Source organism: Hymenobacter psychrophilus, from assembly GCF_900107135.1.
Classification (GTDB): Bacteria; Bacteroidota; Bacteroidia; order Cytophagales; family Hymenobacteraceae; genus Hymenobacter; species Hymenobacter psychrophilus.
Map to the genome: position 1 here is coordinate 57,672 of NZ_FNOV01000001.1, position 57,671 is coordinate 115,342.

The 57,671-nt window shown below is 58.9% G+C and carries 44 protein-coding genes and 1 tRNA gene (2 of these 45 cut by a window edge); 33 read left to right on the forward strand and 12 right to left on the reverse strand.

Annotation, left to right across the window (positions count from 1 at the left end; all coding sequences use genetic code 11):
* From BLW21_RS00210 to BLW21_RS00240, 7 genes are all read left to right on the forward strand, one after another.
* Positions 1–253, forward strand: the 3' end of a protein-coding gene (locus BLW21_RS00210) for a CsgG/HfaB family protein (RefSeq protein WP_092736677.1). 1,166 nt of this gene lie to the left of the window's left edge; 253 of the gene's 1,419 nt are visible here — the last part of the coding sequence; its start codon lies beyond the left edge, outside the window; the stop codon is at positions 251–253.
* Between the two features lie 640 nt (positions 254–893).
* A complete protein-coding gene (locus tag BLW21_RS00215) occupies positions 894–1,658 on the forward strand; it encodes a hypothetical protein (protein WP_092736679.1) in 765 nt (254 codons plus the stop codon).
* Between the two features lie 138 nt (positions 1,659–1,796).
* On the forward strand, positions 1,797–2,396 hold the full coding sequence (locus BLW21_RS00220) for a hypothetical protein (protein WP_092736681.1): 600 nt from the start codon (positions 1,797–1,799) through the stop codon (positions 2,394–2,396).
* Between the two features lie 180 nt (positions 2,397–2,576).
* Positions 2,577–2,960 (forward strand): curli-like amyloid fiber formation chaperone CsgH, encoded by a 384-nt coding sequence (csgH, locus tag BLW21_RS00225; protein WP_092736683.1) that lies wholly within the window; start codon positions 2,577–2,579, stop codon positions 2,958–2,960.
* A gap of 84 nt (positions 2,961–3,044) precedes the next feature.
* The gene (locus tag BLW21_RS00230; RefSeq protein WP_175470801.1) at positions 3,045–4,571 is read left to right on the forward strand and encodes a carboxypeptidase-like regulatory domain-containing protein; all 1,527 of its coding nucleotides are present in this window, start codon (positions 3,045–3,047) and stop codon (positions 4,569–4,571) included.
* Positions 4,572–5,162: 591 nt separating this feature from the next.
* Positions 5,163–8,315, forward strand: a complete 3,153-nt coding sequence (locus BLW21_RS00235; protein ID WP_092736687.1) for a T9SS type A sorting domain-containing protein — start codon at positions 5,163–5,165, stop codon at positions 8,313–8,315.
* Positions 8,316–8,483: 168 nt separating this feature from the next.
* Entirely contained in the window at positions 8,484–11,324 is a 2,841-nt protein-coding gene (locus tag BLW21_RS00240; protein ID WP_092736689.1) for a T9SS type A sorting domain-containing protein, read from the forward strand.
* An 88-nt stretch (positions 11,325–11,412) separates the two neighbouring features.
* Here the strand turns inward: BLW21_RS00240 and BLW21_RS00245 are convergent, their stop codons facing one another.
* From BLW21_RS00245 to BLW21_RS00255, 3 genes are all read right to left on the reverse strand, one after another.
* Positions 11,413–11,739, reverse strand: coding sequence for a HesB/IscA family protein (locus BLW21_RS00245; RefSeq protein ID WP_092736691.1), 327 nt, complete (start codon positions 11,737–11,739; stop codon positions 11,413–11,415).
* A 114-nt stretch (positions 11,740–11,853) separates the two neighbouring features.
* A complete protein-coding gene (iscU, locus tag BLW21_RS00250) occupies positions 11,854–12,270 on the reverse strand; it encodes a Fe-S cluster assembly scaffold IscU (protein WP_088464844.1) in 417 nt (138 codons plus the stop codon).
* A gap of 108 nt (positions 12,271–12,378) precedes the next feature.
* Positions 12,379–13,593 (reverse strand): IscS subfamily cysteine desulfurase, encoded by a 1,215-nt coding sequence (locus BLW21_RS00255; RefSeq protein WP_092736693.1) that lies wholly within the window; start codon positions 13,591–13,593, stop codon positions 12,379–12,381.
* A 157-nt stretch (positions 13,594–13,750) separates the two neighbouring features.
* Here BLW21_RS00255 and mce point away from each other — a divergent pair, with 157 nt between their 5' ends.
* Positions 13,751–14,161: a methylmalonyl-CoA epimerase gene (mce, locus tag BLW21_RS00260; RefSeq protein ID WP_092736695.1), complete on the forward strand. Its 411-nt coding sequence runs from the start codon at positions 13,751–13,753 to the stop codon at positions 14,159–14,161.
* A 78-nt stretch (positions 14,162–14,239) separates the two neighbouring features.
* On the opposite strand, the gene BLW21_RS00265 is transcribed toward mce, so the two are convergent.
* Positions 14,240–14,947 (reverse strand): outer membrane beta-barrel protein, encoded by a 708-nt coding sequence (locus BLW21_RS00265; protein WP_092736697.1) that lies wholly within the window; start codon positions 14,945–14,947, stop codon positions 14,240–14,242.
* Positions 14,948–15,389: 442 nt separating this feature from the next.
* Between BLW21_RS00265 and BLW21_RS00270 the strand changes: the two genes are divergently transcribed.
* The 5 genes from BLW21_RS00270 to BLW21_RS00290 all read left to right on the forward strand — a co-directional run bounded on the left by BLW21_RS00270 (position 15,390) and on the right by BLW21_RS00290 (position 21,756).
* Complete coding sequence (locus BLW21_RS00270) at positions 15,390–15,971, forward strand: L-threonylcarbamoyladenylate synthase (RefSeq protein WP_092736699.1); 582 nt, start codon at positions 15,390–15,392, stop codon at positions 15,969–15,971.
* Positions 15,972–16,064: 93 nt separating this feature from the next.
* On the forward strand, positions 16,065–16,331 hold the full coding sequence (locus tag BLW21_RS00275) for a hypothetical protein (protein WP_092736701.1): 267 nt from the start codon (positions 16,065–16,067) through the stop codon (positions 16,329–16,331).
* A gap of 137 nt (positions 16,332–16,468) precedes the next feature.
* Positions 16,469–17,887: a CCA tRNA nucleotidyltransferase gene (locus BLW21_RS00280; protein WP_092736703.1), complete on the forward strand. Its 1,419-nt coding sequence runs from the start codon at positions 16,469–16,471 to the stop codon at positions 17,885–17,887.
* 306 nt (positions 17,888–18,193) lie between these two features.
* A complete protein-coding gene (locus BLW21_RS00285) occupies positions 18,194–20,608 on the forward strand; it encodes a TonB-dependent receptor (protein ID WP_092736705.1) in 2,415 nt (804 codons plus the stop codon).
* A 119-nt stretch (positions 20,609–20,727) separates the two neighbouring features.
* The gene (locus BLW21_RS00290; RefSeq protein ID WP_092736707.1) at positions 20,728–21,756 is read left to right on the forward strand and encodes a DUF4249 family protein; all 1,029 of its coding nucleotides are present in this window, start codon (positions 20,728–20,730) and stop codon (positions 21,754–21,756) included.
* A gap of 389 nt (positions 21,757–22,145) precedes the next feature.
* On the opposite strand, the gene BLW21_RS00295 is transcribed toward BLW21_RS00290, so the two are convergent.
* Complete coding sequence (locus BLW21_RS00295; RefSeq protein ID WP_092736709.1) at positions 22,146–24,788, reverse strand: PspC domain-containing protein; 2,643 nt, start codon at positions 24,786–24,788, stop codon at positions 22,146–22,148.
* A 50-nt stretch (positions 24,789–24,838) separates the two neighbouring features.
* Positions 24,839–25,210 (reverse strand): PadR family transcriptional regulator, encoded by a 372-nt coding sequence (locus tag BLW21_RS00300; RefSeq protein ID WP_092736711.1) that lies wholly within the window; start codon positions 25,208–25,210, stop codon positions 24,839–24,841.
* A 275-nt stretch (positions 25,211–25,485) separates the two neighbouring features.
* Between BLW21_RS00300 and BLW21_RS00305 the strand changes: the two genes are divergently transcribed.
* Together BLW21_RS00305 and porU2 are read left to right on the forward strand one after the other, a co-directional pair.
* Positions 25,486–26,583, forward strand: coding sequence for a putative type IX sorting system protein PorV2 (locus tag BLW21_RS00305; RefSeq protein WP_092736713.1), 1,098 nt, complete (start codon positions 25,486–25,488; stop codon positions 26,581–26,583).
* A gap of 165 nt (positions 26,584–26,748) precedes the next feature.
* Positions 26,749–31,278 carry a putative type IX secretion system sortase PorU2 gene (gene porU2 / locus BLW21_RS00310; RefSeq protein ID WP_092736715.1) on the forward strand — a complete coding sequence of 1,510 codons (4,530 nt, stop codon included), beginning with the start codon at positions 26,749–26,751 and terminating at the stop codon, positions 31,276–31,278.
* A gap of 84 nt (positions 31,279–31,362) precedes the next feature.
* Here porU2 and BLW21_RS00315 read toward each other — a convergent pair whose 3' ends face one another.
* The 3 genes from BLW21_RS00315 to BLW21_RS00325 form a co-directional block, all read right to left on the reverse strand.
* Positions 31,363–31,848: a dihydrofolate reductase gene (locus BLW21_RS00315; RefSeq protein ID WP_092736717.1), complete on the reverse strand. Its 486-nt coding sequence runs from the start codon at positions 31,846–31,848 to the stop codon at positions 31,363–31,365.
* Between the two features lie 176 nt (positions 31,849–32,024).
* Entirely contained in the window at positions 32,025–32,972 is a 948-nt protein-coding gene (gene fmt / locus BLW21_RS00320) for a methionyl-tRNA formyltransferase (protein ID WP_092736719.1), read from the reverse strand.
* 104 nt (positions 32,973–33,076) lie between these two features.
* Positions 33,077–34,321: an exo-beta-N-acetylmuramidase NamZ family protein gene (locus BLW21_RS00325; RefSeq protein WP_092736721.1), complete on the reverse strand. Its 1,245-nt coding sequence runs from the start codon at positions 34,319–34,321 to the stop codon at positions 33,077–33,079.
* 45 nt (positions 34,322–34,366) lie between these two features.
* On the opposite strand from BLW21_RS00325, the gene BLW21_RS00330 reads away from it, so the two are divergent.
* Positions 34,367–35,581, forward strand: coding sequence for an ABC transporter permease (locus BLW21_RS00330; RefSeq protein ID WP_092736723.1), 1,215 nt, complete (start codon positions 34,367–34,369; stop codon positions 35,579–35,581).
* Positions 35,582–35,751: 170 nt separating this feature from the next.
* Here BLW21_RS00330 and BLW21_RS00335 read toward each other — a convergent pair whose 3' ends face one another.
* On the reverse strand, positions 35,752–36,450 hold the full coding sequence (locus tag BLW21_RS00335) for a peptidoglycan DD-metalloendopeptidase family protein (RefSeq protein ID WP_092736725.1): 699 nt from the start codon (positions 36,448–36,450) through the stop codon (positions 35,752–35,754).
* A gap of 286 nt (positions 36,451–36,736) precedes the next feature.
* On the opposite strand from BLW21_RS00335, the gene BLW21_RS00340 reads away from it, so the two are divergent.
* The 8 genes from BLW21_RS00340 to BLW21_RS00375 all read left to right on the forward strand — a co-directional run bounded on the left by BLW21_RS00340 (position 36,737) and on the right by BLW21_RS00375 (position 46,286).
* Positions 36,737–37,843, forward strand: coding sequence for a ferredoxin--NADP reductase (locus tag BLW21_RS00340; RefSeq protein ID WP_092736727.1), 1,107 nt, complete (start codon positions 36,737–36,739; stop codon positions 37,841–37,843).
* A gap of 183 nt (positions 37,844–38,026) precedes the next feature.
* Positions 38,027–39,757: a M3 family oligoendopeptidase gene (locus BLW21_RS00345; RefSeq protein WP_092736729.1), complete on the forward strand. Its 1,731-nt coding sequence runs from the start codon at positions 38,027–38,029 to the stop codon at positions 39,755–39,757.
* Positions 39,758–39,934: 177 nt separating this feature from the next.
* Positions 39,935–40,010: transfer RNA gene (locus tag BLW21_RS00350), tRNA-Lys, on the forward strand.
* 77 nt (positions 40,011–40,087) lie between these two features.
* Positions 40,088–40,765 carry a response regulator transcription factor gene (locus BLW21_RS00355; protein WP_092736731.1) on the forward strand — a complete coding sequence of 226 codons (678 nt, stop codon included), beginning with the start codon at positions 40,088–40,090 and terminating at the stop codon, positions 40,763–40,765.
* A gap of 141 nt (positions 40,766–40,906) precedes the next feature.
* Positions 40,907–42,310 (forward strand): HAMP domain-containing sensor histidine kinase, encoded by a 1,404-nt coding sequence (locus BLW21_RS00360; RefSeq protein WP_092736732.1) that lies wholly within the window; start codon positions 40,907–40,909, stop codon positions 42,308–42,310.
* Between the two features lie 304 nt (positions 42,311–42,614).
* Complete coding sequence (locus tag BLW21_RS00365; RefSeq protein ID WP_092736734.1) at positions 42,615–44,228, forward strand: SulP family inorganic anion transporter; 1,614 nt, start codon at positions 42,615–42,617, stop codon at positions 44,226–44,228.
* 56 nt (positions 44,229–44,284) lie between these two features.
* Positions 44,285–45,076, forward strand: coding sequence for a carbonic anhydrase (locus tag BLW21_RS00370; RefSeq protein WP_245711762.1), 792 nt, complete (start codon positions 44,285–44,287; stop codon positions 45,074–45,076).
* A gap of 244 nt (positions 45,077–45,320) precedes the next feature.
* Positions 45,321–46,286, forward strand: a complete 966-nt coding sequence (locus BLW21_RS00375) for an NAD(P)-dependent alcohol dehydrogenase (protein WP_092736736.1) — start codon at positions 45,321–45,323, stop codon at positions 46,284–46,286.
* 34 nt (positions 46,287–46,320) lie between these two features.
* Here BLW21_RS00375 and BLW21_RS00380 read toward each other — a convergent pair whose 3' ends face one another.
* A complete protein-coding gene (locus tag BLW21_RS00380; RefSeq protein ID WP_092736738.1) occupies positions 46,321–46,764 on the reverse strand; it encodes an EamA family transporter in 444 nt (147 codons plus the stop codon).
* A 224-nt stretch (positions 46,765–46,988) separates the two neighbouring features.
* Between BLW21_RS00380 and BLW21_RS00385 the strand changes: the two genes are divergently transcribed.
* The 7 genes from BLW21_RS00385 (at position 46,989) to BLW21_RS00415 (ending at position 55,128) form a co-directional block, all read left to right on the forward strand.
* The gene (locus tag BLW21_RS00385) at positions 46,989–47,807 is read left to right on the forward strand and encodes an SDR family oxidoreductase (RefSeq protein WP_092736740.1); all 819 of its coding nucleotides are present in this window, start codon (positions 46,989–46,991) and stop codon (positions 47,805–47,807) included.
* Between the two features lie 155 nt (positions 47,808–47,962).
* Complete coding sequence (locus BLW21_RS00390; RefSeq protein ID WP_092736742.1) at positions 47,963–50,608, forward strand: MGH1-like glycoside hydrolase domain-containing protein; 2,646 nt, start codon at positions 47,963–47,965, stop codon at positions 50,606–50,608.
* Between the two features lie 45 nt (positions 50,609–50,653).
* Positions 50,654–51,277: a cyclase family protein gene (locus BLW21_RS00395; RefSeq protein WP_092736744.1), complete on the forward strand. Its 624-nt coding sequence runs from the start codon at positions 50,654–50,656 to the stop codon at positions 51,275–51,277.
* A gap of 92 nt (positions 51,278–51,369) precedes the next feature.
* Positions 51,370–52,353 carry an NADP-dependent phosphogluconate dehydrogenase gene (locus BLW21_RS00400; protein WP_092736746.1) on the forward strand — a complete coding sequence of 328 codons (984 nt, stop codon included), beginning with the start codon at positions 51,370–51,372 and terminating at the stop codon, positions 52,351–52,353.
* A gap of 172 nt (positions 52,354–52,525) precedes the next feature.
* Complete coding sequence (locus BLW21_RS00405; protein WP_092736748.1) at positions 52,526–53,260, forward strand: PD-(D/E)XK nuclease-like domain-containing protein; 735 nt, start codon at positions 52,526–52,528, stop codon at positions 53,258–53,260.
* Positions 53,261–53,666: 406 nt separating this feature from the next.
* Positions 53,667–54,689: an aspartate--ammonia ligase gene (asnA, locus tag BLW21_RS00410; RefSeq protein WP_317040210.1), complete on the forward strand. Its 1,023-nt coding sequence runs from the start codon at positions 53,667–53,669 to the stop codon at positions 54,687–54,689.
* Positions 54,690–54,777: 88 nt separating this feature from the next.
* Positions 54,778–55,128, forward strand: coding sequence for a DUF3140 domain-containing protein (locus BLW21_RS00415; protein WP_092736750.1), 351 nt, complete (start codon positions 54,778–54,780; stop codon positions 55,126–55,128).
* A gap of 14 nt (positions 55,129–55,142) precedes the next feature.
* Here the strand turns inward: BLW21_RS00415 and BLW21_RS00420 are convergent, their stop codons facing one another.
* Positions 55,143–55,988 (reverse strand): universal stress protein, encoded by an 846-nt coding sequence (locus tag BLW21_RS00420; protein WP_092736752.1) that lies wholly within the window; start codon positions 55,986–55,988, stop codon positions 55,143–55,145.
* A 194-nt stretch (positions 55,989–56,182) separates the two neighbouring features.
* Here BLW21_RS00420 and BLW21_RS00425 point away from each other — a divergent pair, with 194 nt between their 5' ends.
* The gene (locus BLW21_RS00425; RefSeq protein ID WP_092736755.1) at positions 56,183–57,298 is read left to right on the forward strand and encodes a flavin monoamine oxidase family protein; all 1,116 of its coding nucleotides are present in this window, start codon (positions 56,183–56,185) and stop codon (positions 57,296–57,298) included.
* A gap of 64 nt (positions 57,299–57,362) precedes the next feature.
* A protein-coding gene (locus tag BLW21_RS00430; protein WP_092736757.1) for a protein adenylyltransferase SelO crosses the window boundary here: on the forward strand, positions 57,363–57,671 show its start. It continues 1,299 nt past the right edge of the window; only the first 309 of its 1,608 coding nucleotides appear in the window; the start codon lies at positions 57,363–57,365; its stop codon lies beyond the right edge, outside the window.

Below are 57,671 nucleotides of genomic sequence, written 5' to 3' on the forward strand. Positions count from 1 at the left end.
AACTACCAGTGGCAGCAGCCTGTCCACGGTGGGGGCGTCTGGTCGGTTTACACCGCACGTTTCAGCCGGGGCTGGCCTGGAATACCAACTTAGCTTACACTGGAGTCTGTTTGGAGGAGTAGATAGTCGCCTGTTTCTGCGCGACGACATCGACGGTGCCGACGTCGGGCGCTACAACGATAACACGATCGGAGGCCGTATTGGCATTACTTATCAGTTGAGCGCCCGCAGCAAAAAGCCCGCAGTAAAATAGCGAGAGCCGCTGTACACTTGATCAGCAGAATAAGCTCATAAGTAGTTTAAAATAGACTGAGGGGATAACGCATACACATAGTAGCATAAGGCCACTGAACAGAACCTAGACATGCCCGCGCCCCCCAATAGCACCACTTATATGGATGCTATTGGGGGGCGCGGGCATGTCCACTCTTTTTGTCTCAGGTGGCCATGCGTATCATTAATATCTCCTAGCTTTTTTAACAATACTCTAAGATAGATAACTTATAATGACCAGTACGATGAAAATTTTAGATCAAGCATCTGATTGTTAGAGTATTGTTCGCAAAACTTGCTTTTTTAGCTCCTCCTGAAAGGGTGCTGATTTATACCTAAAAAATATAATTAAAAAAATATTTAGTTGAACTTAATTTGCATAGTGCTGATAATGAGGAAGATACAGTAGGTCACAAACGTATTTCGCTTAGATTTATGATATTAACGTTTAAAAATATAATAAAAAAATGATAGCGTATGGTTGATTATTAATTATTCTCATTTATATTTGTCTCAATCAAAGGGCAAGGATAATCGAAAGAAGGAATAGTTTCTTTTGAGCAGCTGCCCACCTACTGAAAATTTTCCCCTCATTTTTCACCCTTTTTTCCCCCATTACCATGAAAAAAGTACAACTCCTAGCCGCTGCTGCCGTTCTGTTCGCCAGCTCCGCTTACGCCCAGTCGGGTACCCGCGAAACCTTCCGCGCAATTAATGCCTGCATCGGTTGCGAGCCTGCCGCACCTATGACTAGCGCTGCCAGCCAGACCAACCCTAATGGCACGCCTGCTCTGGCCGCTATCGACAACTGCTCGGTAGTAGTACAAGGCGGTTCGGGTCTGAACCGTGGAGACGATAACCGGGCAGTAGTTGACCAGTCGGGTACCGGCAACCGCGCCGCACTCTACCAGCGTGAAGGCGACCGTAACTACGGCCTGCAGGTACAAACCGGTGCTTCCAACCAGGCCCAGGCCGTCGTGTGGGGCGACCGTAACACTACGCTCCAGCTCCAGCGCGGCGACCGGAACAAGGCCGGCATCAACGTCGACCAGATCGATGGACAAGCAGTGCTCCGCCCTGTGGCGAACGGCAACAGAAACTGGGCTGAGCAGAACCAGGCTGGCAACGACAACAACGCTGACATCAAAACCTACGGCAACGACAACTATGCTTCGCAGAACCAAGTTGGCAACCGTAACAGCGGCAGCATCTTCCAGCGTGTAAACGGTAGCGCCGCTACTCAGTCGCAGGTTGGTAACGACAACATTGCTGTAACCCAGCAGGGTGGGCTGGCCAACGTAGCTTCCTCCATCAGTGGCCAGCGTAGCTGCATCGAGCAAGGTGGCGACAGCAACCAGGCTCTGGTAATGCAGAACCGTCGCTAGGCCTTCGGGTGTAGCAAAGTAAGCCTACTCAACAGGTAGCAACGGCCGGGTTTCTTTTCTCGCCGGAGAAAAGAGCCCGGCCAATGCCTGTTACTGTTCAGCAGGTAATCTGTCGAACTTTGCTTAACTTCCCATCCTATGAAACAACTCCGTTTTTTCGTATCCGCCGGCCTGTTGGCCGGGCTGCTGAGTTGGGCCAATGTGGCGCAGGCGCAGCAGGAGGGCCTCAGCGAAGCCGGCAGCGCCTCTCAGCGTCTGGTTGAAGATTTTGGCCTTTCGGCCAGCGACGGGCTGTTGAGCCCTTCACTGGCTAATACCAGGAACCTGGCAAAACTGGTGCAGTTGGGTGACTTCAATAAGGCTAGGGCCGAACAAAACAACTCGGGCAACCTAGTTAACCAAGCCTACATTACGCAGGTAGGTTTCTCTAATGAAGCAACTCTTGCCCAGAAGGGTAGTGGCAATACTACTACTATCAACCAGTTTGGGCAGGGCAACCAGGCTACGAGCAAGGTAAATGGTGACAACAATACTACCAAGCTCAACCAGATTGGCAACGATAACCGCCTGGTGCGCGATGTAACGACCAACCAGACGGACTTTAAACTGACGCAGCTAGGAAACAACAACCAGCTCCGGCAAACCGGTACTGAATCGTTGGCTCCTCCGCGTTATGAGGTGGAGATGCGTGGCAACGGTATTCAGCTCTCTATTCAAAATGGCCGCATTGGTCAATAGAACATTTGCTGATTGCCATTTACTGGTCGGCCTTAACGCACAAACACCCGCCCTGCTGAAGTGGCGGGTGTTTGTGCGTTAAGGCCATTGACTAGGTTAATCCAGTAAATAGTCAAACTTGAATAGTACTCCATTTCTGAAAAAAGGTATATTTGACGTTCATAAATAACAAAAAAAGCCATGCATACTATCCTCCTTTTCATGGCGGGCTGGGCTGTTGTGCTTGGCGTAAGCCAAGCCACCCCAAGCCCGCCCTGCCGGGCCTGGCTGCAGGCCACGCCCCGCGGCAATATGCTTGAAATGACCGGCAATTGCAGCAGTCGGGCAAGCGCTCATGGCCGCTACCGCTACGAAATGAGCTTGGAGCGTCAATCCTCCGGCGGGCGCTCTACGAGCAAGCAAGGCGGCGAATTCGAGTTGGCTGCCGGCCAGTCGGTCGTATTGTCCAGCGCGCAGGTAAATATTGATGACCAAACTACCTACATTAGCCACCTGCGCGTTTTTGATGCACACAATGTTTTACTAGCGCAGGACTCGGTGCGCTATGAGCCCGGGAATAAGTAGTTTTAAGCTCCCCATTTCCTAGCGGCCCCAGGTAGCTAATAGGATAGAGGGGGGCTTTTTTTTCATTGCATTATGCTCTCATTCATGCTGCTTCCCATCCGCTTCCGAACGCTGTGGCTGTTACTAGGCTTCTGTACATTGTGGCTCACGGGCTGCGAGGACAATCCGGTCGAGCCCTTGCTATATGGCAAGATAACCGGTACTGTGCGCGACGCCCGTAACAACCAGCCGCTTGCCAACGCCTCCATTACCTCAACGCCCGCCACGTCTTCAGTTGTAACCGATAGCCAGGGCAATTTTGAGTTGACAGGTGTACCTACTGGCCGCCTGACTATTGCAGCTTCCAAAGCAGACTACCGCTCTGTAACGGTAGCCGTAACCGTGGAAAATGAATCTTCGACAGCAGTAGCTATTGTGCTGGAGAAGAATCTGTCAGCCTCCCCGCCTTCTCCGCCTGCGCGGCCCTCTCCAGCTGATCAGGCGACTATACCTGGGCCTAGCGTGCTATTGGAATGGCACCCGGTTGGGGCCAGCCAAGGCGATTCGCTGCGTTATGACGTGGCGCTGTATCAAGGGACCAATGGTACCGCTCGCAACCTGCTCACCAATAGCCGCGATACCACCGTGCAGGCTACCCAGTTGAGCTATAATACCACCTACTTCTGGCAGGTAACAGTGCGTAACGCTAGTGGGAGTTCAGCTCGTTCGCCGGTGTGGAGCTTCCGCACTGGTGCGCAGCCCGACAACCGCTACCTGTTTGTGCGCACTGAAAATGGGAACACTGATATTTATTCCAGCAACGAAACCGGTACCACGCTTACTCGCCTAACTACATCGCCCTTCGTAGAATCCAGTCCCCAACTCAGTCCCAATCGCGACCGGATTGCCTATACCTCTAACGCTACGGGCCAGTTCCAACTCTATACGATGAACCGCGACGGCTCCGATGTACGGCAGATTACTCTACAACCCGTAGACGGCTATTTCAACCAGGGAATCGGCTACAGCTGGTCTCCTGATGGAGGACAGCTTATTTATAGCAGTTATAACAAGCTATACCGCATCAACCGTGACGGCACGGGTTTAATGCTATTGGCTACAGCACCGGCCGAGCGCCATTTCCGCGAGTGCAACTGGACGGGGCAGGGCAACCGCATTGTGGTGCAGACGGTGGGCGTCAGCATCTACGATTCGGAATTCTACCTGCTCAACGCCGACGGCTCGAATTTCACGCAGATTATTGGCAACGTGCCTGGCCGCCTGGATTCTCCTTCGTTTAGCGTCGATGGGCAGCGTATTGTGTACACCCGCGACGTAGATGCGTTCAATGATGGCGCTGGCCGGCAGTTAAACGCGCACATTTTCACGCAGAACCTTGATGGTAGCGGATTAGTCGATGTATCGTCTGGTTCGGGTGGTAGTACTGCTAACTCTACCAAACCTGCTGGCTTCAACGACGTCCTCCCACACTACTCGCCCGATGGGGCCCGGATAATTTTCGTGCAGGTAAACAACGTAGCACAGTCAGTGCCTGAAATTTTTACGGTCGACTTGAGTGGCCGTAGCCGGGTCCGGTTATTTGAAAATGCTACCATGCCCGACTGGAAGTAGCAGCCGGCAAAAAAACAACGCAATAGGGGCAGTCAGCAGCAATGCTGACTGCCCCTATTGCGTTATTGGCTCAGCTACGGGCCTGAACTCCTGAGCCTACATTATAGACTCAGGAGTGTCTGCTGTGGAGAGATATATGAATTGTTATATAATCAGTTATTTGCTTTTACGCAATTATATGGAAAATGCTACCTAGCTTTGCCTCGGACTACAGTGATGAAGGACAAATTGGGGTGCTTGCTATCGTGGTGATAAAAAATATTGCTGCGTGTAAATAGTTGACTGATAGTAAATTGTTATATAATCATACGTAATTGTATTATGTATGTAATATGTGTGAGCAAGTGGATTAAGTGTGTGAATGTTGGGTTGAGTTTGTAGATAAGAGGTATGCCAATATAAAAAATGTATGACAAGAAAGAAGATAAATCATAATCCAAGCTAAATGTAGGCACGTATAATACGCTGTCCACTATTCACTAACAAAAAGTTCTGTTCAAAACTGGCACACTCGTTGCTGTTAGAGCCTCTAACACTGCAACTTGCCTTGAAAACATCTTCCATTTCGTAAACAATCCGCGCACTAGAAAAATGAAAAAGAACTACTTAAGCAGTATTAACCCTAGCCTAGCCGGTCGCTTATGGGCCTTATTGGCTCTGCTCTTGTTTGTCCCATTGCTGGGACAAGCGCAAAACTTGGTAATTACGCCTTCCACTACTTTCTCAGCACCTGATAACTACGGTTCTGTAGCTGTCGGCATGGTGTCATCTCCTGCTAAACAGTACACTATTACAGGTAACAGCCTAGTTGGAAACATCTCTGTTAGCTTTTCTAATGCTCCTTCCTTCGAAGGGTCAGCTGATAATGTGACGTTTGGTCAATTAGTAACACTGCCCACTACAGGCGGTGCTTTGTATGTTCGATTCCGACCTACAGCAGTAGGCACCACAGCCGTGGGCTTTTCTGATGGTCGAATTGTTGTGACAGGTACAAATAGTTCTTTCCAGTCGATTTCGGAAAATATTTTTGTACAAGGTACCGGCACAGTAGGCACTCCTACTATTACCATCAGCACAACATCACTCTCTTTCGGTAGTCAGCAGGTAAATTCGACATCGACGCCGATGAGTGTAACGGTTAACGCTACTTCGTTGACGGCTCCTATTACTGTTACTGCCCCCGCTGGTTTTCAGGTCAGCTACAATGGTGGTGCTTACGCTACTCAAACTAGTATTCCGGCCAGTCCTAATGGAGGGGTCAGCAATGCTATTGTAGATGTGGTTTTTGTTCCGACCGCGGCGCTGAATTATGTGGGCGACATTACATTTACCAGTGAAGACGCCACTACCCGTAATACAGGTGTTTCGGGCGTAGGCACCTTACCGCCTGCTACACTGTCAGCAGCCCCAACGCCGCTGAATTTTGCTACGCTACAGGCAGGCCAGGTGTCTGCTCCACAAGAATTTGTGGTTACAGGGCGAAATACTACCTCTAATGTTATAGTAACTGCTCCAAATGGCTTTGTTATCCGTTTGGGTACAAGTGGTAATTTTGTGCAGAGCGTTACGCTTACCCCCACCAACAACCAAGTTGACGCCACTCTACAGGCACGTTTCGCTCCGGCTTCTGCAGGTAATTATAACTCTACTATTACGGTTGTTACTACTGGCAACGGTGGAGCAAGCACAGGTGTTGCTGTTACGGGTCAGGCTACGGCAGCCCCCAACGGCCCATTCATCGTAGTTAGCCCTACTACCCTGGACTTCCAGACGGTTACAGGAAGCGGCTCGGCCCAGGTTTTGGCCTTCTCGATTAATGCCGGCAACTTGGCGGCTCCGCTGGTTCTAACTGGCTCCAACAACAATATCGTCTTCCGCGACGCTTCGGCAGGTGGTGATTTTGTGAACGGACCTATTATTATTAATCCGGTCGATGGAACCGTGTCGTTGCGAGAAATCCAGGTGAAGCTGGTAGCTCCTGTTGCCAGTGGTAGTTTCGCTGGTACTATTACGGCTTCCAGCTTAGGCGCTGCAGATAAGGTTGTTACCATTACAGCTAACAGCCTCGGCGGTAACTCCACCATCAATGTCGATGGCGTATTGGCACAGTTCTCTACTGTACCTGGTGTGGCTTCTGATGTGCAATCGTACTTTGTAACCGGCACTAATCTGTTGCAGGGACTTCTGATTGCTGCTCCACAGTACTTCCAGGTTTCGCTCGATCCCAACTTTGCGGGTGTCACCGGTACCGGCAACTCATTTACCATACCGCTAACCAGCGGCGGTGATGTGGCCAGAACAGCGGTTTACGTGCGTTTCCTGCCTCCATCGGCTCTTAGCACCACGTCGGTTATCATCAATTCCAGCAATCCTGCTACCTCTCAGGCAGTGCAGGCCAACGGCACCAGTGAACCCAGCATCCAGATTGAGAATCCCTTTGTGGAGGTTCGTAACGTGGTACTCAATACCAAATCTGGTTCGCAGGCGCTAACAATTAATGCTAAGCGGGTATTGCAGCCTATCACTATCACGAAACTGCTGTCGTCTAATCCACTCAACGTTAGCAACTCCCAGCAGTTTGAGCTGTCGTTGGACAATGTGTTGTTTGGTAGCAGTGTAACGCTGACGCCTAATTCGTCGACCTATTTGGTTAACCAGCCGATTTACGTGCGTTATGCCCCAACCTACTTGGGCACTGGCCAATCGACGCTGCAATTCCAAAGCAACGACTTCGCTAACACGACAACCCAAGCCATCGGGGTGAATGACCTGCTTTCAGGCCGCTCGATTGATACTGAGCCTACGCTGCGTAGCACTGCCAACGTGGTAAGAGACAACGATAAGGTGACAGTTACATTCAACCTGCCTCCTAACTATGCGGCTTTGGGTTACGGAGAAGGCCGGCTGATTGTAGCCAGCGAAGCGCCGACCCTGCCGCCCACCATCCGACCTGTGGATGGTACACCCTACACGACGGGTAACCAAAAGTACGGAGAAGGTCCGACGATTGCCCCTGGCTTCTTCGTAGTGTATTCGGGTGCTAATAGCACAGTTGTTATTGATGGGTTTAACCCAGCGGTTACGTATTACTTCTACACGTTTGAATACAACAACATTCAGAACGACCTGAACATTGCGGTTCCTGGTGCCGAGAATTACCTTTCGCCGCCAGTACCAAGCGAGATTCCCGGCATCATAGCCCCTGGTAACCCACCACTGCCTGTAACGCTGGTTTCGTTCTCGGCCAAGGTGAGTGGTTCGCAGGTAGCTATCCGTTGGGAAACTGCTTCAGAACTCAACAATAAGCAGTTTACGGTAGAGCGTAGCCGCGACAGCCGTACGTTCGAAACCATCCTCACGCGTGCTGGTCAGGGTACTACCAACGCTACCACCGTGTACAACGAAGTAGACCGCCAGCCGCTGAATGGCGTGTCATACTACCGCCTCAAGCAGGTGGATCTGGATGGCAAAACTAGCTACAGCAACATTGTTTCGGTAAGCTTGCTTAAAGCTGGTGAGGTAGTTATGTACCCTAACCCGGTCGCTAATGTGCTCACTATCACAATGAATGGTGGTACAGAAGGCGTATCGGCAACTATCACCGACCTGTCGGGTCGTACGGTACAGACTCAGCAGTTGCGCGCTGACGGCAAGCTGGATATGGGCAACCTGAAGGTTGGTACCTACTTGGTAACAGTTGGCAAAGGCAACACGAAGGTGACTCGCCGCGTTGTGAAGCTATAAACCCAGGGTTAGCTGTTAAGTAAATCAAAAAGAGCGCCTCCCATTGTGGGAGGCGCTCTTTTTGGTTTAAAACACAAATATTTTGCAATTTATATAATAATAAGATTAAAAATTAGTATAATTAACAAACGAGTATGGTAGTTGGCGTCACGTGTTTATCCCATCGCTATGAAACAGATTACTACTTTTTGCCCTAATCAGGTGGCGCCGATGAGGCTGTTAGTTGTATTACTGGTCGCGTTGCTTTTGTGCCCGGGAGTGGGGTGGGCACTGCTGGTAGATACTGAAGGTAGGAATCTGCCAATAGGCAACAGCTTGCCGCCCGGTTGCGCCAGAGTTGCCGCAGCGGTTAATACAGTTAGTAAAAGTGAGGCAGTACGGGCGACTTCAGAAACCTCCCGTATAGCTGTAGTACCACTCGCGGACCTAACGGAAGGTTTCGAAACCGGCTCAAAGCAAGGCTACACGAGTGCAAACGTGAGTCTTGCCAGTGGCGAATGGACCCTAACCGATGCGCTTATTGCTAACGTAAATGAAAGTGACTTTGGTAACGGAGGCAAGACCTCACGCATACGCGAAAAAGGGTCTTTGGCGATGAACTTCGACAAGCCGAATGGAGCCGGCACAATTACGCTCAAAGCAGCCGCATACGCCAGTACCGCAACTGCCGAAAACCTCGCCACTTTCGTCGTACAGGTTTTTGATAACGGAGCCACAACGGGTACGGCGGCCTACACGAGTGCCCCGGTTACCGTAACCACCAGTTTACAGACATACACCTTCGCTGCCAACGTAAACGGGAACATTCGAGTAGTAATCACCAGCCAGGATACCGATACCAACACCCGGTTCAATGTCGATGATATAACCATTTCGTCTACCAGTAATCAGGCGGCCAACACGTATGTCTGGACGGGGCAGGATACCAACGGCAGTTGGAGTAGCGCTGCCAACTGGTCGCCTGCCCGCATTGCGCCCGCGGCCACCGATATTCTGGTCTTTGATGCAAACATTGCCCGTCCGGTAGCCATAGCACTGGATTTCGCTGCTCCCACCCAGCTTATTGGGCAATTGCAGCTACGCAATCTGGTCAGCGTAGTGTTCCTGAATTCCGGTACTCCCCGCACTCTCAGTATCGATGGCGGTTTGCCGGGCGACGACCTGATCATCGGAGCCGGTTCGGTACTCACATTGCGTGGGGCGGGCGGAGCGGAGATTGTACTCAACATAACCGCAGGCGAAACAGCCTTCATCAACGGCCGAGTAGCCTCGGAAACAACCGGGGGCGGGGCGGCCAACAGGCTGACGGGCCAAACGCCGGGCGCCATTGTATTTGGAAGTAACTCATTGTTTGAAGCCGAAGCGGGAGTTCTCGGCAGTCCCTTCGGAGACGTAGCCGCTAATCGCCAATCGGTATTGTTCAAAGCCGGCGCTACGTTCCGGCAGGAGGGAGGAGGAAGTGCTTTTGGCGCGAGTCAGCCTAATGCGTCCGCTGTTTTCGAGAGCGGAAGTATATATCAGTTTGCTTTGGCCAGCAATACTCTTTCTGTTTCTGGCCGAACATTCGGAACCTTGGAGTTAACGAATGGGAGTGCCGGTTTAGCAAACTTAACCGGCAATGCAACCCTAGTAATTCAAAACGACCTGAGAGTTGGTGCTAACCTGAAAGTAGGCTTGAATCTGACCGGTGGTATTCGCATTGGCGGCAACGTGGTAGTAGAAGCGGGTGGGAGTTTGCAATTCAGTCCTATCACGGCTAGCACCATCACGCTCAACGGTACCCAGGAACAACTGCTTAACGGGCCTAGCACTATTCTCTTCGACGCGCAGGCTACACTTAGCCTCAACAACACTGCTGGTATCCGGCTTCAGACCCCGATTCGGGTGAATGGAATGCTTAACCTGCAAAGTGGAGTATTAACCTCTTCGGCTACAAACCTGCCTACGCTTGGGGCCACGGCTACTGTAACTGGTGGTAGTGCCAGCAGCTACGTGAGTGGTCCGGTGGCCCGGCATTTGCCCGTTGGTACTACTACAATGCAATTCTTTCCGGTAGGAAAAGCTGGCAACTATCGGCCCATCACGCTTCAGCCCGCTCAACTTGATCGTGAAACGCTGGTGATGGTGGAGCAACAGGAGGGACGCCCAGCGCCCTTGGCTTTCAACGACGCGATTAAGCGTGTTTCACAGGTTCGCCGATTCGATATTAGCGCCTCACCGGCCTTAACCGCTGCGCAGTTCGCAGGTACTGTTATGCTCAGTTTCGACTCCGATGACCAAGTAACTGATCCAATGGCGGCTTCGTTGGTAGTGGCCCGCACTGATGGTACTGGTTGGAATAGTTTGGGGCGCTCGGCCAATACCAGCGGGCCTAGTACGTCAGCCAATATATTCGTAGCCGGTACGCTCACTTCGGCACCATTTGCAGGGCTAGGCGATTTTCAAACGTACACCCTAGCCAGCACCGACCCCGACATTTCTGTCAACCCCCTGCCTGTGCAGTTGCTTCGCTTCGGGGCCGAGCGCCGGGCGGGAAACGTGCAAATCCGATGGGCTACAGCCACCGAGCTAAATAGTGCCCGTTTTGAGGTGCAGCGTTCAGCTACGGGCCAGGATTTCCGCACTATAGCTACCGTAGCTGCACAGGGTAACAGCAACGCCCGCCACGATTACACTATTTTCGATTACCAACCGCTCCCCAGCACTGGCTACTATCGTCTGCACCAGCTCGACCTCGATGGCAAGGAGGCCTATTCGGAAGTGGTAAGTGTGGCCGCCCCAGGCGAAGTGCGCGTGTACCCGAACCCGGTGCAAACAGAGTTGAGGGTCGAAGTGTCCGTGGCCGGAGCCCATTACCGCGTTATTAATAGCACAGGAAGTGTGTTGCTCGTTGGAGAACTGCCCACCAGCACAACGGTGCTTGATGTGGCCATGCTACCCGCCGGGCTGTATCAGGTGGAAATAACGACCCCAACAGGGCACGATATGCGCAAAATCGTCAAACAGTAAATCTAAAGTCATGGCCGTACTGCTCACACAAAAAAGGGTTCTACTATTTAGTAGAACCCTTTTTTGTGTACAATTAGCAAAGCGGGTGCTATACCGAAAAACTCTCGCCGCAGCCGCAGGTGCGGGAGGCATTGGGGTTGTCGAAATAGAACCCCTTTCCGTTGAGGCCGTCGGAGAAGTCGAGTTCGGTGCCAGCCAGGTAGAGGAAGCTTTTCATATCGACTACCACCTTCACGCCCTTGTCTTCAAATTCCTGATCCATGGGCTTTACTTCGTTGTCGAAATCAAGCTTATAGCTCAGGCCCGAGCAGCCACCACCGGCCACCGAGGCCCGCAGGCGGTAGGTGGCATCCAACTCTGCATCGTGCATGAGCCTCTCTACTTTCTCCTTTGCTTTATCCGAAACGGTAATCATGGCAATTGGGGGCTTAAGATTCTTAAAGGCTTACTGCCTGAATATTATACCAGGATAACAACATCAACCGAACAAAAAATTCAGGATACAGGCCTTCAGTAGCTCAACAACCAGTTAGTGGTGCGACTTGGCCATTTCCAACTCGGGCATACCGTTCTTCACGCGGTAGTCGTTGATGGCCGACTTAATAGCATCTTCGGCAAGTACCGAGCAATGGATTTTAACGGGCGGTAACGCCAGTTCCTCCACAATCTCCATGTTGTCGATGGCCAAAGCCTCATCTACAGTTTTACCTTTCAGCCACTCCGTGGCGAGCGACGAAGAAGCAATGGCCGATCCGCAACCGAAGGTTTTGAACTTGGCATCGGTGATGGTGTTGGTTGCCTCGTCCACCTCGATTTGCAGGCGCATGACGTCGCCGCACTCGGGGGCTCCTACGAGGCCCGTACCCACGCTTTTCTTGCTTTTGTCCAGCGTGCCCACGTTGCGGGGGTTGCTGTAATGGTCAATTACTTTATCTGAGTAAGCCATGGCTTTGTTGTTTTTAGTGCTTGGTTGATGGTGCTTAGTGTTTAGGGAAGTGGCTGATTGTCGATGGTTAGAATTAACTAAGCACCGACAACTGAGCTCCAAGGACTATTAATGTTCCGCCCACTCAATTTTGTCGAGGTCGATGCCGTCCTGGAACATCTCCCAAAGAGGCGACATCTCGCGCAGCTTCGTCACGGCTTCTTTTACGTGGTTGATGGCATAGTCGATTTGCTCATCGGTAGTAAAACGGCTCAGGCCAAAGCGCAATGAACTGTGGGCCAAGTCGTCGCTCAGGCCAAGGGCCTTGAGCACGTAGGACGGCTCCAGCGAGGCCGAGGTGCAGGCCGAACCCGACGATACCGCCAAATCCTTCACGCCCATCATCAGGCCTTCGCCCTCCACATACTTGAAGGAGATGTTGGCCACGTGTGGCAGGCGGCGCTCTATCGAGCCGTTCACGTAGCTTTCTTCCAGCGTCAGCAGCGCTTTTTCGAGCCGGTCGCGCATGGCACCGAGGCGCTCAGCATCGGCGGCCATTTCCTGCTTAGCCAGTTCACAAGCCTTGCCCAAGCCTACAATGCCGGGTACGTTAAGGGTACCCGAGCGCATGCCACGCTCGTGGCCGCCACCGTCCATCTGGGCGGTAACTTTTACCCGGGGATTCTTGCGGCGCACATACATAGCACCCACACCCTTAGGGCCGTACATCTTATGGGCCGTGAAAGCCATCAGGTCGATGCCATCAGCCTGCACGTCTACCGGAATCTTGCCTACGGCCTGGGTGCCATCGGTCATGAACAGGGCACCGTGCTTGTGGGCAATGGCGGCAATTTCGCGGATGGGCTGGATAGTGCCCGTCTCATTGTTGCCGTACATGATGGTCACCAGAATCGTCTCCGGCGTCATGGCAGCCTCCAGATCAGCCAAGCTGATGAGGCCTTCCGAATTCACGGGCAAGTAGGTAACCTTGCCACCGATTTTCTCGATGTGCTTGCAAGTGTCGAGTACTGCTTTATGCTCGGTGGTAGTCGTGATGATGTGGTTGCCCTTCTGGGCGTACATCTCGAAGATGCCCTTAATGGCGAGGTTATCGGATTCAGTAGCCCCCGAGGTAAAGATAATTTCCTTGGGGTCGCAGCTGATAAGGCCGGCAATCTGCTCGCGGGCATAGTCTACGGCTTCCTCGGCGGCCCATCCGAAGGGGTGGTTACGCGAGGCGGCGTTGCCGAATACCTCGGTCAGGTACGGCATCATGGCCTCCAGAACCCGCGGGTCGAGGGGCGTTGTGGCGTTGTTATCGAGGTAAATGGGTAATTTGAGCATAGCCCGGAGTTCTGGTTTGTCAGCGGAGAATCATTCGTAGGTAGAACACAAAACCCGGCAAACAGGTTTAGTTTCGCCCTACATTCGTACCTGCAAAAGTAGAACAAATCCAAAGAAGCCGCGCTATCCGGCAGCGGCTGCCTGCTATTCCCTCCGCATGTTTACCAATTTTGAGCACCTCGGCCTGGCCGTTAACGACCTTGAAGCGGCTACGGCCCTCTATACCACGCTGCTCGGCCAGCCGCCCTACAAGCGCGAGCACGTGTCCTCCGAAGCCGTAGACACGGTTTTCTTCCAGGTCGGCGGTTCTAAAATAGAGCTGCTGGCCGGCACCTCACCCGACAGCGCCATCACCAAGTTTCTGGCTAAGAAGTCCGAAGGTATTCATCACGTTGCCTTCGAGGTAGATGACATCCGGGCTGAAATGGTGCGGCTGCGGGCCGCCGGCTTCACGCTGCTCAACGAGGAGCCTAAACGCGGTGCCGATAACAAGCTCGTCTGCTTTGTCCATCCCAAATCGGCCGCTGGCGTACTGGTTGAATTGTGCCAGTCGGTGGAGGATTTGTGAAAGTGGGCATAGTAATGACCACGACCTCCTTTAGTAGCCTGATACTATAAAGTGTAGCGCCAGGCACTTCTGCTGTTCTTATTTTCCCGGAAGGGATGAGGTAGCGGAGGCATTTTGGGTGGCCAACTTGCCGAAGCAGTAGCGAAGACTAATCTCCAGATTTGGGTCGATGGCACCGCTGTACCCGAAATAGAACACATTCGCGCGCAATTCGCTCGCGGCCTCCAATCGCGGAGCTATGGCATACCGAAGTCCGGCGCCCAGCAAGAGACTGGCATAGGTGCCAGTGCGCGAATAGTCGTACCGGTCCGTGATTCGGTTCTGGGTATCGGAGAGAGTCGTAGTGGACTGTTCGCGGCTATGATAGATGCTGGCACCTGCCAGGGCATCGAAGCGTGCTCGTTGGGAGTTGTTTTTAAACGTGTAACGGGCCAGCAGCGGCAGAACATAGTAGCGACGCTTGGTTGTGCCACTTACATAGCCAACAATGGGGTTGTTTGGGTCCTGCGCATAGTTGTTGATTGGGGCCGTGTACTGCCGCCGGTAGTCGTAGGTGGTAGCGCTAAGCTGCAGGGCGAGGCTCGGTAGCAGCCGTATGCCAGCTATTATCGAAGGCGAGTAGATCAGGTCAGAACTGAGAGGATAGCCAACACGCTTATCGTAATAGCGGCCGGCATTTACGCCCAGGCCAACATACACTTTAGGGGTGAATGAGGCAGTGCCGGAAGTCTGGGCGCTGGCCGCCAAAGGCAGTGCCAGCAGGCTGCAGCATAAAAGTTTAAACATGGAGTGAAGAGTAGGACTAAAAGTGCCGCTAATGTAGGGAGAAACTTCATGCCCTGTGCAGAAGCTACAGTACCTTTCCTCCGGCAATGAAACGCTGGCTCACTGGCCGGGTGTGGACTCCGTATTACGGTTATGTATCAAGTAATTGCGCTTTTAATTGTCGGGCCTTGGGTCTTGCCCGCCCGTAGTTGAGGCTGACGGCTTTGAGCGTGGGTATTGTCTGAAAGCTGACAAAACCGTACAAGGGTTACCGTACAAAGCAGGCCGCAACAGGCCCTGTACTACGACACGAAATAATGAAGCTGTTTAGGAAGCGCCCGGAATCAAGTTAGCGCATCATGCTTCGACCAGCGGACGCCAGCTAAGGCATGGCGTTCTTTGGGCTTTCTAGACAGCTTTGACTAAGTTCAGATAACCCCGAACTCCCCAAACTTCCAAGCCTATGATTCCCAAATTCCTGCGTTCTGAGGCCGATTCGGCCGTAGACGCGCTGCTGCTGCAACAGGTGATACTTTACCCGACCGACACGATATGGGGGCTGGGCTGCGACGCCGAACTGTCTCGGGGCGTGGAACAGATATATAAGCTCAAGAACCGGCCGGCTGAAAAGGCCTGTATTGTGCTGGTGGCCGACGAGTCTATGTTTGCCCGCTACGCCGCCGTGGTGCCCGATAATCTGCCCGAGCTGCTGGCTGCTCAAACCCGGCCAACCACGTACATCGTGCCCGGTAGCCGCCACCTGGCTTCCAACCTGCTGGCCCCCGATGGCACTATTGGGTTGCGTGTGGTGCTCGATGATGAATTCTGCCGGCTGGTGTTGCGGCGGCTGGGCCACGGGCTGGTGTCTACCTCGGCCAATCTCAGCGGCGAAGCCTCCCCGGCCATGTTCAGTGAAATAGCGCCCGAGCTGGTCCGGAAAGTCGATTATGTAGTGAGCTGGCGCCAGGACGACCCGACCCGCGCCGTGCCTTCGCGGGTAGTGCGGGTACTGCCCAACGGTACGCTGGAAACGGTGCGGGAGTAGCTACCCAAAAAAAACAAGCTCGACAGGAGGTTACGTTTGGGGGATGCAGGGTATGAAAGCCCAAATCAAACACCAACCTCTACTTTACTGACCATGAAATTCTCGTTCAAAAACCTGCTCGTATTGGCCGCTTTCGCTCCTTTCGCCCTGGCTTCGTGCTCGGAGGCTACCCAGGAAAACGCTGAGGCTACCGCCGAAAGCGCCGCTAACGATGCTGCCACCGCCACCGACGCCGCCGGTAACGCCATCGAAAACACCGCCGACAACGCGGCTGCCGAAATGGCTCCCGAGCCCGGCGACACGGCCGTAGTAAAGAACGTACCCGCCGACAAGCTGGTGGAAGAAGTTCCGGCCCAGTAAGTACATGGCCGGCAACGGCTGGTAAAAAGCGCCTCTGGAAAACTCCGGAGGCGCTTTTTTGTGCTCATTGCCCATGCTGCCACCGGCCAGTCACTCCCTGAATCCGGTCATACTAGGGGCCTTGCTACCTTTGTGCCATGCACACGCCGCAACTCCCCGACCTGCCCCTGTTCCAGACTATTGCCGCCGCCGCCGCCGCCCAAGGCTCGCCGGCCTACGTAATTGGCGGCTACGTGCGCGACCTTGCCCTGGCCCGCCCCAGTAAAGATGTGGACGTGGTGTGCGTGGGCGACGGTATTGCGCTGGCCCAGGAGGTAAGCCGCCGCCTGCCCGGCCGGCCCCGCGTGACGGTGTTCAAGAACTTCGGCACCGCCATGCTGCCCACGCCCGATATTGAGGTGGAGTTTGTGGGTGCCCGCCGCGAAAGCTACCGGGCCGAGAGCCGCAAGCCCGAGGTAGAGGCCGGTACGCTCGAAGAAGACCTGGCCCGCCGCGACTTTACCATCAACGCTTTGGGCCTGAGTTTGAATGAGGCCGACTTCGGGACGCTGGTGGACCGCTACGACGGCATGGGCGACCTGGCCCGCAAGCTCATCCGCACGCCCCTCGACCCCGACATCACGTTCTCCGATGACCCATTGCGCATGTTGCGCGCCGTGCGGTTTGCCGCCCAGCTTAACTTCGATATCGAGCCCGATACGTTTGATGCGCTGGCCCGCAATAAGGAGCGGATCAGTATTGTGTCGCAGGAGCGGATTACGACCGAAATTAATAAGATGCTGCTGGTGCCCAAGCCGAGCTACGGCTTCAAGCTGCTGTTCAGTAGCGGGCTGCTGGCACTCATCTTCCCGAAGATGGCCGGACTGCACGGCGTAGAAAAAGTGGGCCAGCATGCCCACAAAGACAACTTTTACCACACGCTGCAGGTACTCGACAACGTGGCCGCGGCCGACGGCGACCTGTGGCTGCGCTGGGCCGCGGTGCTGCACGACATTGCCAAGCCTGCCACCAAGCGCTACGACAAGCGCGTGGGCTGGACGTTTCATGGGCACGAGGACAAGGGCGCGCGCTGGGTGCCGGGCATTTTCACCGACTTCAAGCTGCCGCTGGGCGAGGAGATGCGCCAGGTGCAGAAGCTGGTAAAGCTGCACCTGCGGCCTATTTCGCTGGTAAAGGAGGTGGTAACCGACTCGGCTGTGCGCCGGCTGCTGTTCGAGGCCGGCGACGACATCGACCGGCTGATGCTGCTGTGCCGGGCCGACATTACGAGCAAGGACCATAACCGCGTGGCCCGCTACCTGCGCAACTTCGATGTGGTGGAACAGAAGCTGAAGGAAGTGGAGGAAAAGGATAGCCTGCGCAATTTCAAGCCCGTCATCACCGGCGAAATCATCATGGAAACCTTCGGCCTAAAGCCCAGCCGCGCCGTGGGCGAATTGAAAGAAGCGCTGCTCGAAGCAATTCTGGAGGGCCGGGTGCGCAACGAGTACGACGAGGCTTTCGCGCTCCTGTTGGAACTGGGCCGCCAGCAGCGCCTGACGCCGGTGGCGAGGTAACAGTACTACAGTTGGTATAGAGGCCGGCGAGTCGGGCCCACGCGAAAAATTTGTTTCGCGTGGGCCCGACTCGCCGGCCTCTATACCAACTGTAGTATAATTTATTTATTGGTTGTCAGTTTCTTGTAGATATTGCGCTGGAATTTCGGGGCTGCTCAACGAGAATGGCTGCAAAATTGTTTCTGCTTCCAAAAGTGCTGCAACCTTTTTTGTCGGTTGCAACTCCCGGAGTTGGCGCGGCAGCTTTGCCCGACGAGTACTGCTTATCGATTTCTTCCTTAATCTTTCTGCTATAACAAAACCTTTATGCATTCTTTAGTTCGCCCGTTGCTGCTGGCCGGCGCGGTGCTGGTGGCCGCTGGGGCCGCCCAGGCCCAATCGGGCGCCAAAATTACCGTTAGTGGCTATGTGCGCGACGCGGCCACCGGCGAAAACCTGATTGGCGTGGCGGTCGTCAGTCCGGCTACCGGCGAGGGTACTGCCACCAACACCTACGGCTTCTATTCGCTCACGCTGCCCGCTCCGGCTGCCCCCTCCGACTCGGTGCGGCTGCTGGCCAGCTACCTGGGCTACGAGCGCAGCCGCTGGGCCACGGTAGCCACGGCCAATGCCAGCCATAACTTTCGGCTGCGCAGCATCAGCAGCGAGCTGGGCGGGGTGGAAATTGTGGGCAACCGGGGTACGGAGGAGCGCATCGAGCGGAGCACCCGCATGGGCACCATCAACGTGCCCATCGCCCAGATCAAGAACCTGCCCAAGCTGTTTGGCGAAACCGATGTGCTGAAGGTGCTGCAGCTGCTGCCCGGCGTGCAGAGCGGCGGTGAGGGCCAGAGCGGCTTATATGTGCGCGGCGGCTCGCCCGACCAAAACCTGATTCTGCTCGACGGTACGCCGGTATACAACGCGGCGCACCTGTTCGGCTTCTTCTCGGTTTTCAACGCCGACGCGCTTAATAACGTGGAGCTGATTAAGGGTGGCTTCCCGGCCCGCTACGGTGGCCGGCTTTCGTCGGTGCTCGATATTTCGATGAAGGAGGGCAACATGCAGGAGTTCCACGGCGAGGGAGCCGTGGGCATCGTGGCCGCCAAGCTCACGCTCGAAGGCCCTATCAAGAAAGACACGGCGTCGTTCCTGATTTCGGCCCGCCGCACTTACCTCGATATTCTGGCCCAGCCCTTCATCAAGTCGCAGCTGTCGGCAGAGGGCACCGGGGGCTCGATTGGCTACTTCTTCCACGACCTCAACGCCAAGCTCAACTGGAAGCTCAGTGGCCGCGACCGGCTGTACTTGAGCGGCTATACCGGCTACGACAAGTTCTATGCCCGCCTGCGCGACAAAGACAAAAATTCGAGCGACTACAGCCGTGCGGAGGCCAACCTGGGCTGGGGCAACATCACAGCCGGTCTGCGCTGGAACCGCGTGGTGAACGATAAGCTGTTCATGAACACCCATTTCAGCTACAGCAAGTACCAGTTTGAAGTGGGCCAGGAGGATGAGCAGCGCTACACCGATAACAACGGCCAGGCCAAAACGAGCAAGTACTCGCTGCGCTACTTCTCCAACATTCGCGACCTGAGCCTTAAAACCGACTTCGATTACGCTCCTTCGCCCGACCACTACATCCGCTTCGGTGGGCAGTACATTCTGCACTCGTTCCGGCCCGGCGCGCTGCAGGAGAAGGGCAACTTCGGCGACGTTAATGCCCAGACGAAGCTGGGCACGCAGACGCTGGCCAGCGAGGTCGGCCTCTACGCCGAAGACGATTATCGGCTGACCGAACGGCTGAAAGTAAACGGCGGCCTGCGCCTGAACGGGTTTCTGGTGCGGGGCACGTTTTATCCCAGCATCGAGCCGCGGCTGGCGGCCCGCTTCCTGCTTACCGAGCAGTGGGCCCTAAAAGCCTCCTACGCCCGTACTTCGCAGTTTGTGCACCTGCTCGTGAACAGCGGCATTGGCCTGCCCACCGATTTGTGGGTGCCCTCGACGCCCGTTATCCGGCCGCAGCGGGCCCAACAGGTTAGCCTGGGGGCAGCCCGCACGCTCAACTTCAAAGAGGAAGCGTACGAGCTGAGCTTCGAGAGCTACTACAAGCCCATGCGCAACCTCATCGAGTACCGCGAGGGGGCCAGCTTCCTGGGTACCGTGGATAGCCAGTGGGAGGATAAGGTGACCAGCGGCAAGGGCTGGGCCTACGGCGGCGAGCTGTTTCTGCAGAAGAAAACTGGTCGCACCACCGGCTGGATCGGCTATTCGCTGGCCTGGAGCAAGCGCCGCTTCCCCGACCTCAACCAGGGCCGCATCTTCCCCTACAAGTACGACCGGCGCCACGATGTGTCGGTGGTTGTCTCGCACCACTTCAGTCCCACCTTCACGCTGTCGGCTACCTGGGTATATGGCACCGGCAACGCCACCACGCTTTCGCAGGGCCGGTTTTTGCTCGGCGGCGGCCAAGAGTACGACGACTACGGCGACCGGAACTCGTTCCGGATGCGGGCCTACCACCGCTTCGACCTGGACCTGAGCAAGACCAAGAAGAAGAAGTGGGGCGAAGTTGTCAATAGCTTCAGCATCTACAACGTGTACAGCCGCCGCAACCCCTACTACCTCTACTACCAGCGCGGCTACACCGACTTCCAGGGCAACGTGCAGGAAAAGCCCACTTACCGCCAAGTGTCATTGTTTCCCATCATTCCCTCATTCAGCAAGGCGTTTAAATTCTGATCAGGGAGTTGCGCTGATTCTTCGATGATTACGCTGATTTGCTGTTCGTTGGTTGCTGCGCGCACTGCGTGGGGTTTGCTGAATTTTGTTGATTACCTGGGGTTTTAGTTCTTCTTAATATGGATAAGCTGCGTTTGTTATTGGTAGTAAGCCTGAGCCTGGGGCTGGCGGGTTGCGAAACGGTTGTGGACGTGGACACGCCGCCGCACACGCCCCGGCTGGCGCTGAGCTACACGCTGAGCAACACGCCCCCCGAACTGCCCTCCAACACCAGTAACCGCAGCTTTTTTGGGCAGCGCCAGCTGTACGTGAGCAGTAGCCAGGGAGTGCTCGAAACCAAGGAGCTGGCCGGCCGCGGCGACGCCACCGTGCAGCTCTTCGACGAGAGCGGCCGGCTGGTGGAGCAGTTCCGCTCCAAGGCCCAGCAAGGGTACTTCGGCAGTGGCGGCGGCCCGCGCGACAGTATCTATGGCGACTACGTGCCTACCCGCGGCTTTGTGGGCGTGCCCGGCCGCCGCTATACGCTCCGGGCGTCGGCCCCGGGTGTAGCGGCCGTCGAGGCCACCATCGCGCTGCCCGCCGTACCCACCGTTGAGTCGGCCGGCTACGCGGCCAAGCCCCGCGACCCCAACAACGGGGGCTATGGCTACGACTACAGTGGCCGCCTCACGGTGGCCGTGGCCGATAACCCCGCCACCACCGATTATTACCTGGCCTACGCCCGCGTACTCGATAAGCAGGGCAACTATTGGGGGGCCGTTTCGCGCGACTACAGTGCCCCCGGCGCCGATGGGCCAGATATCAACCTGAGCCGCTTCCAGCTTTCTGACCCCAGCAGCTTTTACAGCCAGTACCCCTACAGCGACGTGGGCAGTAATGGGCCGCTGCTGAGCTTTGGGACCGATGTGCGGCTGTACTTCCAGGGCGGTTACGGCAGCGGGGGGAGCGTTCCGGAGCCCGGCTACATCGAAGTTGTCGTTAGCAGCATTACGCCCGATACGTACCAGTTTTATCAGTCGGTGCTGCGCTTCTATGACACCGACGGCAACCCTTTTGCCGAACCCGCCCCGTTACATTCCAACCTACGCGGCGGCTACGGCCTGTTTGGCGGCGCCACCGACGCGGTGTACCGCATTCCGCTTCTCTAGCCGCCGGTTTTTCGGCAACTGGTCTTCAACCAACAAGCGGCCGGCCCCAGTGTGGGGCCGGCCGCTTGTGGCGTTGTGCCAGGTAGGCTACAGGTTGATTAAGAAAGCCCCAGACCTCCTGTTGCAGCAGGGAAACAGGCCGGGGCTCTCTCGGGTCGCATCTTTTTCACTCACATACGGACCCTTGCCTAAGGCACCTTGCAGGTGCTGTGCTATACGGATGTAAAAACCGGGCCAACAGTTGCCAGCCCGGATACAAATTTGATCGTTGAGGTATAGAACGGTTGAAATGCCAGTGGGTTACGGTAAAATTGCGTCGTTGTTGGTAAGTTGCCTTTTAGTGTCTCTGGGAGGCATTTGGCAAGGCTTACTACTGCGGCTACGCCAGCTTACTCGGTAACCGCCCGCACGCTGGAGGCGCCTACGGCGCTGCGGCGTACGTCGGCGGGCGAGCCGCTGTACTCGACTACGCTGGCGCCAGTGGCATCGGCCTCCAGCTCCTCGGTAACGCGCAGACGTACTTTGCTGGCGCCTACCACATCAATGTTGGCGCGGCGGGCCGTGAAGCCCGGGGCAATTACCTCGCAGGCGCCGGCCCCGTCGATGCTGAGCTGATCGGCCGAGCCTCGTAGTGCTGCCCGGCAGCCGCCGGCCAGGTCCATGTTCAGTTCGTTGAACTTGCCGTCGAGGGTCAGTTGCGAACCGCCGGCCTGCTCTACCTGCAGGTCGCCGGTGCTAAAGCCGCTTACCCGGGCGCGGGCCCCGCCCACCAGCTCCAGCTGGTTAAGTACGGGCAGCTCCATTGTAATCAGTACCCGGCTGGCTTCCGAAGAAAAGCTGCCCAGCCGAAACACGCTGCGGTTGCGGGGCTTGATAACCAGCTCGTTGCCGTCGCGCTTCACCACCAGTTGGCGCAGGGCCTCATCGGAGCCGGCGGCCTTGATGGAGTAGCTGCTGCCGGGGCGCACCACCAGCCGGTAGGGGCCGGCCACGGATACGTGGTCGAAATCGGAATCGGAGTAGCTGCGCCGGCCCGAGCCATAGCCGCTTTCGGCTGTGTCGAAGCTGTCTACCCCACCCAAATCGAGGTTGATGTTGGCGTCGGAGCGGCCTTCGTCGTAGTCGCTGCTGTTGTCGTCGTCATTGTCGGCGTTGCTGCCGCGCAGGTCGGCATCGGTGCAGTTGAGGCACTCCAGTTTGCTGCCCTGCATGCGGTACACGGCGTTTTCCGGCTTGTAGGGCTGGCGGCCGCCTACGTAGTCCTCGGCATCGAGCCAGTTGGCGAAGTCCTCCGTCATGCGGAAGGTGCGGCCGCGGGGCATGAGCAGGCGCAGGCGCATGTGCTGGTCGCGCAGGCGGGCGTTGGGCTGGTAGGTGAAGTGGTCGTCAATGCGCAGGGTCGAGTCGTTGAGGACGCGCAGGTTGTGGGCGGTGGAAGTGGCGGCCATGCGGCGGGCCAGCGAATCGGAGGAGCCTTTGGCCGAGATGATGCGCTCCAGCCGCGGGGCCTGGGCACTGTCGATGCCAATCATATCCAAATCAACCCACTGGTCGTTGTCGAGCTGGCGGCGCTCCAGCAGCAGCCGCGGGCTCGTCAGGCCGGCGAGGGCCACGGTTTGGGTAACTTCCGACTCGCGTCGAAACTCGCGGCCCACCTGCGTAGCGGCTATTGCGCTGCCTACAATGCCCAACAGCCACAAGCCCAGCAGCGTGAGGTTGCCGGCCCGCGACATAACCGAGCGGCGCAGCAGCAGGCCGAGGCCCGTGAGCAGCAGCGCCAGTGCCGGAATTCCAATCAGCAGAAAGAACGCCAGCACGGCCCAGACTGAAATATCGTTGAAGAGCAGGTAGGGCTGCAGCGGGCCAAAGTCGCCCCAGTTGGGGGCCGAAGTCAGGCCCAGGCCCACGCCCAGCCCAATTATAATCGGGAGCAGCATGCTAAAACCCGTGAGCACCAGAATACCCCCCACTACGGCCCGGATGACGCCGCCCAGCCCGTTGAGCACCGGCCGGATGTTGCTGAACGAGTCCTCTAGAAACGTGCCCACGGGGCGGTTGTTGGGCGCACTGCCCTCCGAGCCAGCCGCATAGGGGTTGTTGCGCAGGTCGCTGTCGAGGGCCGAAAGCGTGACGGCCGAGCCACGCATGCGCAGCTTGTCGGACGCCGTTTTGGCCTCGGGCAGCAAAATCCATAGCACAATGTAGAGCGGGAAGGCAAAGCCGCCGGCGAACAAACCCACCAGGAACAGAATCCGCACCAACACGACGTCAACCTTGAAATATGCCGCTAGGCCGGCCGATACACCGCCTACTTTGCCGTTGTCGGTGTCGCGGTAAAGCTTTTTGAATGTCGGGTCCTCGTCGGCCGGCGTAGCGTCGTAGCGCTTGGGCAGGGCAATCCAGAGTACTACGTAAACCAAGAACGCAAAGCCGCCGAAGTCAAACCCTCGCACGTGAAAGGCGTCTCCATCGAAATCAAAGGCACCCCGCACCAGCGGCTTAATGAGTAGCAGCGCCACAAAACCCAGCCGAATCCAGAGTGGATTAACGGCGAAATAGCGGGCAATACCGGCGGCTACGCCCGCAATTTTGCGGTTGGCCATGTCGCGGTACAGGCGCTTGGGGCCGGTTTCGGCCTCGGCCTCGTCGGCCACGGGGGGGAAGTCGGCGGTGGTGCTGCCGCCGCCGGTGGGGCCGGCGTAGGTGCCCCGGGCCGAGCCGTTGGCAACGGCCTCGGCCAGTAGCTGCTCATCTTCGTCGGCCTCGTCGGCGGGCTGGAAGTCGCTCACGCGGCCCATCTTGGCGGTCATGCTCTCCACGTCGTCCAGGGTGATGACCTGCTTGAGGGGGGAGAGGCGGGCGGCAAAGAGCTCGGCAATGCGGCCCTCAATGTCGGCCACAATTTCTTCGTGCCCGCGGTAGCCGCTGAAGTGCGCTTTTACCTCGGCCAGGTAGCGGCTGAGCACGTCGTAGCCATCTTCCTCAATGTGGAAGATCATGCCCTGGAGATTGATGCTGATGTTCTTTTTCATGGTCGTGGTTGCTGCAACAAGTCAACAATAGGAGAGGGGCGGGCGGGCGCTCAGAGCGCGAACTCCGGCGGCGCAGTTGGTTCGGGTGCGGCGCCGGGTTTCTGGCGGATGATGCGGACCGAGTCCTGGACTTCTTCCCAAGTCAGGCGCAGCTGGTGCAGAAAATCCTGGCCGGCCTCGGTGAGCGTGTAGTACTTGCGGGGCGGGCCACTCATAGATTCTTTCCAGGTATAGTCCAGCAGGCCCGCGTTTTTGAGGCGCGTAAGTAGCGGATAGAGCGTGCCTTCCACGACCAGCATGCGGGCCGCCGTCAGCTCTTCGAGCATGTCGGAGGCATATACCTCGCCGCGGGCAATGATTTCCAGAATGCAATATTCCAGAATGCCCTTCCGCATCTGCACTTGGGTGTTCTCGACTTTCATGGGCGTGGGCAGATTGGGTGGATGAATGAATCAAAGGTAGCAAAAGGTACTATGTAACACAAGGTACTGTTGAAATATATTTTTGGTTGCATAATGTTCCTTCCTGCCAGTGCCCGGCCAGGTCTGGCAGCTAAGCCCGGCGGCGTATCTTTGCACTGCCGCATTAGGTTTTTGGCGAGGCAGGCAATCCGAGACGCACTATTAATAAGTATCTTGCGTTGCTGCCGAACAGTGCTTTTCTTCCTCTATCGGATTCGTATTTGGCTTACTTCTCCATGCTCCACCTCTCCTCCTATAAGGCCCTGCTACTAGGCGCGGGCCTGAGCTTTTCGGCGCTGGCGCCGGCCCTGGCCCAGACCAAAACGCCCAAGTACAGCAACGAATTTTTGAATGTGGGCGTGGGCGGCCGGGCCCTGGGCATGGGCAAAGTGCAGGTCAGCCTGGCCAACGACGCCACCGCCGGCTACTGGAACCCGGCCGGCCTGGTGAACCAGAAAACCAAGTTCGATGGCGTGCTGATGCACTCTGAGCTGTTTTCGGGCATCGTGAAAAACGACTACGCCGGCTTCGGGATGAAGCTCGACGATAAAAGCGCGCTGGGTGTGAGCCTCATTCGGCTGGGCGTTGATGACATTGCCGACACCCGCAACCTAGTGAACGAGTACGGCTACATCGATTACAACAACATCCGCTACTTCTCGGTGGCCGACTACGCGCTGCTGCTTTCCTACGCCCGCCAGATAAGCTCCATTAAGGGCCTGCAGGTGGGCGCCAATGCCAAGGTCATCTACCGCAACATCGGCTCATTTGCTGATGCCATCGGCTTTGGCATTGATGCCGGCGTGCAGTACCGCCGCAACGGCTGGCAGCTGGGCCTGATGGCCCGCGATATTACCACCACCTACAACGCCTGGACCATTCACCGCGACCAGTTCGAAGGACCGGCCAACGCCCTGGATCAGATTCCGGAAAACAGCACTGAGATAACGCTGCCCCTCTTCGTGTTCGGCGGTAGTCGCCTCATCAGGCTGCCCGGCGAATTCACGGCCCTGGCGGCCCTCGATATGGAACTGAGCACCGACGGCCAGCGCAACACGCTGGTGTCGAGCAAGGCTGTCAACATCGACCCGCGCGCGGGGCTGGAGCTGGGCTACAAAAACCTGGTGTACCTGCGCGGTGGCGTGGGCAACGCGCAGCAGGTGCAGTCGTTTACAGGCTCCGAAACCTGGAAAGTGCAGCCCAGCCTGGGCTTGGGCGTGGCCCTGAGCGGCCTGCGCCTCGATATGGCCCTGACCCGACTGGCTGTGGAAAAGCTCGGCCAACGTTCGCAGCCCACCTCCATCATCGTGTCGCTGGGCTACGGCCTTAAATAAGCTTTTAGCTGAAAGCTGCTAGCTGTTAGCTTTTTGGGCTGATGGACAATGGTATTCAGTTGGAACAGTGCACAAGTATCAGCCGACCAGATAAGGTACATGTGGTCGGCTATTCTCCAGAACGAAAGCTAACAGCTCTCAGCTCTTAGCTAACAGCTTAGAATTATGAAACAGAATTACCTGAAGACTATGTGGCTGGTGCTACTGCTGAGCCTGCTGGGCATGGCGGCCGCCCGGGCGCAGTCGGGCCCCTACGGCAACGAGTGGCTGGTACCGGGCCAGCAGTACTATAAGATAAAAGTGGCCCGCGACGGTATCTACCGTCTCAACTATGCCTACCTGCAACAGGCGGGCCTGACCAGCGCCGACCCGCGCCGGTTGCAGCTGTGGCGCCGGGGCCGCGAGGTGGCCATCCATGTGGGCGGCAACGCTACGGCGTTGGATGCCAGTTCGTTCGTGGAATTATTCGGCCAGCGCAACGACGGCCAGCTCGACCGGGGCATGTATAAGAACGCCGCCGATCAGGCCCACAAGCTCTACAGCTTGTTCACCGATACAGCGGCTTATTTCCTCACGGTTTCGCCCACCACGCTGGGCAAGCGCATGACCCAGCCCCAGCTAGCCGCCGCTGCGCCGCACGCGAATTGGCTGGGCTACCGGACCGAAGTGCTGGCCACCAGCTGGGCCAGCATCAGCGAGGAGTCATTCGTGTACCTGCCGTGGATGGAAGCGGGGGAGGGTTTCTTTTCGGACTTGTATGGCGTTCGGGCTAAGCCGGATGGTACCAGTGATGTGTACGATGGCAGCTTTACTGTCGACTCGCTGACGGCAATAGTCGGCGACCCCAGGCTGGAGATGCTAGTGGTCGGCTTCCGGAACACGATCCGCACCGTAACCATAGCGGTAACCTCGGGTACGAGCCCGCGTCAGTTGGGGTCGTTCACGCTGGCCGGATTCAACTCCACCCGGTTCCGCACGGCCTTGCGCGCTACTGATATAGGTGCCGATGGCAAATTGCAGCTCAAGCTGAGTACCCCGCCAACACCCGGTTTCGTGGGCGACAACTTTGTGCGGGTGGGCTACGTGCGCGTTACGTATCCGCAAACGCCCCGCTGGGCTACCGGCCAGACGGGCCTAACGGTGCTGTCCGATTCGACGCTGACCGGCGCGCTGGCTTACCAGCCCACCAACCTGCCCGCCACCGTGCTGGGCTACGACGTAACCGACCCCTACAGCGTGGTGCGCGTATCGCAGGCGGCTAATGCGGCCGGGCAACTCGTGTTTCCGGCGGCTACAGACGGGAGGGCCCGCGTGCTGCGCCTGCACGATGGCGCCCGCACCCTGGTGCCCCCGCTGCCGGCGCAGCAAGTCCGCTTTCGGGCGTTGCCCACCACGGCCAACTTTTTGGTGGTGAGTGCCCGCGGACTGATGCAGCCCACGGCCGATGGCACCACGGCCAACGCCGTGCGCAGCTATGCCGCCTACCGGGCTTCGGCCACCGGCGGCAAGTACGATACGCTCACCGTCAGCACCGAGCAGCTCTACGACCAGTTTCACTACGGCGAGAAATCGGCGCTGGCTATCCGGCAGTTTGCGCAGTGGATGCTGGACGTGGGCGGTCCGCGGCAGCGCTACCTGCTGCTGCTGGGCAAGGGCTACGAAACGGGCACGGCCATTAACGGCCGCCTGCACCGCCGGTTTACGCCGGCGCAGTACGGCGGCACGCCCGATTACGTGCCAACCAGCTCGCGGGGTGCTTCCGACATTTTCTTCACGGCCGACTGGCAGAAGGGCGACTACGTGAGCCGCATGGCCACCGGCCGCATTGCGGCCAACAACCCGGCCCAGATAATGATTTACCTGAGCAAGCTGCGCGAGCATGAGGCCCTGGGCCTGGAGCCCTGGCGGCGCAACGTGCTGCTGATGGCGGGCGGCCAGGAACCCGGCGAGCCGGAAGAGTTCAAGGGCTACTTGGAAGAATACGGCCGCATCATGAAGAAGCCCTTTTTCGGGGGCCGCGTCGTGCGCTTTATCGACCGGATAGGGCGGCTGGGCTACGAGCCGATAATTGTGGACATTGCGCCCCAGGTGAACGAGGGCGTGTCCATTATCAGCTACTTCGGCCACGGCAGCCTGCGCGACTTCAACCTGACGCCCACCAATATTCTGGCCCCGGCCAGCGGCTACGCCAACAAGGGCCGCTACCCGGTGATGTTCATGAGTGGCTGCGTGGCGGGCAATGCCTTTACGGGCCTGGGCTCCATGGGCGAAGACTGGATGCTGGTGGCCGACAAGGGCTGCATCGGCTTCATGGGCAACTCCTCGCTCGATGTGGCGGCTAACATCGACAAAGTAGACAAGCTGACGTACACGCTGCTGCTCAACGATCCGCAGTGGTATGGCAAGCCCGTGGTAGAAGCGCAGGCCGAAGCCTTCCGGCGGTTGCAGCCCGTGCTGGTGCCGGGGCAATTCGGCATTCCCTCGCTGATGAGTACCATCTGGCAGGGCGACCCAGCCCTGCGGCTGTTCTCGCCCGAGCGTCCCGATTTCCAAACCGCCGACAACCGCCTGCAGCTGGCGCCAACGGTGGTACCAGCCACACCTAATGCCGCGTTTGAACTGAAGCTGGGCGTGAGCAATCCGGGTAAAATTACCACTGGCGCACTGCCGATTCGCGTTACCCGCATGGTAGGCAGCAACACCAGCGTCACCAACTTCGTGGTACCCCAGGCCCGCCAGGATACCACCTACACGCTGGCCCTGACCAACCCGACCACCGGCAGCGTGGCTGGCCAGAATACGTTTCAGGTGGATATTGACCCCGACAACCTCATCCCCGAACTCGACGAAACCAACAACCGCGCAACGCTCAGCTACACCTTCCTGACGGGCGGTGTGACGCCACTCAGCCCACCCGAGTTTGCCATTGTGGGCTCGAATGATGTGCGGCTGGTGGCCCAGAGCAACGTGCCCACCACCAGTAGCCGCGAGTACGACCTGGAGCTTGACACTACGCAAACCTTTGCCAAACCGCTCCGGCAAGCGAAGCTGAGCGCGGTGATGGTACCCGAATGGACGCCCGCGTTGCCTGTTTTGCCCGGCCAGCCCGACAGCGTAGTATGGTACTGGCGCGTGCGCCTGCACACGCCGCAGGGCGACGAAAGCCCCGACTGGGCCGTTAGCTCGTTCCGCGTGATTAAGGGCCGTACGCAGGGCGGTTGGTCGCAGAGCCACCCCGGCCAGTTCCGCCGCGACGAGCGGAGCGGGGTGGAAGTAGCCGTGCCCGGTGGGCAGTGGAGCTTTGACGAGAACACCCGGCAGGCCACCGTTACGTCTACCCGCATTGGGCCGGCCCGGCAGTGGGAAACGCTTTACCACACCATCCGCACCGGCTCGGAAACGGGCTATACGCTGAAGCTGCTGGGCATCGACAGCCTGGGTACGACCACCGTGCTCAACCCCAACGTTACGAGCCGGACGCTGGCGCTGAGCAGCGTATCGGCCAAGTTGTACCGCTACCTGCAGCTGCAGGCCACGCTCACGACCGATAACCCCGGCCAGACTCCGCAGCTGGAGCAATGGCTGGTAACTTATCAGGGCGTGCCCGAAGGCGTAGTGCGGCCCAGCGCCACGCCCCTAACGGCCGCTCAACTAACCGATCAGGCGCAGAAAACCGGTTTGGTTACGGTGCCGGTGTCTTTCCAGAACGTGTCGGATTTCGACTTTAAAGCGCCACTGGTGGGCTACATTGTGCTGCGCTCGGGCACGGCCGGCGCCCCGCGCGAACGGTATTATCCGCTGCAGGGGCCGGCGCTGCTGGCCCACACCCAGCAGACGTACAGCGTCGCGCTCGATGCCCGCGGCCTCTACGGCACGCTCTCGGGCCAGGTAGTGCTTAACCCGCGCCGCCAGCCCGAGCAGAACTACTTCAACAACGAGCTAACATTGGCACCCTTCGAGGTGGTAAACAACGATACGCCGCCAGTGCTCGACGTGGCCTTCGACGGCCGCCACCTGCTCAACGGCGAAATCGTGTCGCCGCGGCCCAGCATCAGCGTGCAGCTGCGCGATTTGGATAAATTGCGGCCGGTTACCGGCCGTGGTAACTTCCTGCTCGTGCTCACTCCGCGCGGCAAACCCAGCCAGGCTATTGACCTGAACGGGGGCAGTATCACCTCCTTCAAGGTAGATTCGGCTCAGGGCCTGGCCCGTATGGTGTTCGAGCCAGGTAAGAGCCAGCCCCTCGCCGATAACGTTTACACGCTGGAAGTGCAGGGCAAGGACGGTAGCGGTAACCCGGCCGGTACTGAGCCCTACCGCATCACATTCGAGGTCGTGTCGGGCTCGTCCATTACCAACGTTTTCCCCTACCCGAACCCGGTAACCAGTAAAACCCGCTTCGTCTTCACGCTCACCGGCGAGGTGATGCCGCGCAACATGAAAATTCAGATTGTGAGTCTGACTGGCCGGGTTGTGAAGGAAATTATGATGGAGGAAATGGGCCCGTTGCGCATCGGTAACAACATTACGGAGCAGTACTGGGACGGCACCGACACCTACGGCGACCGGCTGGCCAATGGCACCTACCTCTACCGCGTGGTACTCGACGACCCCACCGGCGCGTTCAAGCAGCGCACCACCGCCGCCGACAAGGCCTTCAAGAAGGACTGGGGTAAGCTGGTGCTGTTACGGTAATTGAGCGGTGCCAGCAAGTGCAGAGGCCGGGCAGCAATACCACTAGGTATGCTGCCCGGCCTCTGCACTTGCTGGCCGCTCAGTTTATCTTCTCCGCAGCGTAATGAAGCTGAAAGCGTGCGCGTGTTGCTCATCGGGTTCGTGTCGCTCACGGCTTTCTTCGCGCCATTCGCCGGGGTGCAACTCGGGAAAGGTTACGTCGCCCTCGAAGGCGTGATGTACCTCGGTTAGGTACACCGTATCGGCGGCAGACAGGGCCTGCTGGTAAATCTCGCCGCCGCCGATAACGAAGATATCTTCATCAGTGGTGCGCGCCATTTCCAAGGCCTGAAGCACTGAGGCAGCCGTTTCGCAGCCCTCTGCCAGCCAGCCGGCCTGGCGCGTAACCACAATGTTGCGCCGCTTCGGTAGGGCACGGCCGATGCTTTCATAAGTGCGCCGGCCCATAACTATGGGGTGACCCAGCGTGAGCTGCTTGAAGTGCTTCAAATCCAGCGGCAAGTGCCAGAGCAGACGGTTTTCGCCCCCAATAATGCCGTTATCGGCCACGGCTACAACGAGTGCGGTCATACTTTGGAATTAAAAATTAAAAGTGAAAAAGTGAAAAATTGGACCAGCGGGTACACAGAACGTCATGCGGAGCGGAGTCGAAGCATCGCTACTGCAGTGCTAACCCTGTCGATTGAGTCAGCAATACAACGAAGCAGTAACGATGCTTCAACTCCGCTCCGCATGACGTTCTTCTACTAACCAAGCAGCTTCACGTCAAAACCACGCAGGAAATCCTGAACGGGCATGCGCTTTTTCCCTTCTAGCTGCACATCGAGCAAATCGAGCAGACCGTCGGCGGTTTGCAGGCGCAGGTAACTGCGGCCGTCGGTGTACCAACTGCCGGCGCCGCCCATGTCGGGGCCGCTGGCTTCTTCGTCGCTGAAGGGCTGCGCCTGGAACACTTTGAGCGTGCGGCCGTCGGGCAGCTGGGTGAAGGCCGTGGGGATGGGGGAGAGGCCGCGCACCAGGTTAGCCAGGGCCGGCGCCGACTGCCGCACGGGGTCGAAGCGGCCGGTTTCCTTCGTGAGCTTGGGGGCCGGCCGCAGCTCCGGTAGCGCGGGCTGCGGGATGCTGGGCGCCTCGCCGGCGGCAATGGCCTGCACCGAGCGCAGGGCCAGTTTCGCCCCGGCGCCCTTCAGCTTTTCGTAAAGGGAGCCAAAATCATCTTCCGGCGCAATGTCCACGGCATCCTGGTAAATAAGATTGCCAGTGTCGATTTCGTGGCGTAGAAAGAAGCTCGTGACGCCCGTTTGGGTGTCGCCGTGGATGAGGGCCCAGTTGATGGGGGCCGCGCCCCGGTACTGGGGCAGCAGCGAGGCATGCACATTGATGGAGCCGCGCGGTGGCATATTCCAGACGACCTCAGGCAGCATCCGGAAGGCTACCACCACCTGTAAATCGGCCCCGTAGCTTTTCAACTCCGCCTGAAACTCGGGGGCCTTGAGGTTGGTGGGCTGGAGCACCGGCAGGCCGTGGGACTCGGCTGCTGCCTTCACAGCCGAGCCCTGCAGCTGCCGGCCGCGGCCCGCGGGTTTGTCGGGTGCCGTAACCACGGCCACGACCTGGCAACCTTCCCAGCCTAGCAGGGCTTCAAGTGTGGGCACCGCAAATTCGGGGGTGCCCATGAAGATGATGTTCAGCATATTTTTCACGCAGTGTCTCGGGGTGGATGGCGCAGTGTCTCGGGGTGGTCGTCGAACGACACTGCGAGACACCGCGTCGTCCACCCCGAGACACTGCGTGAACTTTAGTTCTCCGGATACAGCAAATACTTCTGGCGCATCAGTTTATACGCGCCCAGCTTCGGCTCCCATGAGGCCCGGATTTCGGCTTCTGACTTATCGGCAATAATCTGCTGGCGGGTTTCAGCCGTGCCCATCAGTCGCTCGAAGCCAGCGGTAAAGAACTTGTCTTTGGCCGTGCTCTGGTTGTAATAGTCAATCAGATACGAAAGCGTGAAACCGACTTCGCCGATGCCTTCCAAATCCTGGCCGTAGCAGCGCTTGCCGTTTTGGGGCGGGGCCGTGGAGCCGGGGTTGGGCGTGGGCACGAAGCTGAACGGCCGGCTGGCGGGCTGGGTGGGGGCCCCAATCACCTCGAAGGGCCGGTCGGTGCCCCGGCCCACGCTCACGTCGGTGCCCTCGAACAAACACAGGCTGGGGTATAGGTCGACCGAGTGGGCGGTGGGCAGGTTGGGGGAGGGGCGCACTGGCAGCTCGTAGCGGGTGGCGTGGGTGTAGCCCGCTACCGGCACCACCGTGAGGCGGCACCGCTTGCCGCCGGCCAGCCACTTTTCGCCGTTAATCATCTGAGCCAGCTCGCCCACCGTCAGGCCGTGCACTATCGGAATGGGGTGCATGCCGACGAAGGTTTTGTACTTGGGCTCCAGCACCGGCCCGTCCACGTACCAGCCGTTGGGGTTGGGCCGGTCGAGGATGATGACCTCCTTGCCCTGCTCGGCGGCGGCCTCCATCACGTAGTGCATCGTGCTGATAAAGGTGTAGAAGCGCGCCCCCACGTCCTGGATGTCGAACACCAGCACATCGATGTCGCGCAGCATTTCGGGCGTGGGCTTTTTGGTGGCTCCGTACAAACTCAGCGCCGGCAGGCCACTGCGGGCATCTTTGCCATCCTTTATAGTAGCCCCGTCGGCAGCCTCGCCCCGGAAACCGTGCTCGGGCCCGAATATCACCTTCACGTTTACGCCTTTGCTCAGCAGTGTATCCACCAGAAACGCCTGGCCCACGCGGGCCGTCTGGTTCACAACCAGCCCCACACGCTTGCCTTTCAATAGCGGCAGATACTTGTTGAACTGCGCGGCGGCCACCTGTAACGGCGCGGCGGCGGGCTGCTCCAGCACCACCTGGGGCGGGGCCGCTACAGTTTGGACCGGGGCCATGGGGGCTGTGGTTGAAGCCGTCTGGGTTGGGCTGGTACAATCGGTGAGCAGTAGCGTGAGGCTAAGCAGACCCTGGGGTAGGAAGGAAGGCATGGCGGAGGAGTGGAAAACTACGCGGATTCGTCTAGCTTTACGCCGGTGAACGTTTCGCAGTACATATCTCATAAGATTGACGGGGCCGATGCGGGCTCGTTCACCTCGTCGGTGACAAAGATAGCCATCATCAGCATTGCCATGGGATTGGCCGTGATGGTGGTGTCGTTTGCCATTCTGGAAGGGTTTCGCAATGAAATCCAGAACAAAATCTTCTCCTTTGGCTCGCACCTGCAAATCAGCAAGTACGACACCAATAACTCGCTTGAAGCCGAGCCCATCGGCCAGCCGCAGCTGATGCGCGAGTTGCGTGCCGACCCGCAGGTGGCTACCATTCAGCCTTTTGCGCGCAAAACGGCCATCATTAAAACCAAGGATGAGGTGCTGGGCGTGGTGATTAAGGGCATCGATGAGAAAACCAGCCCCTCCTCGATGCGCCAGAATCTGGCCGCCGGCAAGTTCATCACCTTCTCCGATTCGGCCGCTAGCAACGACGTGCTCGTGTCGCGCAAGGTGGCCGACAAGCTGCGGCTTAAAGTCGGCGACAAGGCCCTGTTCTACTTCATTCAGAGCCCACCGCGGGTGCGCCAGTTCGTGGTCAGCGGCATCTACCAGACCGGCCTCGACGAATTCGATGAGGCCTTCGTTATCGGCGACATCCGGCAGATCCGCGACCTGAACGCCTGGCCCGACACGCTGGTGGGCGGGCTCGAAGTAACGCTCAATGACTTCAACCGCCTCGACCCGGTAGCCGACAACCTCTACGAAAACCTGCGCTACGACCTCAAGCTCGACAAGATTACCGAGCAGTACGTGCAGCTGTTTGAGTGGCTGAAGCTGCTCAACCGCAACGTGGTTATCTTCCTGGTGCTCATTATTTTCGTGGCGACTTTCAACATGGTAGCCACCATTTTTATCATGATTCTGGAGCGCACCAACATGATTGGGGTGCTCAAGGCCATTGGGGCCACCGACAACCAGATTCGGAGTATGTTCTTCTTCAGGGGCCTGAGCCTGACGGTGCGCGGGATTCTCTGGGGCAACCTGATTGGACTAGGCTTCTGCGCCATCCAGTACTACCTGCACGTCATCCCGCTCGACCCCGAAAACTACTACATGGACCGCGTGCCGATTCACTGGGACTGGACTATCATCCTGCTGCTCAACGCGGCCACGTTCTTCACCTCCCTGCTGGCCGTTCTGATTCCGACCTACCTGATTTCCCGCATCAAGCCAGTGGCCGCCATCAAATTCGACTGATCACGCATTAGCACGGATTTTTTCGGATTTCACGGATTTTGTAGCTGTTTCTAAAAAGCAAACGCCACCTCCGATAGAGGTGGCGTTTGCTTTTTAGAAACAGCATATGTTGGAGGGCCGCCGGCACGGGAGGCCCGACCACAAAATGCATAAATTCGAAAAAAACCTTGCTAATCCGTATTCAGGTGGCGGCTTTGTAGAATCAGGTTGGGGTTGGGGCACAGGGCGGCCCAGGTGGCGTGCTCGGCCACCAGGGCCACGCCGGGGAAGTCGCCCGTCCGGCCCTGCAAATCGGCTATTACCTGAAAATGCAGGTGTGGTGGCCAGTCGCCGTTTTCGGGTGCGGGGCCGACCTCGGCAAACGTGTCGCCCTGCGCTATTGCCAGGCCGGGGCGCAACAGGGCCGTTTCGCGGCGCGTGAGGTGGCCGTAGAGCGTGTAGAAAACGGTTCCCTCCAGCTCGTGTTCCAGGATGACGGTGGGGCCGTAGTTGCCGTGGCCTTCGTTGTCGGCGAGGCTGTGCACGGTGGCCGGCAACGGGGCCAATACCGGCGTGCCCGCCCGCAGCCACACATCAACGCCCAAGTGCAGCGAGCGAGCCGGGGCCGTGGGGTCGGCGTCGAACAGGCCGGGGCTGCGGCGGTAAATCACCCGGTCTTCGAGGTAGCCACCCACCCCAATCAGCGCGTTTTTATCGGCTAATAATCGAGCTACCAACTGGTCGAAGGTGGCCGTGTCGTGCAGGTTGGCGGCGGTTAGCAGCGGGTTGGCGGCCGTAAAATCGAGGCGCGCCACCTCGGGCGAGTTGAGGTCGACGGGCAGTACGGGCCCAAAATCGGCTTGGTGGCGGCGGAGTAAGTCGGAAAGCATGGGGGTGGGGGAGAGGAAAAGGAACTGGTAGGTAGAGTGAGCAGAACATCAACCAGCACGACCACGAACGGTCATGCTGCGCGCAGTGGAGCGCAACCGAAGCGTAACCGAAGCGTAACCGAAGCGTAACCGCTCTGTTTGCACGTCTGTGCCGCTTCTGCCGTCTGTGCATCCGGACTGCCTGCACCGTTCTGTTTGCCAAGTCTGACGTTGTATGTGGGAAACAAATATCGAATAACGAACTTTGTGTTCAAACCCACCCACCCCGTAAGATCTACCTGCCTTTATGAGTAGCCCCTACCTGACGCTGACTGTTGTTGAGCTGACCCAGGAAACCCCCGACGCCGTTACCATCCATTTCGAACGGCCCGACCGCCAGCCCGTGGCCTGCCAGCCGGGCCAGTTCCTAACCCTGATTCTGCCTTGCGGGCCGGGCGGCAAGAAAGAGCGCCGGGCCTACTCGCTCAGCAGTACGCCGGGCGAGGCCCCGCGCCTAGCCGTTACGGTGAAGCGCGTATCGGGCGGCCTGGTGAGTAACTACCTGCTCGATACCGTGCAGGTAGGCCAGCAGCTGGAGGTAATGGCTCCGCTGGGCAATTTTGTGCTGGCGCCCCAGCCCCAGGCGGCGCGCTCTATTGTGCTGGTGGGCGCCGGCTCGGGCATTACCCCGCTCATGAGCATGCTCAAGGCCATTCTCAGCGACGAGCCCAAAAGCCATGTGCTACTCATTTACGGTAACCGCAACGAGGATTCGGTGATTTTTGCCGATCAGTTGCGGCAGCTGGAGCAGCAGTACGCCGGCCGTTTCCAGATCGAGCACGTCTTCAGCCAGCCCCTGCGCCCCTCCACCGAGCACAAGCACACCGGCCGTCTCAACCGCACCACCCTGCTCCGGATTCTGGAGCAGCGCCACCAGTTTCCGGCTGCCCAAGCCGAATACTTCCTCTGCGGCCCCGACGGGCTAATGCTGGAAGCTCAGTCGGCCCTGGAATTGCTGGGCGTACCGGCGGCCCGCGTGCGCCGCGAGAGTTTTGTGGCTGCCGCCGATTCGGCCGAGGCCGTTGCCCAATCGGGCGGGCACGGCGACGTATCGGCTGCTGCTGCTGATGAGCAGAGCAACTCCCGCAACGTCACCATTCACTACGAGGGCGCCGAGTACCAGTTCGAGGTGAGCCCCGACCAAACCATTCTCGAAGCGGCCCTTGATCAGGACATCGACCTGCCCTACAGCTGCCAGGCCGGCCTGTGCACCGCCTGCCGCGGCAAGTGCCTCTCAGGCAAAGTCCACCTCGACGAGCGCGAGGGTCTTTCGGATTCTGAAATGAACCAGGGCTACGTGCTTACCTGCGTTGGCCACCCGCTCACGAGCGACGTGGTGATTGAGATTGGGTAGGGATATTTGAGAATTCAGGAACTTAGAACGTCATGCTGAGCGCAGCCGAAGCATCTCTACTGCAACAGTAACTGAACGTCAGAACTACTGTTGCACTAGAGATGCTTTGGCTGCGCTCAGCATGACGTTCTATTTTGCCTCTAGTACTTACTCCCTGCCTTCCAGCTTCTAGCTTCCAAGAAAATGACCCCTTCCGCCACCCTCGCCACCGACACCCAGCGGCCCCCGCGCCAGTACCTGCCCGAGGCCTTTACCGTAACCGATTGGGCCGCCATTGAGCCTTATTTTATCGAGCTGCGCGACCGGCAAGTAACCTCAGCGGCCGAGTTGGAGCGCTGGCTGCTGAACCGCTCGGAGCTGGAAGCGGCCCTGAGCGAAGACCTGGCCTGGCGCTACATCCGCATGACCTGCGACACCCAGGACGGCGTCCGCACCGAGGCCTTCCAGTTCTTCGTGAACGAAGTGGAGCCCCACGTGGCACCCTACGACCACGCGCTCAACGAAAAAATGCTGGCTTCGGAATTTCTGTCCGGGCTTGATGAAAACCGCTACCGAGTTTTCATCCGCTCGGTGCGGCAGGCCCTGGCCATCTACCGGCCCGAGAACGTGCCGCTCAAAACCGAAATCAGCACCCAACAGCAGCAGTACGCCGCGCTGGCCGGGGCCATGACCGTAACGCTCGACGGGGAGGAACTGACGCTGCCCCGTGCCGCCGACCGCCTCAAAAGCCCCGACCGGCAGGTGCGCGAAACCGCCTGGCGGGCCGTGCAGGAACGCCGCTTGCAGGATGCCAAAGCCCTCGACGAGCTCTACACCCGCCTCATCGGTCTGCGACACCAAGTGGCCCTGAACGCCGGATTCGCCAACTTCCGCGACTACATGTTCGCCGCCTTGGGCCGCTTCGACTATACGCCCCAGGATACGCTGGACTTCCACCGCGCCATCCGCGAAACCGTGGTGCCGCTCACCGACAACCTCGACCTGGAGCGCCGCCAGGACCTGGCGCTGGCTGAGCTGCGCCCCTGGGACCTCGACGTGGATGTATCGGGCCAGGCGCCGTTGCGGCCGTTTGAAACGGGGGAAGAGCTGCTGGCCAAAACTACCACTGTCTTCGACCGCCTCGACCCGTTTTTGGGCCAGTGCCTGCGCACCATGGGCCAGATGGGCAACCTCGACCTGGAAAGCCGCAAGGGCAAGGCCCCCGGCGGCTACAACTACCCGCTCGACGAAACGGGGGTGCCTTTCATCTTCATGAATGCCACCAGTTCGCTGCGCGACGTGGTGACGATGCTGCACGAAGGTGGCCACGCGGTGCACAGTTTCCTCACGCGCCGCCTCCCGTTGAGCGCCGACAAACACCCACCCTCCGAAGTAGCCGAATTGGCTTCCATGAGCATGGAGCTGCTCAGTATCGACCATTGGGACGTGTTCTTCGGCGACCCCGAGGAACTGCGGCGGGCCAAGCGCACTCACCTCGAAAGCGTGCTCGAAACCTTCCCCTGGGTGGCCACCATCGACAAGTTTCAGCACTGGGTGTACGAGCATCCCACGCACACCGAGGAGCAGCGCCACGCCCGTTGGGTCGAGCTGTTCGACGAGTTCAACCAGCGCACCGTGAGCTGGAAGGGCTTGGAGCACATCAAGCCCTTCCTGTGGCAGAAGCAGCTGCACCTGTATGAGGTGCCGTTCTATTACATCGAGTACGCTATGGCCCAACTCGGTGCTATTGCCGTGTGGCGCAACTACCGCCAGAATCCGCAACAGGCGCTGGCCGGCTACCAGCGTGCCCTGGCCCTGGGCTACACGGCCCCCATCGGCGAAATCTACGCGGCGGCCGGCATCCGTTTCGACTTCAGCACCGAGTACCTGCGCACGCTGGCCGACTTCGTGCAGGACGAAATGGCGAAAATATAGGGAACCTGCGTGTAAAGTATAGCCATGCAGTTGCAAATAATACGCTTGAAATTCAGGTTGTTGACGGCTGAAAAGGGTGTTGTGGCCGGAAAAAGAAGCTGTTCGCTTGCACCGCACCAATAAGACGCCTACTTTTGCACTCCCTTCTGAAAAGGCTCTGGCCCTGCGAAGTGGAATGATTCTGTAGCTCAGCTGGTAGAGCAATACACTTTTAATGTATGGGTCCTGGGTTCGAATCCCAGCGGGATCACCAAAACCCCTCACTACGCTGCGTAGTGAGGGGTTTTTTGTTGGTGGGGCAGAAGCCGGCCGGCCGCGTATCTTGCAGGCATGAAAATTCTGTTGGTTGAAGACGAGCCCAAGGTTGCCGCATTTCTGCATCAGGGTCTGAGCGAACAGCAACACCAGGTAGATTTAGCCGCCGATGGCCTCTTGGGCCTACGCCTGGCCCAGCAGGGTGGCTACGACCTGCTGATTCTTGATACGCTGCTGCCGGGCTTAAGTGGGCTGGATGTGTGCCGGCAGGTGCGGGCCCAGAATACCGGCGTGCCCATTCTGATGCTTACCGCTTTAGGCGAAACGGACGACAAAATCCGGGGCCTCGACGCCGGGGCCGACGATTATCTGGTGAAGCCCTTCGCGTTTCAGGAGCTGCTGGCCCGCATCCGGGCGCTCACGCGCCGCCGCCACGACGCGCCCCCGGCCGGCGGTGCGCTGCAGCTGGCCGACCTCACGCTCGACCCGAGTAGCAAAATGGTGCACCGCGCCGGCCAGCCCATCCAGCTTACGGCCCGCGAGTTTGCCTTGCTCGAATACCTGCTACGCAACCAGAACCGGGTGGTGTCGCGGGTCGATATTCTGGAGCAGGTCTGGGATACAAGCTTCGACACCGGCTCCAACGTCATCGATGTGTACATTAACTTTTTGCGCAAAAAGCTCGACAAGGACTTCACTCCCAAACTCATCCACACGCTGGTAGGCATGGGCTACGTGATGAAGGAGGAATAAATTTCTAGTGGTTGGTGGTTAATTAAGAAAACGTCATGCTTCGACTGCGCGGACGCCAGATGAAGCACGACGTCCGTATTTTCCACTAACCACTAACCACTAACCACTAACCACTAACCACTAACCACTAACCACTAACCAATGACGATTCGGGCGCGACTTACAGTGCAGTTTGCGGCCATTCTGGTGGTTACGCTGCTGCTGTTTGCGGCCGTAATTTACTTTTTCACCTACCAGTCGAGGCACGAGGCATTTACCGAAAGCCTGTTCTCGCGGGCGCGGGTGGTAGCGCACGTGTACCTCGATGGTACCCGCCGCGGCGACGAGAGTAGCCGGGCTTCGTACCGGCGCTATCTGCGGCAGTTTTACCGCACGCTGCCGGCCGAGGAAGTACATGTGTTCGATGCCCGCGACCGGGTTGTATTCCGCGAGGGGCGCGAAGGACGAGCGGTGTCGGAGGCACTGCTGCAGCAGGTGCGCCAGACCGGCCGGGAGGTGCGTTTCGAGGGCCGTTTCCGCCAAACCGTGGGCCTGCTCTACCAGGAACCCGGCCGGGGCGACTTTGTGGTAGTAGCCTCGTCGGTGGATGATGACAGCCGCGAGAAGCTGGATAACCTGCTGGCAGTAATGACCTTCGGCCTGTTGGGCTCGTTTGTGGTAGTAGGCATCGGGGGGCTGATTTTTGCTGGTCAGGCGCTCAAACCCATGAAGCGCATCATCCGGGAGGTTGACAGCATCACGGCCTCCGACCTGCACCAGCGCCTGAGCCAGGGCGAAGGCCGCGACGAAGTGTCGCTGCTGGCCCAGCGCTTCAACAGCCTGCTCGACCGCCTCGAAACGGCTTTTGTAGGCCAGCGCACCTTTGTGCGCGACGCCTCGCACGAGTTGCGCACGCCGCTGACCGCCATTATTGGGCAGCTCGAAGTGGCCCTGCTCCAGCAGGAGCGCACCCCCGAGGAATACCAGCGGGTGCTGCGCGCCACCCTCGACGCGGCCCGGCTGCTCAAGGACCTCACCAACGGTCTGCTGCAGATTGCGCGCGCTTCCGACGACCCCAGCCAGGTGCCGCGCACTCGCCTGCGCCTCGACGAGCTGCTGCTGATGGCCCATGAGGAGCTGCATCGGCGCCACCCTACCCGCCGCATCGACCTCGATTTCCGCGAAGCGCCCGGGGCTGCCAGCTCTGTGACGTTTGCCGTACTCGGCAACGAGGCGCTGGTGCTGGTTGCCTTCCTCAATATTCTGGAAAATGCGTGCAAGTTCACAACTGCCAACCAGCAGGTGCCCATTGTAGCCACCCTCGCCGCTGTCCGCGGCCGGGTACAACTTCGCGTCGTCGATCAGGGGCCGGGCATGAGTGAGGCCGACCGGCAGCAGGTGTTCGTTCCCTTTTTCCGGGCTGAGGCTGTGCGGACTGTGCCCGGACATGGTATCGGGCTGCCGCTCACGGCCAAAATAATGGAGCTGCACGCGGGGCGCGTGGAGGTGGCCAGCACCTTGGGCCAGGGCACCCGCGTCCTGCTCGATTTCCCCGCCGCCGGCTAGGTTATGGCCGTGGGACAGTAGGCTACAGTGCGCGACTATATTTTGCGCGTTAATCCGCGGCCCATATGGGGCAGGGTTGTTTGAATCCTGAAAAATCGACGGACAGCCGAATCGTATAAAGTGGCAAATATCAGTAGGTACATGATTTTAAGCAACTGTTAATAAGGGGTTTATGTGACTTTAATCGGGTTTTAACTTGCTTTTAATCAGAGTTTAACGAGCCGGCTATAACGTTGTGTGATATAGCCGGCTACTCTTTGTTGGGTGGCGGGCACTACCCGTTTTTACATTGCCTCCCGCCATTATGATAAAAAATGCTCCGGACCCGAGAAAGACAGCCTCTTCGGTGGCTTCGGGCCGTTTTCCCTCATCATTTAGCTCTCTGAGCCAGGATTTACCCGCCGGGCTGGTGGTGTTTCTGGTGGCCCTGCCACTGTGCCTAGGTATTTCGCTGGCCTCGGGCGCACCATTGTTGTCGGGCGTTATTGCTGGCATTGTGGGCGGCGTGGTGGTGGCTTGGCTAAGTGGCTCGGCGCTGAGTGTGAGTGGGCCGGCGGCTGGCCTGACGGCCATTATCGTAGCCGCTATTGGCACGCTGGGCTCGTTCGAGGCTGTACTGGCCGCCACCGTTATTGCGGGCGTCATCCAGATTGGCCTGGGCGTGGCCCGGGCGGGTATTATTGGCCTGTACTTTCCCACTTCCGTTATTCGCGGGATGCTGGCCGCTATCGGCCTGATCCTGATTCTGAAGCAGATTCCGCACTTTTTAGGTATCGATACCGACTACTTTGAAGATCTGAGCTTCTTGCAATTTGATGGTCGCAATACGTTCAGTGAAATCAGTAATGCGCTCGAAAACTTCCAGCTCGGCCCGGCTCTGGTTGGGTTGGTCTGTCTGGCCATCCTGATCGGGTGGGACAATGTGCTCAGCAAGCGTAGCAAAGTGGCTCAGCTAATTCCAGGCGCTCTGGTTGTTGTCGTGGTAGCCATTCTGCTCAACCTGGTTTTCGATTCGCTGATACCAACGCTCAGCATCCGGCCCGAAAACATGGTGAGCCTACCGCGCATCACCTCATTGCAGGATGCTGCTCAACTCATTACCGTTCCCGACTGGGCTGCCTTTAGCCGGCCCGCTACCTATACCGTCGCTTTTACTATTGCCATTGTGGCCTCGCTCGAAACGCTGCTCAGTGTGGAAGCTGTTGATAAGCTCGACCCATACAAGCGCACCACGCCCACTAACCGCGAAATGATGGCCCAGGGCGCCGGTAACATGATTAGCGGGTTGCTCGGTGGGTTACCCATGACGGCGGTTATTGTGCGTAGCTCGGCCAACATCAACTCCGGGGGACAAACCCGTATGTCTGCTTTCTTCCACGGACTGCTGCTGCTCGTGAGCCTGCTGTTTTTAGGGCGGGTGCTTAACCAGATTCCGCTCTCGGCCTTGGCCGCCATCCTGCTCGTTATCGGCTACAAGCTCACTAGGCCGGCCCTCTACCGCACCCAGTGGAAACTGGGCTGGCAGCAGTTTCTGCCCTTCATCATTACCATCGTGGCCATCCTGTTCACCGATTTGCTCAAGGGGGTAGTTTTGGGGTTGGTAGTGGGCATCTTCTACATCCTGAAAGCCAACTACGATTCGGCGTACTACCTGAGTAAGCCTACCGAGAAGGGCACCGACGACGGGCCGATTATTCTGCGTCTCTCCTCGCAGGTGTCGTTCCTCAATAAAGCCAGCATCATCAAGGTGCTGGAGGAACTGCCGATGAATTCCAGGGTTGTAATCGATGGTTCCGACTCGGTATTTATAGACTACGACGTGCTCGAAGCCATTGAGAACTTCCGGCAGGCAGCCCCCGAGCGCGGCATCAACCTGGAATTGCGCGACGTACCCCAGGTAGAAGTAATGGGACATTAACAGATATGGGGCTTCACCTCATCACCTTCTCAATCATCTGATTTCCTCCCCTATATATGAATGGCATAGAATCGATTCTGGACAATAACCGCAAGTGGGTGAAAGAGCAGCGCGCTGCCGACCCGAATTTTTTTAACCGCCTGGCCGATGGTCAGCAGCCTAAGTACCTGTTCATCGGCTGCTCCGATTCGCGGGTGCCGGCCTCCGCCATTACCGGCACCGGTCCGGGCGAAATGTTCGTGCACCGCAACATTGCCAACATGGTAGTGCACACCGATTTCAACATGCTTTCGGTGTTGCAGTACGCCGTGGAAGTACTGGGCGTGCAGGATATTATCGTGTGCGGCCATTACGGCTGCGGGGGCGTGGCCGCCGCCGCCAGCAACAAGCAGTACGGCCTCATCGACGGCTGGCTAACCAATATCCGCGACGTAATCAGGGTGCACGAAACCGAGTTTCTGCGCATCAGCGACGACGACTCACGCTTACGGCGTCTTGTAGAGCTGAACGTAATTGAGCAGGTGCGCAACTTGGCCAAAACCAGCATCATCCAGAACGCGCGCAAGGGCGCTACTCCGCCTCGTCTGCATGGCTTGGTTTACGATATCAAGGAAGGGCTGCTGACCAACCTGGATGTTGAAGACAACATGATTTCTGAGTTCGACCACATCTATGGCACCAGCGCCCAGAAGTACGCGGCCAAGGTGCTGGAAGCAGAAACGGATAAGGCTGAACTGACCACTAACAAGCCCAAACTAACGGATGAGAAGCCACACGCCGCCTCGCCGATGAGCCAGAAAGCTGGTAAAAACGTAGCCGCAAGCAACGGTTCGCAAACCAAGGGATAGTTCCTGCGGCCGGCACAACAAGCCGCATAGGTCTGGTCCGGACTATCCGGCTAGCTGGCTGCTTACCATCCGGGCACGTTCTGAGGGGAAGGTGCCTTCGATGGCTAAAACCGCCGCATCCGTTGGGTGCGGCGGTTTTTTTGTGTCTGGCCGCAGGCAGCCCCGAATGTTTTCACAACGCAAGGCCAAGAGAAACCCGTAAGGTTATTATCAGCAGGTACCAGAACAATAAACTACAGAAGCAATGAACGCCATTTATTTCAACGAATACGGCCCGGCCGATGTGCTCCGTTACGGCGAGCAGCCTACGCCTACGCCCACGCCCACCCAGCTACTGGTGCGGGTGCGCGCCAGCAGCGTCAACCCCATCGACTGGAAGGTGCGCCGGGGCGATATCAAGCTGTTGACTGGTTTCGACTTTCCCATGATTCCGGGGCGCGACGTAGCCGGTGAAGTGGCGGCCGTGGGCAGCCAGGTGGTGCGCTTTGCGGTGGGCGACCGGGTGTATGGTATGGCCGACGGGGGTACCGGCGGCGCCAATGCCGAGTACGCGCTGCTGGCCGGGCCGGCCGCCGCTTTCATTCCCGAAAAGTTAAGCTTCGAGGAAGCGGGCTGCGTGCCGCTGGCCGCCCTCACGGCCTTGCAGGCGCTGCGCGACCAGGGCCGGCTGCTTTCCGGCGACCGGGTGCTAATCAATGGCGCTTCGGGCGGCGTAGGGGCTTTTGCCGTGCAACTGGCCAAGGCGCTGGGCGCGGGCGAGGTAACCGGAACCGCCAGCGCCGACAACCTGGAGCTGGTGCGTAGCCTGGGTGCCGACCACGCCTTGGATTACAAGGAACACGACTTCACAAAGGACCTGAGCCGCTACGACCTCATTTTTGACGCGGCTGGCAAATCGAGCTTCGTGGCCAGCCAGGCGGCTCTGCGCCGAAACGGCCGCTATGTAAGCACCGATCCGCAGCCCATCACGGTGGTAGCCGGCAAGCTGGCGGCGCTACTGACCACCAAATCATCCCACGTGCTGCTGGCCGACCCTAGCGGCCCCGACCTTGCCCTGATTTCGGCCTGGCTGCAGGCCGGTACGCTGCGCGTGATTATCGATAAAACATTTCCACTGAGCGAAACGGCCGCCGCCCATCGCTACAACGAAGAGGGCAACTCGAGCGGAAAAGTAGTGCTGACGGTAAGTGAAGGAATTGTTGGGAGCTAAACTAACTGGGCACTAGCGTCAGCGCGTTAGTCACTTATTCGCCTCCGCTGCCTTCTTCGCCCCCAGAAAAGGCAATGAGGATGGCCCCGCCGGCCATAAGCACGGCTCCGGCCACAAGCTGCCAGGTTACTTTCTCCTTGAGGAAAAAAACGGCCAGCAGGATGGAGAAGACAAGCGAAATTTTATCGAATGATGCGGTACGCGAGGCCATGCCCAGCTTGAGGGCCTGAAACGAGAACAGCGACGAAAGGCAGGTGATAACGCCGGCCGCAATCAAAAACAGCCAGGTGCGCCGGTCGATGGTCTGTACCTGACCCAGGTGTCCCTGCCAGGCCACCACGCCCCAGGCTACGCCCACAATCAGCACCGACTGCACGGCAAAAGCCAGGCTCGACTCAATATTCTTGACGCCAATCTTGGAGAGCGTGACGACGATGGCCGCTGACACGGCAGCCAGCAGAGAAAAAACTATCCACATAAACGCGAGAATAAAAGATGTGACGGGTGTACGGGCACGCCGTTGCTTTGGGCTGACCAAGAGACTGTAAAAGAGGAGAAGGATAATTATTTGAGGCTTAATATGCTGTTAGACAGTGCTTCATAAGATGTTCATGTAACTAAAGCGCTTGGAAAGGAGTCTATCCTTTAACTATTGCCCTGCTACCGTCCTGTTTCTTTCCAAATCCTTTATCCCCTTTTTCCATGCCTGCGACCACTTCCGCCAACCGACTTCAAAACCAGATTGCCCTGATTACGGGCGGCAGCTCCGGCATTGGGGCAGGTGTAGCCAAGGCCATGGCGGCCGAGGGCGCGTCGGTTATCGTCAACTTTGCTCACAGCACCGACGAAGCGGCGGCCGTGGTGAAGGAAATTGCCGATGCCGGTGGCCAGGCCGTATCGTTTCAGGCCGATGTGAGCAAGGAAGACGACGTGTTGCGCATGTTCAATTTCGTGCGCGAGAAATTCGGTACCCTACACATTCTGGTCAACAATTCGGGTATTCAGATCGATGCCAAATTCGTGGACATGACCCTGGAGCAGTGGCAGCGGGTGATTGACGTAAATCTGACGGGCCAGTTTCTGTGCGCCCGCGAGGCGGCCCGCGAGTTTCTGCGCCGCGGTCCGCAGCAGGAAATTTCCAGCGCCCTGGGCAAGATTATCTGCATGAGTTCGGTACACGAAGTCATTCCGTGGGCCGGCCACGTGAACTACGCCACCAGCAAAGGCGGCATTATGCTGCTCATGAAGAGCATGGCCCAGGAGCTGGCGCCGCACAAAATCCGCATCAACAGCATCGCGCCCGGCGCCATTGCCACGCCCATCAACCTCTCGGCCCGCGACACGCCCGAGGAGGAGAAATCCCTGCTCACGCTTATTCCCTACGGCCGCATCGGCCAGCCCCTCGATATCGGCAAAGTAGCCGTCTGGCTGGCCTCCGACGAGTCAGATTACGTAACCGGCACCAGCATTTTCGCCGACGGCGGCATGACGCTGTATCCGGGTTTTGCCGATAATGGCTGAGTGATTTGGCGCTAATTGATTGCGAAACGGTGTAGGGGCGGGGCGTGTCCCCGCCCGCCGTTCGCACCGGTCCAACGATGCTGTGCAACGCGGACCGTTCAACGGTGGGCAGGGAAAAGCCCCGCCCCTACGACCGTTTTCATAAACCCCAACGCATGAACCAGGAGCAGCAACGGCAGCAGGAACTGCGCGACGGCAAGGCCGACTGGCACCGCTTTGGCCCCTACGTGTCGGACCGGCAGTGGGGTACCGTGCGCGAAGATTACTCGGCCGACGCACAGCCCTGGACCTACACCACCCACGACATGGCCCGCTCCTACGCCTACCGCTGGGGCGAAGACGCCATCGGCGGTATCTGCGACGACAAGCAGATGCTGTGCCTGGCGCCGGCTTTCTGGAACGGGCAGGATGCTATTCTGAAGGAGCGGCTGTTTGGGCTGGCGGGCCCCGAGGGCAACCACGGCGAGGATGTAAAGGAGTTGTACTACTACCTCGACAACACGCCCACGCACTCCTACATGCGGATGCTTTACAAGTATCCGCAGCACGCTTTTCCGTACGACTGGCTGGTGACCGAAAACGCCCGCCGCGGCCGCGACAAGCCCGAGTTCGAACTGATTGACACGCTCATTTTCAAGGAGAATCGCTACTTCGATATCTTTCTGGAATACGCCAAAGCCGGCCCCGACGACCTGCTGCTGCAGATTACGGTGCACAACCGCGGCGACCAGCCGGCCCCGCTGCATGTACTGCCCCAGTTGTGGCTGCGCAACACCTGGGCCTGGGGGCCCGACCATTATAAGCCTGAGCTGCGGGCTCCCGAAACGGGCTCGGTAGCCATTGACCATGCCAGCCTGCCAGCCCTGGAGCTGTATTACGAGCAGGCCGAGGGCCAGCTGGCCGAGCTGTTATTCTGCGACAACGAAACCAACGCCCGGCGGCTCTTCGATTCGGAAAACCCCAACAAGTATTGCAAGGACGGCATCAACGACTACCTGCTGCACGGCCGGAAGCAGGCCGTGAATCCGGCCCGGCGGGGCAGTAAGGCGGCCGTGCATTACCAGCTGCAGGTGCCCGCTGGCGGCAGCTGCACCGTGCGGCTGCGCCTGGCCGCCAGCGGCCTCGCTACGCCCTTCGCCGACTTTGCCCAAATACTCGAGCAGCGCCAGCAGGAGGCCGACGCCTACTACCACGACCTGCAGCAGGGTGTTGATAATGCCGATGCCCGCAATGTGCAGCGCCAGGCGCTGGCCGGCATGCTCTGGAGCAAGCAGTTTTACTACTACGATGTAGCCGAATGGCTGCGCGGCGACCCGGCACTGCCCGCGCCGCCCGCCAGCCGCCTGCACGGCCGCAACTGCAACTGGAAACACCTCAACAACGCCGACATCATCTCGATGCCCGACAAGTGGGAGTATCCGTGGTACGCGGCCTGGGACCTGGCTTTTCATTGCCTGCCGCTGGCTATGGTAGATGCCGACTTCGCCAAAAACCAGCTCCGGCTGCTGTGCCGCGACTGGTACATGGCCCCCAACGGCCAGCTGCCGGCCTACGAGTGGAAGCTCGACGACGTGAACCCGCCCGTGCACGCCTACGCCACCTGGCGGGTGTACAAAATCGACCAGAAGCAGCGCGGCGGCCAGGGCGACACAGCCTTCCTGGAAAGCGTGTTCCACCGGCTGCTGCTCAATTTTACGTGGTGGGTGAACCGCAAAGACCGCAACAACCGCAACGTGTTCGAGGGCGGCTTTCTGGGCCTCGACAACATTGGGGTGTTCGACCGCTCGGCCCCGCTGCCCACCGGTGGCTACATCGAGCAGGCCGACGGCACGGCCTGGATGGCCATGTTCGCGCTCAATATGATGCGCATTGCCCTCGAGTTGTCGCGCACCAACCCGGTGTATCAGGACCTGGCCAGCAAGTTCTTCGAGCACTTCCTCTACATCGCCTACGCCATGACCAATGTGGGCGAGCAGCCGATTGATATGTGGGACGACGAGGACGGCTTCTACTACGACGTGCTCAACACGCCCGAGCATGGCCGCTTTCCGCTGCGGGTGCGCTCGATGGTGGGGCTGATTCCGCTGTTTGCCGTGGAAGTGCTCGACCTCGGCACGCTGCAGGATGTGCCCCACTTTGTGAGCCGGCTGAACTGGTTTCTCGACAACCGCCCCGAGCTGGCCAAGCTCGTGAGCCGCTGGCAGGAGCCGGGCCAGGGCCAGCGCCACCTGCTGAGTTTGCTGCGCGGCCACCGCATGAAACTGCTGCTGCGCCGCATGCTCGACGAGGCCGAATTCCTGTCCGAGCACGGCATCCGCAGCCTCTCGCGCTACCACCGGCTGCACCCGTTCGTGTTCGAGCGCGAGGATGATGTGAGCGCGCAGGTCAGCTACGAGCCGGCCGAGTCGACGACCTCGCTGTTCGGGGGCAACAGCAACTGGCGCGGCCCCGTCTGGATGCCCACCAACTTCATGATTGTGGAGTCGTTACAACGGTTTTACCACTACTACGGCCCCGAGTTCAAGGTAGAATACCCCACTGGCTCGGGCAAGTACTGCACGATTATCGAAATTTCGCAGGCCCTGTCCGACCGGCTGATTCAGCTGTTTCTGCGCGATGAGAATGGCCAGCGCGCCTGCTTCGGCCCCAACCAGCAACTGCAGACCGACCCGCACTTCCGCGACCACCTGCTTTTCCACGAATACTTCAACGGCGACAACGGCGCGGGCCTCGGCGCCACCCACCAAACCGGCTGGACCGGTCTCGTGGCCAAGCTCATCCAGCCGCGCGACAATTGTTAAGATGACAGAAGGAAGTTTTCCCCCTAATCCCTAATCTGTAACTAAATGGACTGGCTCGACCTGACAACCTCCATCACCGACGGCATGGCCTACTGGCCCGACAATGCGCCGGTGCGCATCCGGCGCACCCTGAGCATGGCCGATGGGGCGGCGGCCAACGTGTCGGAAATCAGCATGAGCGTGCATACGGGCACCCACGTCGATGCGCCCCTGCACTTTCTGGCCGACGGTATGGATGCCGCCCAACTCAATCTGAGCCACCTGATGGGCCCGGCGCTGCTGGTGGCCGTGGATTCTGAGAGGTTTATCAGCCAGGCTGATATTGCGCATCTGCAGCTGGCACCGGGTAGTCGGGTGCTGTTCAAAACCCGCAACTCCGACCGTGAATGGTCGCTAGAGCCCTTCGACCCCAATTTTGTGCGCGTGGGGGCCGATGCCGCCGCCTGGCTGCGTGCGCAGGGCGTTGTGTGCGTGGGCGTCGATTACCTCTCGGTGGGCGCCGCCGATACCCACCACAATTTGCTGGGCGCGGGCATCAGCGTAATCGAGGGCCTGGCCCTGCAGCACGCCGCGCCCGGCGAGTACGAGCTGCTGTGCCTGCCGCTGAAAATAGCGGGCACCGACGGCGCCCCGGCCCGGGTGCTGGCCCGGCGCATCGACAGCCGTTGACCCATTATTCCTTGCTCCGCTCGGAATGACAATCTTGCTTCATTACCCCAATTACCACCCAGCTATCCGCTCATACCCTCATCCTTAAAATCATGAAAAAGACGCAAATCGGAGTTATCGGCCTTGGTAAAATGGGCGCGGGGCTGGCCCAGCAGGCCGCTGAGAAGGGCTACCCCGTCGTGGGCATGGACATCCGGGCCCGGCCCGACCTCGAAACTGATAACCTGCGCGTGGTAATCACCGTGGCCGAGCTGGCGAAGCAATTGGAGCGCCCGCGTAAAGTATTCCTCTATATCCCGGCCGGCGCGGCCGTTGATGGCCTGATTGACCAACTGGAACCTCATTTCGAGGAGGGCGACATTATCGTGGATGGCGGCAACTCCTACTGGGGCGACTCCATCCGCCGGGCCGACCGACTCAAGCGCAAGGGCATTTACTTCATCGACTGCGGCACTAGCGGCGGCCCCACTGGCGCCCGCAACGGCGCCTGCTACATGGTGGGCGGCGACGATAAAGCCGTAGCCCAGCTCCAGGAGTTCTTCGTGGAAACCTCGGTGCCCGAGGGCTTCCTGCACACCGGCCCGGCCGGCACGGGCCACTACGTGAAGCTGGTGCACAACGGCATCGAGTTTGGGATGCTGCAGGCCATCGGCGAGGGCATGGGCATGCTCACCCACTTTCGCGACAAGCTCGATATCAGCGCCATTCTGGGCCTGTGGAACAACGGCTCGGTGGTGCGCTCATGGCTGGTGCAGCTCATGAAGCAGATGTACGACCAGGAGGGCCAGAGCTTCGACGTGCCCAGCTATATTGAGGACACCGGCGAAGTAAACTGGCTGGTGGCCGATGCCCTGCGCATGGAAGTGCCCATTCCCGTTATCTCCCAATCCATCATGCAGCTCTTCACCTCCCGCGACCAGGACCCGACCTGGGCCAAGGCCATTGCCATGATGCGCCACGGCTTCGGGGGCCACCCCTACGGCGAAGACGAAGGCCTCAAGCACGAGCGCCGCTTCGGCCGCGTGGGCGAGTACGAAATGCCGAAGTTTGCGGAAGGTGATGGGGAGAAGGGGTAAAAGCAACGTCATTCAGAGCGCAGCGAAGAATCTCGCGTGCAATGCTAACCCTAACGCAAGGAGTTGCCATTGCACGCGAGATTCTTCGCTGCGCTCTGAATGACGTTCTTTTTCCCATCACCATCTCCCCAGTCAAACCCAACTATCCTTCCGATTCTGCTGTTCTCTCTCCGTGACTGACTCAACCACTACTCCGCTGCCCACCCGTCCCGATTTACTGCGCATCGCCTACGATGACTACCGGGCCCTGCCTGCTATTGCCAACTCCGACCTCTCGCGCCTGCGCGACGCGCTTAACGGCCGTCCGCCGCGGCCCCACACCAGCGTCGGCGGCGCCCTGGGCCTGGGCACGGCCTTCCACACGGCCCTACTCGAACCCGACCTTTACGAGGCTGGCCAGCCCGGCATCAACGACACGCTCATCTGGTGGATGGTGGAGGGCGTGCAGCTCGACCCCGAAGTGAAGGCGCTGCTCGATGTGGGCACGCCCGAGCCGAGCTGCATTTTCACCGAACCCGTGACCGGCACGCTCTGCAAGCTGCGCGCCGATCTGGTCGTCGACCACCCCGGCCACCCCTATACCGTCGTGGATTTCAAGACCACCATGGCCCGCGACTACAACCACTTCGTGGAGCAGTGCACCTACTACGACTACGACCGGCAGGCCGCGTTTTATGCCGATGCGCTGCAGGCCGACCGGTTTCTGCTGATTGGGGTGCAGAAAACGGAGCCCTTCAAGGTTTTCGTGTATGCCGTACCGCCGCTCATGCGCTCGGAAGGCCGGGCCAAGTACCTGCGCCTGCTGCACCTGCTGCACCCCGAGGCCCCCGTGCCGCTGTCGGTGCTGCCAGCCGTGCGCGATGTGCGCCACGCCCTGAGCGGTGGCGCCGACGAGGAACCCGCGTAGAAGCCGCTGCTGCGACTAAAATTAAAATAAATGGATAAAAAGTTGCGTATTTACCAGTAGCTTGTTATACTTGTGAGCACTTCAATAAACGGTAAAATTCCGATGCGTCATTTCCGCAATAACCGCCAGAATAATAACTCGAATAATAATATTATTCGGGACTGGAAGGCTATTGCACCCTGGGAAAAATAAAGATCAATAATTGATTTTTTCCAAGCCTTCCTCTTCGGAAGGCTTTTTTTTGTGCCTTTGCCGCCCATTTGGTCCCGTAGCGAGTGGTTGGTAAGCGGGGTAGTTTTAATTATTAGCGCTGAAAAAACAAAAAAAAAGCTCCGGTTGGAGCAGGGGAACTCGTGTGCCCTTACGAAAATAAAAACCTCTCAGAAACCATTTAAAAAACAGCCCCATGATGACCGCCGAAATGATTACCACCGATTTACTCGAAACCGAAGAGGCAATTAGCCTGGTGAAGAGTGTATTTGCCCGCGAACTGGCCCGCCGCCTGCGCCTGAGCTGTGTTTCGGCCCCCATTGCCGTGCTCGACGGGACCGGCATCAACGACGACCTGAACGGGGTGGAGCGGCCGGTGACCTTCCCGGTAAAAGCGCTGGCCGAGCAGCGGGCCGTGGTAGTACACTCGCTGGCCAAGTGGAAGCGGCTGCGGCTGCGCGAGCTGGGCATTGCCGCCGGCCGGGGCCTGCTCACCGATATGCGCGCCCTGCGCCCCGATGAGGACTACTCGCCCATCCATTCCATCTACGTCGATCAGTGGGACTGGGAGCAGCACATAGCGGCCGAGCAGCGCACACCGGAATTCCTGCGCGCCACCGTGGAGCAGATTTATGAGGCGCTGCGGGCCACTGAGGTCGAAGTAGCCGCCCGGTACCCCGATATCGTGCCGGTGCTGCCCGGCCGCATCACCTTTCTGCACGCCGAAGACCTGCTGCGCCAGTACCCCGATCTTACACCCAAAGAGCGCGAGCACGAGGCCACCCGGCAGTACGGCGCGGTGTTCCTGATGGGCATTGGCGGCGCCCTGAGCCACGGCGAGGCCCACGATGGCCGCGCCCCCGACTACGACGACTGGAGCACCGAAACTGCCCCCGGCTACCAGGGCCTCAACGGCGACCTGCTGGTTTGGCATCCGGTGCTGCAAACGGCCCTCGAATTATCGTCGATGGGTATTCGGGTGGATAAGCTGGCGCTGCGGCGGCAGCTGGCGCTGCGCGGCTGCGAGCAGCGCCAGGCGCTGGAGTTTCATGGCCGGCTGCTGCGGGGCGAGCTGCCCGAGAGTATTGGTGGTGGTATCGGGCAGAGCCGCGTGTGCATGTTTATGCTCCGTAAGGCCCACATTGGGGAGGTGCAGGTGAGCATCTGGCCCGAGGAAACGCGCCGGGAACTGGCCGATAGGGGCATCATGCTGCTGTAGGCAGCCGTAACAGCAGGCCGCAGATTTGCGTTGAAAAACCCGGCCCCACGGCCGGGTTTTTCTTTTTCACCTGCAACGATACTTTTACATGGCAACCAAAGACCACGCCTCCGACGACATCTATACCGAATTCAAGAGCGATGTGAACATGACGGCGGCCGAGCTGGAAAAGTGGCTGAAAACCGATGAGTCGAAGTCGGTGGGCCAGGACAGCGGCGACGGCAGCAGCATCGGCCACCATTCGGGCGAGAAAATCGTGCAGATCCTGCACAAGAAGAAGGCCGACCTGACCGACGACGACCACGCCCACATGCACAAAGTCCACAGCTACATCAGCCGCCACCTTGCCCAGGGCGGCCCCGATGACAAAACCGAAACCAAGACCTCGCCCTGGCGCTACTCCCTCATGAACTGGGGCCACGATCCACTGAGAAAATAGCCCTCTGCCACCCTTTAAATAGGCACTGTGAGCACGGGCGGGGCAGCATGCAGGGCCACGGCCTCGGAAATGCTGCCCTGCAGCAGGTGGCTGAGGGCCGAGCGGCCGTGGGTAAGCATCACAACCAGATCGGCATGGGCCTGCTCAGCGAAGCGCGGGATGCCAGTGCTGGCCCGGGGCGCATCGAATACATCGGGCTCGTAATGGCTGAACTGGTGGCGCGCGGCAAACGCGTGGATGGCCTCTAGGGCGCGCGCATGGTGGCCGGCCGTGGGTACCACGTCGAGCAGGTGCAATGTGGCGGCCGGATAGAGGCCCAGCAACCGCTGTAGGCTGGGTGCGACCTGGTCGGCCTCAGCCGAAAAGTCAGAGGCAAATACTAAATGGCGCACCTCGAAATTCTTGACCGGATGCTTGACAGTGAGTACCGGGCAGGAGGCACCGCGCATAATATGCTCGGTGTGTGTGCTGAGGAAGAAGCGCGTCCAGGAAGTGTTTTCGTGCGCCCCCAGCACCACCAGATCAATGCCCCGATCCTGGATGATTTCGAGGATGGCCGTTTCGGGCTCGGTGGTAAGCACTAGTTCATGCACCGGCACATCGGGGGCCAGCTCGTGGGCCTGGGCCATCAGCCCGTGCATGCGGCGCTTGATAGCCTGCAGGGTTTTGAGCACGTACACGTCGTCGAGCCCGTGGCCGCCCACCAGTCCGCCGGTGGTGGAAACGTGGGAGTCGGTGGGCGGTACAAAGCAGTGCAGCAGCAGCAGTTGCCCGCCACTGCGCTGTGCCAGCTGCACCGCTGCCTCAAAAGCGTACCGTGATTCGGGGGAGAAATCGGTGGGAACCAGGATGTTTTTCATGGCGTGGCGGCAGAAGGTGGACGGATGCTGCTACTAAGTGACAGCAGGAGAGTAGCTTAATATATAGATAAAAGAATCTATTTGCAACTATTCGCGGTCTGGCCGCCCAGTTGGTGTCAGCCAGTTGCCCACCCGAATCGGCCAATTGGCAGCGAGGCTCGTTACTTTGCAGCCCCTTGTCTGTTAGGGAGCCTATGGCAGATTCATCTTTGATACTAATACTGGGGGCCGGGCTTTCGGGCCTGGTGGCGGCGCGGCGGCTGGTAGCGGCCGGCCGCACCGTGCGGGTGCTGGAGGCCCGCGACCGGGTGGGTGGCCGCACCCACGCCGTGCCCGCCCATCCTGGCGGCGGCCACTCCAGCGGCGCCCTCGCTGACCTGGGGGCGACCTGGGGGTGGAGCCATCAGCCCCAGTTGCTGGCGCTGGCGCGCGAGCTGCACCTTGCGCCGTTCGAGCAGTATAGCACCGGGGCTACGGCCTACGAAACGGGTGGTACGGTGCACCGGCTGCCGCATCCCTCGGGCTCGGCGGGCTACCTGCGGTTTGCGGGTGGTGCGGCCGCGCTGGCTCAGGCCGTAGCGGCCGCCCTGCCGGCCGGTACTGTGCAGCTCGGTGCCCGCGCAACCGGGCTGCGGCAGCTGGCCGATGGGGTAGAGGTAACGACGAAAGAAAACGGGCAGCCGCGCACCTACCGGGCGGCGGCCGTAGTGGTGGCACTGCCGCCGCGCCTGGCCGGCTACAGTCTGCAGTTTGAGCCCGCGTTGTCCGCCGCCGTGCAGGCCGCCCAGCAGCAGACGCCTACCTGGATGAGCCACTCTATGAAAAGCCTGGTAACCTACGAAACGCCTTTCTGGCGCGAGCTGGGCTGGTCGGGCTTTGGGGTGAGCCAGCAGGGGCCTTTAACGGAAATCCACGACGCCACGCCGCCCGAAGGCCAGCCGGGCGTACTGTTCGGGTTTTTTGCCGCCCCCCATGCGCTACGCAACGCCCCAGTCGCCGCCCGCGAGGCAGCCGTAGTGGCCCAGCTGGTGCGGCTGTTCGGCCCCGCCGCCGCCCGGCCGCTGGCTTACCAGGAACTCGACTGGACCCGCGAACCGTTTACCAGCACTCCCGCCGACGAAGCCCCGCCGCTAGCCGTGCCGCTGCAGGGCCCGCCGGAGTTGCGGGTCCCGCTCTGGCAGGACCGCCTCATCTGGGCTGGGGCCGAAACCGCCACCGGCGAGTGGGGCCGCCTCGATGGCGCCGTAGAAGTCGGGGAACGGGCGGCCCGGCAGGTACTGGCGGGCGCCGCTGCCGCCCCCGGGTTGTAGCTCCGGGCTGCATAACACGCCAAAAAATACTTCGCTCTAAGCACTATCAACTAAGCACTAAATCATGCCTCAGCTACTCGAAAGCGCCACATTTACCAATTCCTTCGTCGATGAACTGGCCGGTGACCCTTCGCACGAGAACGTGCCGCGGCAGGTGCCGGGCTACCACTACTCGCCCGTAGCGCCCACGCCGGTAGCCAAGCCGCGGCTGCTGGAGTGGTCGGCGGAAATGGGGACGGAGTTGGGGCTGGCGCGGCCGCCGGAGCAGGGCGCGGCCACGGAGCTGCTGGCCGGCAACCGCGTGGCCGACTCGATGCGGCCCTACGCCGCCCGCTACGGCGGCCACCAGTTCGGCAACTGGGCCGGCCAGCTC

Bases quoted from the DNA above. Each gene is read 5' to 3' on its own strand.
- BLW21_RS00215 (WP_092736679.1), top strand. From the start codon at position 894: ATGAAAAAAGTACAACTCCTAGCCGCTGCTGCCGTTCTGTTCGCCAGC.
- BLW21_RS00220 (WP_092736681.1), top strand. From the start codon at position 1,797: ATGAAACAACTCCGTTTTTTCGTATCCGCCGGCCTGTTGGCCGGGCTG.
- csgH (WP_092736683.1), top strand. From the start codon at position 2,577: ATGCATACTATCCTCCTTTTCATGGCGGGCTGGGCTGTTGTGCTTGGC.
- BLW21_RS00230 (WP_175470801.1), top strand. From the start codon at position 3,045: ATGCTGCTTCCCATCCGCTTCCGAACGCTGTGGCTGTTACTAGGCTTC.
- BLW21_RS00235 (WP_092736687.1), top strand. From the start codon at position 5,163: ATGAAAAAGAACTACTTAAGCAGTATTAACCCTAGCCTAGCCGGTCGC.
- BLW21_RS00240 (WP_092736689.1), top strand. From the start codon at position 8,484: ATGAAACAGATTACTACTTTTTGCCCTAATCAGGTGGCGCCGATGAGG.
- BLW21_RS00245 (WP_092736691.1), bottom strand. From the start codon at position 11,739: ATGATTACCGTTTCGGATAAAGCAAAGGAGAAAGTAGAGAGGCTCATG.
- iscU (WP_088464844.1), bottom strand. From the start codon at position 12,270: ATGGCTTACTCAGATAAAGTAATTGACCATTACAGCAACCCCCGCAAC.
- BLW21_RS00255 (WP_092736693.1), bottom strand. From the start codon at position 13,593: ATGCTCAAATTACCCATTTACCTCGATAACAACGCCACAACGCCCCTC.
- mce (WP_092736695.1), top strand. From the start codon at position 13,751: ATGTTTACCAATTTTGAGCACCTCGGCCTGGCCGTTAACGACCTTGAA.
- BLW21_RS00265 (WP_092736697.1), bottom strand. From the start codon at position 14,947: ATGTTTAAACTTTTATGCTGCAGCCTGCTGGCACTGCCTTTGGCGGCC.
- BLW21_RS00270 (WP_092736699.1), top strand. From the start codon at position 15,390: ATGATTCCCAAATTCCTGCGTTCTGAGGCCGATTCGGCCGTAGACGCG.
- BLW21_RS00275 (WP_092736701.1), top strand. From the start codon at position 16,065: ATGAAATTCTCGTTCAAAAACCTGCTCGTATTGGCCGCTTTCGCTCCT.
- BLW21_RS00280 (WP_092736703.1), top strand. From the start codon at position 16,469: ATGCACACGCCGCAACTCCCCGACCTGCCCCTGTTCCAGACTATTGCC.
- BLW21_RS00285 (WP_092736705.1), top strand. From the start codon at position 18,194: ATGCATTCTTTAGTTCGCCCGTTGCTGCTGGCCGGCGCGGTGCTGGTG.
- BLW21_RS00290 (WP_092736707.1), top strand. From the start codon at position 20,728: ATGGATAAGCTGCGTTTGTTATTGGTAGTAAGCCTGAGCCTGGGGCTG.
- BLW21_RS00295 (WP_092736709.1), bottom strand. From the start codon at position 24,788: ATGAAAAAGAACATCAGCATCAATCTCCAGGGCATGATCTTCCACATT.
- BLW21_RS00300 (WP_092736711.1), bottom strand. From the start codon at position 25,210: ATGAAAGTCGAGAACACCCAAGTGCAGATGCGGAAGGGCATTCTGGAA.
- BLW21_RS00305 (WP_092736713.1), top strand. From the start codon at position 25,486: ATGCTCCACCTCTCCTCCTATAAGGCCCTGCTACTAGGCGCGGGCCTG.
- porU2 (WP_092736715.1), top strand. From the start codon at position 26,749: ATGAAACAGAATTACCTGAAGACTATGTGGCTGGTGCTACTGCTGAGC.
- BLW21_RS00315 (WP_092736717.1), bottom strand. From the start codon at position 31,848: ATGACCGCACTCGTTGTAGCCGTGGCCGATAACGGCATTATTGGGGGC.
- fmt (WP_092736719.1), bottom strand. From the start codon at position 32,972: ATGCTGAACATCATCTTCATGGGCACCCCCGAATTTGCGGTGCCCACA.
- BLW21_RS00325 (WP_092736721.1), bottom strand. From the start codon at position 34,321: ATGCCTTCCTTCCTACCCCAGGGTCTGCTTAGCCTCACGCTACTGCTC.
- BLW21_RS00335 (WP_092736725.1), bottom strand. From the start codon at position 36,450: ATGCTTTCCGACTTACTCCGCCGCCACCAAGCCGATTTTGGGCCCGTA.
- BLW21_RS00340 (WP_092736727.1), top strand. From the start codon at position 36,737: ATGAGTAGCCCCTACCTGACGCTGACTGTTGTTGAGCTGACCCAGGAA.
- BLW21_RS00345 (WP_092736729.1), top strand. From the start codon at position 38,027: ATGACCCCTTCCGCCACCCTCGCCACCGACACCCAGCGGCCCCCGCGC.
- BLW21_RS00355 (WP_092736731.1), top strand. From the start codon at position 40,088: ATGAAAATTCTGTTGGTTGAAGACGAGCCCAAGGTTGCCGCATTTCTG.
- BLW21_RS00360 (WP_092736732.1), top strand. From the start codon at position 40,907: ATGACGATTCGGGCGCGACTTACAGTGCAGTTTGCGGCCATTCTGGTG.
- BLW21_RS00365 (WP_092736734.1), top strand. From the start codon at position 42,615: ATGATAAAAAATGCTCCGGACCCGAGAAAGACAGCCTCTTCGGTGGCT.
- BLW21_RS00370 (WP_245711762.1), top strand. From the start codon at position 44,285: ATGAATGGCATAGAATCGATTCTGGACAATAACCGCAAGTGGGTGAAA.
- BLW21_RS00375 (WP_092736736.1), top strand. From the start codon at position 45,321: ATGAACGCCATTTATTTCAACGAATACGGCCCGGCCGATGTGCTCCGT.
- BLW21_RS00380 (WP_092736738.1), bottom strand. From the start codon at position 46,764: ATGTGGATAGTTTTTTCTCTGCTGGCTGCCGTGTCAGCGGCCATCGTC.
- BLW21_RS00385 (WP_092736740.1), top strand. From the start codon at position 46,989: ATGCCTGCGACCACTTCCGCCAACCGACTTCAAAACCAGATTGCCCTG.
- BLW21_RS00390 (WP_092736742.1), top strand. From the start codon at position 47,963: ATGAACCAGGAGCAGCAACGGCAGCAGGAACTGCGCGACGGCAAGGCC.
- BLW21_RS00395 (WP_092736744.1), top strand. From the start codon at position 50,654: ATGGACTGGCTCGACCTGACAACCTCCATCACCGACGGCATGGCCTAC.
- BLW21_RS00400 (WP_092736746.1), top strand. From the start codon at position 51,370: ATGAAAAAGACGCAAATCGGAGTTATCGGCCTTGGTAAAATGGGCGCG.
- asnA (WP_317040210.1), top strand. From the start codon at position 53,667: ATGATGACCGCCGAAATGATTACCACCGATTTACTCGAAACCGAAGAG.
- BLW21_RS00415 (WP_092736750.1), top strand. From the start codon at position 54,778: ATGGCAACCAAAGACCACGCCTCCGACGACATCTATACCGAATTCAAG.
- BLW21_RS00420 (WP_092736752.1), bottom strand. From the start codon at position 55,988: ATGAAAAACATCCTGGTTCCCACCGATTTCTCCCCCGAATCACGGTAC.
- BLW21_RS00425 (WP_092736755.1), top strand. From the start codon at position 56,183: ATGGCAGATTCATCTTTGATACTAATACTGGGGGCCGGGCTTTCGGGC.